Genomic DNA, 57,671 nt, shown 5'->3' on the forward strand with positions numbered 1-57,671 from the left:
AAAGCGGAGCAGCTGCTTTAAAAGCGTGCTTTTGCCGCTGCCGGTCCGACCGACAATACCCAGCGTCTGCCCGCGGTCCACCCTTAAAGATACAGCGGTGAGGCTGTCATACGCAGCGCCGGGATAACGAAACGTAAGCCGGCAAAACTCAATCGACTCCGGACTCTCCAGCGGCTTGGGATGAACCGGATTCCGAACATCCGGCTGCTGTTCAAAGGTCCGGCTCAACCGGTCAACCGATGCGGTACCGCGCTGCAGAACATTAATGAATTCGCCAAACGCAATCATCGGCCAGATGAGCATCCCCAGGTATATATTGAAGGACACCAGCTGTCCCAAGGTAATTTCATTATGGAACACCAAATAAGCCCCATACCCGATGCCAATGACATAGCTCATGCCGACAATCAGCGTGACGGTCGGATGGAACATCGCGTGAATTACCGCAACACGCATATTTTTCTCCATCACGTCGCTGGTGATCCGGTCAAACGCACGCAAATCATACTGCTCCTGCACATAGGAACGTATGACGCGCATGCCTGAGATCGATTCGAGCGCCTGGTCGTTCATGCGTCCGAAAGCGGTCTGCGCGCTGGCAAAGCGCCTGCGCGTCTGCCTGCCAAGGATACTGATGACAAGCGTCAGCAGCGGCAGCGGAATGAGCGCCGCCAGCATGAGCTTCCAACTGATGAACGAAACCATGGTTACAATCACTACGGTCGTGCCGGCAATCGTGTTGACCAGTGTCATGACACCGTACCCCGCCGTCTGACCGATTGCCGGGATATCATTGGTGGCCAGCGCCATCAGTTCGCCCGTGCTGTTTCTATGGAAAAAGGAGGGCGACATCCGCGTTAAATGCTGAATCAACCGGGTGCGCAGCCGTTTCTCAAGAAGTATCGAATTGCCGAACAGGGTTGTAATCCACAAGTAAATCATGAGATAAATTAGCAAAGCCAGGCCGACCAGCAGGAGCACGCCTTGCCGCAGCTCCGCACCCGTCAGGGTCCCCGTCCGAATTTGGTCGATAATACCGCCAATCATGCGGGGCGGAATCATGTTCAGCACATTTACCGCAGTCATGATCATGATAGCCAGAGCATACCTGCTCCAGCGTTCGCGGAAAAACCAAGAAAGTCTGCTGGCAAAGGACAATGCGCCCACCTCCCGCAAAATGAAATCCGGTCGCTGTTCATCATGAAGCATACTTCTTTACCATACCATATTTTGGTTGAACGGCAATGGAAAATTTTCATGATAACGGGATTCTGCGGGCATACTAAGGTGCGAAACGAACACAAGGGAGGATTTTGGCAAACATGGCAGAAGACAAGAGGATGAATCCGGTATCCAGCGAGGAAGTCGAAACCGACGGGATTTACGAAAATGAATGGGGACGCGAAGAGACGCTTAAACGCGGGGACGAATTTCCGTATGATCCGGCCATGGGGCAAACGGAATGGGAACTGGTGAGCCTGCCGCTCGAAAGCCAGGAGGAAGAAGTGTACAAGGATACGACGTATAAAAGAAAACCGCGCTTGCACATTGATCGGCAAGATAAATAGCACGAAAACAAGAGCGCCCATTCCTTTTGCAGGAGCAGGCGCTCTTGGCGGTTTCAGGTACTTATTTTCTCCCGTAATCGGCTTTGATCTCGCCCCACGCCTTCGTGTTCCACTTTACGATTTTATTCGGGTAGCTGTTGTGCTTCAGCCACGCTTCCGCACGATCGACCAGCGTCCAGATTTCCTTGGTGGATGCGTCCCGCACCAATGTAGAGGCGACGGCTTTCTTCCGCACCCAGCTGATGGCGGTCATCGAATCGCTGTAGATGGTCATGGCGCTTCCTTGTTTCTTGAGGTAAGCCAGTCCGTGCACGATCGCAAGGAATTCCCCCATGTTATTCGTCCCCTTAGAGATCGGCGGATGCTGGAACAGCACTTCGCCTGTCCGCGTATAAACGCCTTTGTATTCGACAATACCGGGATTGCCGCTGCAGCCAACGTCCACGGAAAGGCTGTCCAGTTCGATCTCGGTCGGCAGCTCTCCCGCCGCCGCTTGTCCATCGGCGCTCTTGGCCGCCCCGCTCTTGGCCGCCCCGTTCGCTTGAGCCCGGGCTGCAGCGCCAAACGCTTTTTTCCATCCGGCCTCAAACGCCTTTTTTGCATCCGACTCGCTTTCATAAGCTTTAAACTTTGCCTGCGGATATCCGTTCGTTTGTGCCTGGCATTCGGCCCACGTCTTGTATATGCCGGGCCGGCGCCCTTCCCAAACCACATAAAACTTCGATTTCGCCACGCTGGGCCTCCTTTCTCCCGTCCAAACTCATCCCATCATACCTTCTCACTGCGGCTGCTCCTGCCGCCGCTTGAAAAATTCGATAAAATAAGCTCCGTATTTGAAAAATTTCGCTTCCCCGACACCCTTGATCTTCAGCATCGCCGCCGGGTTGGTAGGCTTCACCCCGCACATTTCGCGCAGCGTGCTGTCCGGGAACACAATATAAGGCGGAATCCCTTCCCGCTTTGCAATCTCCATACGCAGCTGCCGCAATTCGTCGAACAGCTCCGTCTCCACGTCCTTGACCGCCGGCGCCGCAGATTTTTTCCTCACCCGCTGCACAACCCGGTCCGCCCCCGCAAGTACGCCAGACGCTTTCGCCGTCAGCTTCAGCACCGGATACTTGCCCTCGGTCAGCTGCAGGTAGCCTTCTGCGATCAGCAGCTGGATCAGATCAATGATATCCTTCTCCGTCCGGCTTTTCATCAAGCCATACGTGCTCAGGCTATCGAATCCAAGCTCCAGCACCTTCTTGTTCCTCGATCCCTTCAGCACCGACGCGACCAGCGTCATGCCGAACCGTTCACGCATGCGCCGCACACAGGAAAAAATTTGCTGCGCCTCCAGCGTAATATCGGTCAGCTCCAGATCCGGGCTGACGCAGTTGCTGCATTGCCCGCAATCCTCCGCCGTGTCGCCGCCGAAATAGCGAACGATGTACCGCTGCAAACATTGCGGGGTATGGCAGTAGTCCGCCATCTGCTGAAGTTTGCGATATTCCTGGGACTGCCGCTCGGGATCGCCGACAGATTGCTCGATCAAAAACTTCTGGATATGAATATCCTGAGGGCTGAACAGCAGCAGACAATCGCTCGGCTCGCCGTCACGGCCCGCCCGACCGGCTTCCTGATAATAAGCCTCCATGTTTTTCGGCATGTTGAAGTGGATGACGTAGCGCACATTCGATTTGTCTATACCCATACCGAATGCGTTGCTGGCCACCATCACACGCACCTCGTCGTAAAGGAACTGCTCCTGGGCTTCCGCCCTCTCCTTGTCCGTCATACCGGCATGATATCTGCCTGCCGCCACGCCCTGACGGCGCAAAAATTCACACAGCTGGTCAACCTCCTTGCGCGTAGCTGCGTAGACAATGCCCGCTTCCTCGGCGTGTTCGCGGATATATCTCATCAGCACATCCCGCTTGTTCTCGCCCTTTACGACGGAGAACGACAAGTTTTCCCGCGCAAACCCGGTGACGAACACTTGCGGCTCCCGCAGCTTCAAGTGCCGGACGATATCCTCGCGAACCTGGTCGGTCGCCGTCGCCGTGAAAGCCCCAAGCAGCGGCCTCTCGGGCAAGTGCGCCACAAGCTGGTTAATCCGCATGTAGGTCGGCCGGAAATCGTGTCCCCACTGCGATACGCAGTGCGCTTCATCGACAGCCACCATCGGCACCACCAAGTTCGACAGCAGCTCAAGAAACCGTTCCGACTCCAGACGCTCCGGCGCTACGTAGAGCAGCTTGTATTCCCCCCGCTCGGCTTTACGTATGCGAAGCTCCACCTGCGCATAAGAAAGCGAGCTGTTGATGTACGCCGCCGGTACGCCAATGCTGTCCAGACCGTCCACCTGATCCTTCATCAAAGAGATCAGCGGCGATATAACGATCGTCGTTCCGCTCATGAGCATCGCCGGTATCTGATAGCAGATCGATTTTCCTCCACCTGTCGGCATGATGCCCAGCGTATCGTTTCCATTCAGGATGCTGGCAATCACTTTTTTCTGACCCTCGCGAAAATCGGGATACCCATAGTACTTGCGCAGCAGTTCCCGCGCTTCCTCCATAGTGGCGGAAAACACAGGCTCCTTTCTGTCATTCATCCCCAGCATAAGTAGTTATGCCTCCTTTTGCCAGCCGGCCCGCCTGGACACGATCGGCTTCCCGTCCCACAGTATTTCCGTAGCTGCCTTTCGCGCCTTCATCTCCGGCTCCTCCAACAGCAGAAAAAAGTTTTTGGTCGGCAGTTCTCCCAGTCCGTGCTTGGCCGACAGCTTGTCCAAAAACGGGCGCATATCCTCCAAATCCCCTGACATATTGCTGCCGCCGCTTTGTGCAAAAGCATACAACGCGCTGGCCACCGGCACCCTTTTGACCCGATAATGCTCCGCCGTCCGCAAATAAAAATCCCAATCCCAATAATGATACATCTCCGGATCGAATAAACCCAAACGGTCCTGCAGCGTTTTCCGATAGAGACAGCCGGACGAAAAGAAGGTCGAAAACCGGCGCATCCCGGCGGCATCATACTCATAGGCGAATACTAACCGGTTCGTCGGCCAGCGCACACCCGCTTCGTCCACCACGTAATCGAAAATTTCAACATCGGAATAAACCAAGTCGCTGTCTTCAAGCTCCTGGAGCATCCGTTCCACATGGCCCGGCAGCAGCAGGTCGTCGTCGTCGCACAGCATAATATACTCGCCGCGTACGAATTCGAGCCCTTTGTTGCGCGCATGCACATGCTTTTGATTGCTTTCCAAATGGACAATCGTAATATCCAGCTCCGGATACAGGTCTTTTACAAAATCAACCGATTCTCCGCAGTCATTGACAATAATAATCTGCAGCTGCCGGTATGTCTGCCGCCACAGCGACTCCATCAGCTCGCACAAAAAGTCCGGCCGGTTATAGGTCGGTATAATCACGGATATCAGCGGCTGCCGATCCATTTCCTGCTCGCCTCGCTCTCTCATTTCTTCCTACAGACACTATACCGAAAATTGAAGTCAAGGGAAACTCCAATATCAAAACATTGTTAAATATGCTTGTCGAAATGTTAAGTATACATTACAATATGTGATGTGAAATTAACAATGATATGAGGGATGACTCGAAAGGAAGAATGCTATGCTGCGAACCAGAGTCAAAGAGCTGCGGGCACGTTTCGATTGGTCCCAGGAGGATCTGGGGCGCAAGGTCGGGGCAACCCGTCAAACGATCGGTATGATCGAAAAGGGAGATTACGCCCCGTCTGTCGTGCTGGCGCTGAAAATTGCCGCCGCCTTTGGAATGCCCGTGGAAGAAGTGTTTTATTTGGAGGATAACGTGGTTAACGAACAGAAAGGGAGGGATCATCAATGAATGACACCGATGCTTTATTGGCGGGAGCTGCGCAAATGGCACAGAAAGTAATGAGTAAACCGCATTAGAAAGGATGATTAACTAAGGATGGATATGATGCAAAACGATTGGGGAGCGGCGTGGCAATATGTCGTCGTGTTTCTGATGGCCGCCGCACCATGGCTTGATGTATTTGTAGTCGTGCCGCTTGGGGTCGCCTGGGGCTTGAATCCGTTCGGAGTATCGATTGTCGCATTTGTCGGCAACTGGATCCCGCTTTTGCTGCTGGCCTTGTTTTTCCGTGAGTTTACGGCATGGAGAGCGCGCGTCAAAGCCCGTAAAGCATTAAAGCGGCAAATGGCCGCAGAAGCTTCGGGCGGCGGAAGCACTGCAATTGAAGAAGGCTCGGGCGAAGCCGCCTCGTCGGATCTGGCCGGCAGTCCGAAAAAGTACCGCCGCGCCAGACAAATATGGGAAAAATACGGGGTTCCCGGCCTCGCCTTGCTGGCCCCGGCTCTTGTCGGCACCGACATCGCCACCTTACTGGCGCTTTCTTTTGGCTCCTCGCGCCGCTGGGTGATGTCATGGATGACGGTCAGTCTGCTGGTGTGGACGGTACTCATGGCTGTCGGTTCCGTTTATGGTCTCGGCTTTATCGGTTGGTTTGATCAGTCTCGCGTATCTTAGGCTATATAATAGATTACTCCTGCCCTATGTTTATACGTCATACCTGTGTTACAATATAGAAATGCACCGCCTATTCTGAGTTGATCAAGGAGGTATTTGAAATGCCGCCACAAGAAAAGCAGCTCGAAGGCATGGTTACGACGGAAACGGCAGTGATGATGCAGGAAATACCCGCTTCAGACCGGAAGGGACTCTCCCCGACAAAGCGATCCCGCCGCAAAACGGCTGCTCCAGAAACGGAAGCGCCCAAGGCGGGCGAGACCAAGCCCGCCTTGGAGGTGAAAGAATCCGTCGCTAAGCTGCGCAAGCGCGCCAAATCGGCTGTTGCTAACGACGGCGAAGCGGAGCAAGAGCCAGGAATCGCCTCACCAGTCGTTATTACGGAGGACATTCCCGCTGCAAAACCGGCGGAATCGCCAATGGGGACCCGCAGCGCATTGCTTCAGGTGCTGGAAGGCACACTGAAGAAAAAGGAACGTAATGAAACCCACGAACAGTACCGCGTCTATATCCGCAAGGATCTGAAAAAACGATTGGACGCGCTCGCGGAGCATCGGAACAAGGGCTTCAAAACACTGCTTCTTAACTACGGTCTGGAAAAAACATTGGATGAACTGGAACTGGCCTTAAAGAACGATGAAGAATAATCTGCCTCATATGAAATAGCGGACTCGCCTCTGAGTCCGCTATTTCACGTTTAATCTTATTTAAATCGGCAGCAGCCGAACCGTCTCACGCTGCTTCAGCCGCTGCACCATCTCGTACCAGGCATCCGGCTTTTGAGGCAGGACGGCATAATATTTCTCCAGAAAACTGGATACCAGAGATGCCGGTACAGCCTCTATCTTTTCATCCGCGATCGGCATAAAACAAAGGTCGAGTCCGTGAACGGCTTCACCGTCATTGTGCCAGGAAGGGTGTATGTAGTCAAAATCCAGCTTCCGGTAACCGAGATGGGCAAGCACTTCGCGGCGCACGAACGGATTCATGGCTTTGACTCCTCCGAATTCCAGCCGGTCGGACAAATAAGGATTGTAAATTTCGGCGAACATCCCCAGAAGGGTTCCTCCGGATTCCGAAACCACTGCACGCAAATCCTCCATACGGCGGTTGGCCAAGAAAGGCCCGACGCCAAGCCCTTCCTTGCCGATGATGGTGAAATCCGTCATGGCCACTTGAAGATCCTTGTAATAGCGGTACTCCGTAGCGCCCACAACCTCTCCATCCTGAATGGCGACAAATACCCGGATACCGGGGTCGCGGAGCGGTTCTGCCCAAAGCTCATATTCGAGAACCTCTTCCGGCGGAAACACATTTTGCATCAGTTGATGCATTTGGCGGAAATAAGGATCTTCAATATCGGTTATTCGATAATATTGCATAGTGTCTACCTCCTGTTAGGAACGATCGCTTGCATAAGCGAGTTTTTTTAATTATAGCAAACCGGGCCGCTTCTCACCAATGGACATGAACGCTTTACGGCTTTTCCTTCATGAGCTTATTATCCATGCGCTTCGGAAAACGGCCAATGCCTCTTATCCCCAATCTCTCTTGACCCTGATCTTTGTTTCCGCTACGCTGATACCTGATGGATTCTGCAGAAGGGGTGTTGGCAGTTGTACAAAAAACAGCCTGAAAACCATAACGTTTCTAACAGGAACAGGGAGGATCATGAACGGCCGATCATTCCCTTGCCTAAAGAAACTTTGGAGGACCGGGATGTGATTGCCGTCGCGCAAGCGGAAATACAGCGGAGAGTGGATGATGCTTACGAGGAATTCGTCCGCAGCGGAGGTCTTGAGCGTTTGCCGGGAATAGGCAAGCCGCTTGAGGTCCCTACGGGAGATATTCTGTCGTCGATCTTGCGGCAAGCTAACGTTCAGCCTCCTTGGCTTGTGCTGCTCAAGGAAATTCGCGCTAATATGGAAGCCGTAATGGAGCTGATGAAGAAAAGCCCCGGCGATCCTGAGATTGATGCTCTGCTTGCTGACACGAACAAACAGATTGCAGAACTGAACCATCAAGCTCCCAGCTTGACCCTGCACCGTAAGAAGGTCACTCGCGCCAACCTTAGGGAACAGTATGAATGCTGGTACAGTCCATAAAAAGAATAAGCCCCGCCTCCGCGGCAGCTTGCCTGGAAAGCGGGAGCCTTAAGTAGATGGAACGGATTGCTTAGAAGCTTTCCCGGATAACCAAACTATCGAGCGGCAGTCGCTCTGTAGGACGCGCCGGGCTGGCGGCTTTACCGATCGGAATCATCATCACGGGCACATAACGCTCCGGAATGTTAAACTCCTGAATCAGAGCCGCCTGGTTGTACCCACCCATGGGTACACTGTCATAACCTTTGGCTTTGGCGGCCAGCATCAGCTGCATGGCAGCCAGTGAAGCGTTGCGGATCGCTTCATCCCGTGCGACAACCGGATTATTGGCATAAGCCCCTTCAATTTGCTTCACCATCATCTCACGAATGTCCTGAGAAGCCTTCTCATATACGACAGGAGCAGCCAGATTAGCCTGGAGATCCCCAAGCACTATGACGACAACAGAAGCGTCCGAAACTTGCTGCTGCCCGAAGGCGATCGGAAGCAATCGGTCTTTATTCGCTTGCTCGCTAATCACAAGAAAACGCCAATGCTGCAAGTTCCAAGAGGACGGAGCGCTCGCTGCCGCCTGAAAAATTTCATTCAGCTCAGCCTCCGGAATGACGAAGCCTCTTTCATATTTACGAACGGAATGACGGGAAAACATCACTTGCAGCGCATCCTGTTTTTGTTCCAGTTGACTCATGATTCTCCACTCCTGCTATTTTTTTATATTGTATATATTACAGCGGCTTACTTACTTTTGTAAAGCATATGCATTGAAGCCCTGCCCGTCCGAGTTTATTTTTTCCGCTCAAGATGCGGAGCATTCGGTTCTGAAATAAATGTTAAAAAAATGCCTCGAAACGGCCGCCTCGGAATTTCAAATTCGATGCCCTTTTGCCCGGTTATTCAATGAAGTTGATAATGAAGAATTTGTGAACGCTAAAAAAGCGCTTACAATTCAAGTTCTTTTGCAGTATAGTAGAGGTATCATGAACGAAGGGAATGATTCGCATGCTGATGCGTTCAACCGAGTTTTATGAAAGTTTGCCTTTGAAATGCTGCGATACTTGCGGAGAGACGCTGGAAGAAATGGCCGACTGTTACAGCTGTATATGCCCTTCATGCAAGGGTGTTACATTCTACCCGCTTAGCCCCGTCACAGGAACGACAAATGAATAATCCACACGCATTAAACATAATTTAACGCCCCTGAAACAGGGGCGTTGTTTGTGTTATGTGCCGGCTTGCGCCTCCCTGACAGCAAGCGTCTGCCGAGTTTCTCTGTTCAGCTGATCTGCGGGCTGGAGCTTCATGATCGCATCCCATGCCTGTTCCGCCGGCCGGTTGCTTCGAAACTGCCTGGCCTTGGCTCTCATGGCCGATAAAGCTGCGCGGTTTTCCACCAGCTCCAGAAGCTGATCCCGGAGCTTCCGTTCCTTTGAAGCGATAACGGCGATCCCCGCCTTCTCCAGAACGGACGCATTGTCCTCCTCTTGTCCGGGAATGGGCTTGTACAACAGCATCGGCAATCCCGCGGTAGCCGCTTCCGATGTCGTTAAGCCCCCGGGCTTGGTTACCAGCAAGTCGGCCGCTGCCATCCACTCATGAATATTATCGACAAAACCGGTAATCCGGATGTTCGGCGTCGGGTTCTTGTCCAGCTCCTTTTCCAGCCGAAAACGGGCCGCATCATTACTGCCGCAGATAAGGGTAAGCTGCACGTGCCGCCGCAAAACGGACGAACGAATCAATGCTCTGGTCTCCTCACTAAGCAAGCCGCAGCCGCCGCCCATAACCATGACCAGCGGAAGCTCCGGGTTTAACCCTAATCTCCGCTTCAAAGCCTCCCGGTCTGATTCTGAAGCCTCGGAAAAACACGAACGCACCGGAATGCCGGTCACACACAAGCTGGTTGCCGGGATGCCCCGCTGCCGCAAGGCTGCGGATACCGACTCTGAACCGACCAAATACAGGTCCGTGTGCGGATTCAGCCACAGGCTGTGATCGGTATGGTCCGTGATCACCGTAACCAGCGGCGTCCGTAGTCCGGTTCTTGACTTCAACAGCGATACGGCCGCTGCAGCCAAGGGAAAAGTACATATAATGACATCCGGCTGCTTTTCGTTCACCAATGCGGCCAGCCGCTGCAGCCCCATCCCCAGAAGGCATCGAAAAGGCAGCGACAGGCTTTGGCTCGCTCTCGTTTTCTTATATAAATATCCGTATACGCCCGGCGCCTTCTCCACTCCTTTGAGAAAGCCGTATCTTACAAACGGATGAAGGTTGGGATGAATCCGCCGCAAAAAATCGACCGTTTCCGCCTCCACCCAAGGTACAGTTCCCGCACTGCATGCTTCCGCCAAAGCGCGTGCGGCTTGACGATGGCCGTCCCCCAGATCTCCCGAAAGCACCAAAGCCCGGGCTCCCGTATTCCATTTGTTATTTACCGCCATGGTAAAGCCCCCCATATGAGGATTGGTTTTTTTCTCTGTCTATTTAGATCTAATAATAAACAAAAGTGATTGGAAATCCCTTATGTTGAGCTTAAAACTTTCTTAAAAATGGCAAGCGGCGGCCGCCCTCTATGGGGCTATAGCTTTAACCGCGTTTTGCATATCGTCATTTATTCGAGTCAGGTCAGGAAACGGGGCCTGTTCATCGCTCAGCCGGTACTTTTCCTTCAAGCGGAGAATACGGGCGACGCTTTGGTCAATCTGTTCCATTGTCAGTATACCATCACGAACCGCCTGCTGTACGGCATCATATACATGCTTGGCCTCGTCAAAACCGTGGCCTACGAGCAGCACGTCGCTTCCTGCGTCAACAGACCGTACGGCCGCCTGGCCGATATTGTATTGTTTAATAATCGCGCCCATCGTAAGATCATCGGTGATCACTACTCCTGTGAATCCGAGCTCCTTGCGCAGCAAATCCGTAACCACTGGCCTGGACAAGGAAGCCGGTGCCTCTTTGTCCAGCTTTGGCAGTAACATATGCCCTACCATGACTGCCTCGGCACCGCTGTGAACCGCCTCGGCAAAAGGCTTCAGCTCGAGCGCTCTCAGCCGGTCCATGTCATGATTCACCACCGGCAAGCCGATATGTGAATCTACCGTTGTATCCCCGTGGCCCGGAAAATGCTTTACAACCGGGATCACCTGACTTTTCTGCAAGCCCTTCATCACCTGAATCCCTATCGCAGCGACACGTTCGGGCCTGGAGTCATAAGACCTGTCCCCGATCACCGGGTTGTTCGGGTTGCTGTTTACGTCGAGCACCGGTGCGAAATTCATATTCATTCCGAGCGCGGTCAACCCCTTACCGAGCGTTTGTCCAATGTTTTGTGCCAGCTCCGGGTTGTCTGCTTTCCCGATCTTTTCCGCCGCGGGCACTTTCACAAGCTCCGGCGGCATCCTGGTTACACGACCGCCCTCTTCATCTACACTGAGCCAGAGCGGCGGTGCACCCGTTGCCGCATTGGCTGCTTTTAACGAATTGGTCAGCTCTATCAGTTGCCTGCTGTCCTTTATATTGTCCTTATAAAAAATAAATCCGCCCACATGGTACGTACCGATCATCGCTTTGGCTGTCTCGCTTATCTCGGAGCCGTCCAGTCCGACAATCATCATCTGTCCGATCTTCTCATCCTGCGTCATCCGTTCAATTCGTTCTTGAACCGGATCCTTGGTCGGCCGCTCTGTCTCACGCTCCTTCTCGGCAGACGGCTCGCTCTGCTGGTTGGAGGATATACAGCCTGTTATCGTCAAGAGCAGCATGACGCACCATACCGCAAGGACGAACACCCTGAAGCGGTTAGTTCCTGAATAGCGCACAGTCCTTCATCGCCTCTCTTTGCCCAGATGAACCCCATAACGTTATCATTACCCGAAAATAGAGGGAGGTAAACCATGTTCGGGATGTTCCATGGGTTTGCTATTTATTGACAGTCTGCGAAACCGCGGCGCGAGAACCGACGTCCCAGGCAACAAAAAAGGCCGCATCCTTCTGGGTGCGCTCCTTTTTTCATTGCCCGCACAACCTCTTCGCAACCGGAAAGAATCAGACGGCATAAATCCCTGTTCGGCAACCGATACGTGCGATAATGCATTCCGTATCGTCTATTGACGACACCATCGATATCTCCTCCTTGGGATCCCGGAAGGACGCCGCTTGCTGCAAATAGAAAAAATTCGGGTATGTCGCCTCATCCAGCAAGTAGGCCGACACTGTGCTTCCCGGCTTCCGATACCGATTCAATCTGGAGATGATTCCCTCCGCATTCATAATACCGATTCCGTGGCCAAAATAGAGGTCGCCGTTTAGCTTAACGGCGTTCTCCCCCTGCCAATGGATCATTTCCAGATCCACATCAGGGTTTTTGAAATACACGATATCCCCCGGAAATGCCAGCCGTTTTCCATACACCGTAATCAGCCGGAGATCACTGTCATGATGCCAAGAGTACAAATATAAATTGGCAAACAGCCGATCGAAAGCAGCGGTACCGATCGTTTCAAGCACTGCTTTATATAAAACGATGATTACCGCCGTTGCGCACTCAAAACCGTACAAATGACCGTTTACATAAATATCCCTTATCGCATCAGCAGGCCTCACAAACGGTCTTTGCTGAAATGCTCCGTTCTCGGTACGAATCCAATACGCTTCATTGCAAAATGATTTTTTGAACGATCTGAAAACGGCACCGCTCCTCTGCATAGCGACGGAAGAATCAACGATGGCCTCTCTCAGCTTAAGCTCGAAGCGCAGCGATTCCATGGATTCGTAATGGAACGGCGTCCCGCTCCTAATCTTTTGCTCCGCGATCTCCCGCTCCAGTGGAGTCATTCCATACAAGTCGACGGGGACGCTCCCCCCTGCTATGATAATCACGCCCGTTCCCCCTTTGGCCCTGTCTCGCGATTAGATCGCTCGATCCATTATATGCCTTGGAGGCCCTATGGCAGACCGACGAATCAGTCCATCTCGTATATCGAACCGGATTTGCTGGCGAACAGCTCGGCATACACCTTCTCGGCGTAAGCATCCGTCATCCCGGAGATGTAGTCGGCCACAAAACGCGGCCAAGACCACTGAGCCTTATGCTGCTCGTAACTGGCCACCCAATCGGCCGGGATGATGAGCCGACCGTGATCGGGTACCTTAAAGCTGTCCCACAGGCGCCGGATCATGATCTCGCTGCGCTTCTGCAGCCGCTGTACGCGAAAATCCTTAATCAATGTAACCCAGGCCAGCTTCTTCAAGATCTCCATCGTCCGCAGCAGCTCCAGATCCTGCTGTCCGTCCCGTACGAACGTGACCCGCTTCCAGCCCTTCTTAGGATCATCAATAATGCCGACGCGGCCCGCAAACGTGCTGACCCAGCGGGCTTTTATCTCTCTGCGGGTTCTGGAAGCTTCCTTACCGCATTCCGCATAAATCGTTTCCCACTGCTCCAGATAAGTATCCAGCACACGTCTGACCATCGCACCGATATCCACCTGCTCCCAACCGACCTCCAGATTGCCTTGGTCGTTGACGATCTCCTGAATGAGATGCTCCACAAGTCTGTCATCCTCAAAGAAGGTCCGATTCATCTGGATCTTCCCTGCACGAATGCCATCCTCAATGTCATGGGTGGAATACGCAATATCGTCGGACAAGTCCATAAGCTGGGCCTCTAAAGTCGAGCAGCCCTCGGGCATTTTCCACCGGTCCCGAAGTTCGGCGATTCTCCCGTCCCATTCCATCGAATATACGCCCTTATGCCGACCGGGGTCTTCCAAACGAAAAGGATATTTATTAATGGCCAGCAGTACGGCGGCGGTTAAATCAAGTCCGCTGTCGCTGCCCGCCCGCTTTTCAAGAAACATGAGGATACGGAAATTTTGCGCATTTCCTTCATATTCCAGACCGTATTCTTCATTGAGCAGCTGATTCAGCACTTCTTCGCCCTTGTGGCCGAACGGCGGATGCCCCAGATCATGCGCAAGCGAGGCGCATTCCACTACCGCCGGGTCCAGCATCAGCCCCGGATGTTCTTTACGGGCCAGAAAAGGGTACTGCTTGCCCATTCGGCGAGCTGTCTCACGGGCAATTTGCGATACTTCCAGAGAATGCGTGAGCCGCGTCCGATAGTAATCGCCCGAGCCCGCTCCGAACACCTGCGATTTGCCCTGCAATCGGCGAAAGGCCGGAGATTGTATTAACCTGGCATAATCCCGTTCATACTCGTCCCGTTCCTCGCTGAAAGTGCCGTGCGCCGGTTCGTCCAATCGAAGCTTTCGCAGATCCATATCCCTTCCTCCTCCTGATGTAATTTACTATGATCCGTTTCAACATCAGAAATGTGTCATCTTCAGGAAATTGTAGCATATTTGTTTTTCCAAAGAAAAGGTACAGGTGATCGCATAAAACACTCATCTCCGAGGTTCCCGGCCTCATAAGCGGCCGCAAAGAAACGCCGCTCATTGAGCGGCGTCGACTTCCTCTTCACTTGCAATATTCACATGGTCAAAGCCGTCAGGCTGTTCATCGCTGCGGGTAAACCCATTGGAATCCAAGTACTTGGCAAGATACTGCCCGCCGAACATTTCGTCATACTGCAGCTCGCGGTACTTCTCTACATCGCTTGCTACGGAAGACGGAGGCGAATTGTACAAAACTTGACCGGAATCGACCACCAAGCCGCGCAGCAGCCCCGGCACCTTCCGGGAAAGCTCGAAATTGTAAGCCCAGGCCGCCGGCTTCTCCATCTGCAGCCGGTCAAGGACATAAGCGTTCAAGAACGAATTGCTCAGAATCGGCACATGCTCCTTAGGCAGGTCCATATTGGACCACATCACAAACGGCACACTGTGAATCCGTTTCTGTTCTTCAAGCGACCACTGGTCGGACCTTCCCGTAGACACAAATCCGCTTTGAACATACACATCATAATCATAACCCAGCATCGGCAGATGGTCCCCGTAGAAGACGATGACCGTCGGCTCATCCGACTTCTCGAAATGATCGATCAGCATCTTCAGGCTGTGGTCCGCATTGTACACTCCCTGCGCGTACGTTTGAAGCGTGTTTCGCGCTTCTTCGGTCAGATTCCCTTCAACTTTAATGTCGGTCTCTCCGTAACGGTTATCATTGTAGGGCCCGTGATTCTCCATCGTTACGGCGTATATAAACGTCGGATTGTCGTTTGCTTCCACCTCGTCGATTATACTGCGCGACACTTCATCGTCGGAGATGAAGGCACCCCGATATTCCGGATTGTCAAAATCTTCTTTGCTTTTGAAATCATCGAAGCCCATATACTGATATACTTCTTCCCTATTCCAAAACCAGCCATCATAGGAATGAATCGCCACGCTCCGGTAGCCCTGGTTTTTAAAATAGCTGGCCAGGCTCGGAATCGGTTTTCTGATATACTGCTGGTATGGTATGGACCCCGCAGGCAGGTTGCTCATCGATTGCCCGGTCAGCACCTCAAACTCCACGTTGCTGGTGCCTCCTCCGAATTGGGGAGACAAGAGGTACCCCGACGTCGTTTTCTTCTGCAGACGGTGAACCGTCGGGAGGGGGTCTTTATTGAATTTAACTCCCGGAAGCAGCGTCGGATCCCAAAACGCTTCATTCATAATGAAGATCACGTTCGGCTTTTTGTCATTCGATACGGAGGCCTTCGACGCGCCGACCAACTCATTTAAGCCTTCCGCCATATTGGCAATGGAGAGCTCGCTGTAGCCGGACGGTTTGGGAACGATCGAATTTTTCACATTCATGGTAAAAGCCAACGAAATCCCGTTTTCCCCGTAATTCTGCTGCTGGTTCCAAACGATTTCATTAACGCCCGCCTGAGCCATGACCTTCTCCGCCCAAGGCGCCCTCACACCGAAGGAATACAGCGCGAGAACAGCCATCAGGCCCAGTGTCATGCGAACCCACAGCTTCATCGGCCATCGCGGCAGCCAGATCCTGAGCAGGAAAATACCGGCCGAAATCCCGAAGACGAGGACCAAGCGAACCAATGCCTCTTTACTGGTGACCAGGGGAATAATATTCATGCTCTCTTTTTTCAGGAAAATGTCCCACGGAAAAAATGGTTCCCCGATCAGCTTCTGCTTAAAAAAACTGATGAGTGACATCAGCATCAGCAGCAGGGTGCTGAATCCCATGGCAAAAAAGAGCGATCCGATCAAACAATAGATTAGTAAAAACACGAAAAAGGCAAGCAAAGCATTCACAGCAAAAAGCTTCGGATTGGCGGTGAGCCAATCCCAGGTTTCCTGCACATTACCCCTCTGTATCAGTTCCATCCCAAACACAAGCAGAAATGGAACAATAAGCAATGACACTAGGATCACTTTGTTTTGGATCGCGCGGGCTTGCGCTAATCGTGATGACTTTGGCTGTCCTCTGGATGCCAAGGGACGCATCGTTTCTCACTCTCCTATCAGCCCGCTTCTTTATACAGCGGAAATCAATATTAAGATATTGTAAAGAACAAACATTAAATTAACATGAAAAAAACATGAAAGTCTTAAAATAGCGCTTTAGTCGCAGAAAAAACCTTAAAAACGACAAAAAAAGACTTAGGAGATCGCCAACATTTCTCCTTACTCCGAGTTACGGGCGAAACCTTCCGGATTCTTCTTCGTAGTACCCACCAAACCAAGGGAGGGATCCGGTATGTTCAAAAATTTGCTGAGAAAAATGGTTTATTCGTTTCGCAAGCCTAAACACGGCGGCTACCGCTATGGTAACAGCTCGGACAAATACCGTCATTCGCGCAAGTATTCCTCTTCGCCGTCCCGATCCGGCTACGGTCATTCCCCATACGGGCATAAATACTACAAAAATAAAAACCGCTCCAGTTCATAACGTCCGGAGCGCTTGCTTCAAGTCCCGTATAAGCGATGACGCATCTTCATACGGCGGTTCGATTTGCAGCAGCCGCCGTACTATTTTTCTGGTATGTGACGTAAGGGAGAGCTCCTCCTGCCAGTCTTTCTCTAACTGGCCGGGCCGCTCTTCATAAGACGAATACAGCATAAAAAGCAGGAAATGGCCGACGGCGTACAAGTCGCTCTTTACCTCCGGCGTTCTCCGTATTCCCGATTGTTCATTCATGTCCGTGTCCGATCCGTCCACATCCCCAATGCGTCTCGCCAAACCAAAATCGATCAAAACGGGCTCGCCGTTTCTGATCATCACATTCGGTATCCGGATATCCAGATGAACATAGCCTTGAGCATGGACAAACCGGACAATACTCATCAAACGAACGATCCACTCCAGACTTTCCCTTTCGGAAAATCCGCGATTTTGTTCAAAGAGAAGGTCCTCCACCGTATGACCCTCCACCCAATCGACAGCCATACATAAGTGCTTGTTGTGCCAAAACGACCCGCGGCACCCCGGAATGTTCGGATGACGGAGCCGTTCCAGTATGGCCATCTCCCGTTCGAGCAGATGCCTGCTCCGCTTTCCTTTACTAGGCTTGGCTTGCTTTACGACAACCTTGTCGCCCCTGACCGTATCCTGGCACAAATAAGTCAAGCCATAGCTTCCTTCTCCGAGAAATTCAATGATTTCGTACCTGTCCGCCAACAGCAGGCCTTCCTTCCACGGATAATCGATCCAAGCCTGGTATACCTGCTTGATGTAGCCCAGTCCCAGCATGGTGCGCTCCTTTCACGATTCCGGATGGGAATGTTCGGAATTCACGTCTTCTTCAGCCGCGGCTTTGCAGACGTAACAGTTGGAGCTAATTATAGCAGAATCTTCGAAGATTGGCTTGGAGGGGGTCTTTCACCGCTCTATACATCCGGCTGGCCGTCCATGTACAATGGATGGGAGATATCATGGAAACAAGGAGGAGCCATGGCCTCTAGAGAGATGCTGTACATAGGTTTGTTTCTTATAGGTTGGGCGTTTCTCGCGGCGGTCTTCGCTTTTGCCGATCTTGAGATTTCCCGGTCGCTTGCCGATCCGCGATCAGGCTGGGCTTATTTTTTCGAGGCGTTCGGCGAACACCCGGCACTGCTCATTCTATTTGCAGGGACGAATTTTTTATGCCGTACAGCGCGAACGTATTCTCCCGCGGTCCGGTTCGCAGTAACCGCCATCAGCGGGGCGGCCGCCATCCTGACAGGCTGTGTAATCGCTTATTTAACGGCTCATCGGTGGATGAACATAGAGCTTACCTTTCTCTCATCCTTGATGATCCTGCTCATTGCCGGCCTGGCGATGGCCGCCGTTCAACTGCTGCTCCATCGCATCCCGCAGCAAAAGCTGCTGGAGCATCGGAAAGCCGTCTGGATCACCCTTGCGCTCATCATCGGCGAGCTGCTGCTTGTCCATACGCTTAAGCTGTCTTGGGGAAGAATCCGGTTCCGGGATTTACTGCCCGATTATTCGAACTTCATGGCATGGTATGCTCCGCAAGGCGCCGAGGGACACCGGTCGTTTCCATCGGGGCATGCGGCTAATGGATGGGTGCCGTTATCCCTCATGTTCTTCGTCCCGCTGCACCGGAAGTTTTGGCGAACCGCGGCTCTGACCGTCGCTCTTGGATGGGGTTTCCTAACCGCCTACAGCCGGATCGTGATCGGGGCTCATTACGCTTCCGACGTTCTCTTTGGAAGCTGCTTAACCCTCAGCTTGTTTTATATTTTGTACCGGCGATCGTTCTCCCCGCTAAAGCACGACAAGCCGGCATGAGGCTCCCTGTGCCCGGACATGCTATGCATCGCATACGGCGATGACAAGTGAACGGCTCCGCTGACCGTTTGCAGCTTTACGCCGCGGCTTGCCGATGACGCCCACCAGGGACGGCAATCTTGTCTTGATATGTCGATGGGATTATAATCGTAACGAGCATGGCCTCCTCGTCAGTAGGATTCGGTGGCCCGTGCTTCAGTGATGGACAACATCTGGAAGAACATTGCTTGGAGGGGTTTCTGTGTCCTTTGGCGCTCGAGTATTAAAAACGGGTATCGCCGTTACCCTGTCTTTATTTCTTAGCGGTTTATTTGACATTACGCCACCGGTGATTGCTGCGGTAGCGGCTATTTTTGCCATGCAGCCCTCCATCTACCGGTCATGGCGTCATTTATTGGAGCAGCTTCAAACCAATACGCTCGGGGCGGCGCTCGCCCTGCTGGCAGGCATGTTCTTCTCCAGCGAACCGATTGCCATCGGACTTGTCTGCATTGCGGTCATCATGATTTGCTTAAAAATGAAAATGGAAGAAAGCATCGGGCTGACACTGGTTACCGTCGTTGCAGTCATGGAGGCTTCGGGACATTGGGACTTCGCGCTCAACCGGTTCCTGCTCATTTTAATTGGGATCGGCTCGGCGTCTCTGATCAATATCATCTTTTTCCCTCCCAAACCCAGAGAACAGTTCCTGAATCAAATGCAATCCGTATTTTCGAAAATGTCGCTTCTTTTAAGAACCGCGATCTCCGATGAAATCAAGGAGAATGTGTTCCGCGATGAGAAACAAGAGCTGGAAAAAGCCATGAAATCGCTGTCGGACAAGTACCAGCTTTTTGAGGAAGAACTGAAGAAGCTGCGGCGCGCAAAATACAGCCAAACACGCAATCTGGTCATTTACAAGCAGATGCTGTATACTCTGCATAAAGGGATGGAAGTTTTGGATGCGGTGGAAGAGCACTATTTCCCCGCTGCCCGGACGCCGGAGACCGATCAAGCCTTCGACCAGCACCTGGAACGTTTGATTAAATATCATGAGCACGTACTGCTGAAATTCGACGATAAATTGAAGCCCGAGAGTCTCGACGGCTCCCGGTTCGAAGAGGAAAACGACCGGTTCATGAACACGCTGTTGGAACGCGGCTCGGAGTATCGGGAAGGCAAGCTCCGATTGTCCGTTGTAGCGGGAGCCATGTACGATTACGGTTATCAGACGGGCAGGCTGGATAAGCTGCTGGAACAGTATAACCGGAGCAGCGACGATAAAGAACCGCTGGAGACGCTGACCTCCTGGATCAAGAAGTAGCTCTTTAGGCTTTTTGCTTCAGCGTTTACAATAAGACACGCCGGTCCGGCTTTCTTTCCATTTTTCGCATATAAAATGACTTTATATCTCATATTATAAATAAAGGCAACGGGGGACCGGGGACTATCCAGTAACTTCACATATGAAATCTCTGCACCGAACTCCCTCATTAAGAACTGTCCTGCAGGGCAGTTCTTTTCTGTTCAACTCTATGACGCTAAGGAGGAACCATCATGTATTTTTCCAAACGGGACATTGAGCCTCTGCAACAGGAGGAAACTGCGGTTTGGGCGTGCAGCAAAGAAGAGTGCAGTTGTTGGATGAGAGACGATTTCTCCTTTGAGGAGGAGCCTTCCTGCCCGATTTGCTCTTCCTTTATGATTCGCGGCACCAGGATGCTTCCGGTCCTCGTCAACATCTATAAAAGGTAAGAAAAAAGAACAGCTTTCCGGGACAATCGGAAGCTGTTCTTTTTGGTCCCGCGCCATTTTCCTACCCTTTTTCCAGCCGTTTCATGAAATCTTCTGCGGCGCTGTAGCCCTGCTGGCGAAGATACCAGTTATTGGCCGCCGCCTCCACCAGTCCCGCGACATCTCTTCCCGGCTGAAGCTGAATTTCGATATGCGGAATTCGAATGTCCATATACTCGGTGTACTTCGGCTCCAGCTCCAGTTCATTATTCAACGCATGCTCTTGCCACTTCGTCAATTCGATATCAAGTACAATGCGTGTCTCATCCTGGAACGCTTTTCTTCCGTAAAGACGGGAAACATTGATCAACCCGATACTGCGAAGGGCCAGAAGCTCCCGCGTTTTCCCGTCATGGGTGCCAAGGATCGTCTCCGGGCCGATTTTTTTCAAAACGACGATATCATCGGCTACCAGCCGGTGCCCGCGCCGAATCAGCGTATGAGCGGTTTCGCTTTTACCGACGCCGGATTTGCCGCGAAGCAATATACCGATTCCGGACACATTGACACAAACGCCATGGACGGCAATTTGCGGCGCCAGCGCTTTCGCCAGGTACGCATCCACCAGTTCAAGAAACCGGAATGTAGGCTCGTGCGTGCGAAGCAGCGGAATCCCCTCTTCTTCGCAATATTTCAGCAAATACTTCAGCCCTTCCTGATTTCGGGTCACTACAAAACAAGGCGGGTGATACTTCACGATGTTCCCGATGCGATGATTTCGTTCCTCTTCACTCAGCGTATGTAAATAATTGATTTCTTTTCTGCCCAACACTTGTACATGAGCATGAGAAAAGAAATCAAAATATCCGACAAATTCAAGCCCCGGGCGATATGCCCTCGGTTTGGGTATCGTTCGATGCATATGCGATTCCCCGACCAGCACTTCTAATGAGAAGCGGTCCACTAAATCTTTTACTGTGACAGACTTCATTTTTTAAATCTTCCTCTCGCACCTTCTTCAATCTTCTACAGGTCAACAGATGAACTCTTTTTTGTGTATGACCATGCCATATTAATTCTACACAACGCCCTGTTTCCCTTTTGCAGATACCGATATAGAAGTGACGAATCGGGTAAAAATGACTTGGATTAAATGACAGGAAATGGGTTACGGAACGCACTTTACAAGGTTTTGAAATGAATCTCTTATTGTATTCATTATTATCCATTTAAACATTTATGATCCTAAAAGATCTAACCGCAAAAAAAGCAGTCATCACAAAGGCGTCCTCCGTCTTCTGCGATTACCGCTTTCCATGGTTGAATGTATAATTAAGCACCCTTACAAGAGGATATCTTAACCAGTGTTCTGCCTTGGGCCTGGCCTTTGAGAATACTTTGAACGACGCCGGGAATTTGCTCCAAAGCGATTTCCGTGTACATGCTGTTCAACATAGCGGGCTTTAATTCCGAAGTCAACCGGTTCCAGATGCGGACCCGTTTTTCCATAGAAGCCATGACGGAATCGATTCCTATCAGCCGTATTCCGCGGAGAATAAAGGGAAATACGGTCGTTGCCAGCTCTGCGCCTCCCGTTAAACCGCTAATGGCTACCGTCCCGCCATATCGCGTGCTGCTTAAAATATACGACAGCGATTTCCCGCCGACACAATCGACGGCGCCGGCCCAGAGCTGTTTGTCCAACGCCCGGACTTTTTCAGGAACCAGTTCGTCCCGCGAGATGACCCGCGCGGCTCCCAATTTCATCAAATGCTCCTTCTGTTCTGCTTTCCCTGTGCTCGCCACGACTTCGTACCCCAGTTTGGCAAGCATAGCTACAGCCATACTCCCTACACCGCCTGTGGCTCCTGTCACCAGAATCGGACCTTGGTCAGCGTTCACGCCGCCATCTTGTAATTCCTGCACCGATAAAGCGGCCGTGAAGCCCGCGGTGCCGAATATCATCGCTTCTTTCATGGAAAGTCCCTCCGGCAATTTTACCGCCCATTGGGACGATACCCTGGCATATTCGCTAAAACCGCCATAATGGCTCACACCCAGCTCATATCCCGTAATCAGCACTTCGTCTCCCTCATGAAACCGACCATCTGTGCTTGACTTCACGATCCCTGCAAGATCGATACCGGGAATAAATGGATATGTTTTGACAACGTTTCCATTTGCGATGCAGGCCAATGCGTCCTTATAGTTGACACTGGAGTAGACGACTTGGATCAGCAGCTCGCCTGACGGCAAATCTTCTATCGTCATCTCCCGGATGCCGCTTGTTACATCGTTTCCCGATTGCTCCACAACCAATGCTTTGAACGCTTTGATAAGAATCACTCCTTAGACGACGGATGTTCCTTTATTATAAATCCTACGGCCCGCAAAGAAAAACTAAACTTTCAACCCGGCGAGGACGGCTAATGGCGTTTAAGACAGAACCCATCCGGAAAAGAGCTCATGTCCCTTTCTTCGCCGTGGCTTTCATTAGACGGATATGCAAAAAGCCGGCCTGACGGGGCCGGCTAATCCATTTATTTGGCTTGAGCCAAATCCTGTATTCCCGTGTTCGCTTTGACTAATATCTCGTCATACTTCACATCATCCTGCTTCGAGGACAGGAAGGTTCCGAGGAAAGCCCCCAGGAAGCCGAGCGGAATGGAAATGATCCCCGGGTTCGTAAGGGAGATGAGCGGGGTACCGACGAAGATCGCTTTCCCTGCTACCGGATCCCAAACGTTAGGACTGACCGCTACAAGAATGAGCGCGCTGAGAACGCCGACAATCATACCTGTAATTGCTCCTGCCGTATTAAACCTTTTCCAGAATACGGTGAACAAAAGAACAGGCAGGTTCGCGCTGGCGGCTACGGCAAAAGCCAGGGCTACAAGAAACGCAACATTCAGCTTCTGCGCAAACAGAGCAAGGATGATCGAGATGATCGCTACACCGACGGAAGCCAGTTTCGCCGCTTTAATCTGCTCTTTTTCATGAGCCTTCCCTCGCCGAATAATATGGGTATAGAAATCGTGGGCGAAGGCGGAAGCGGCGGAAAGCACAAGACCCGCAACAACAGCCAGAATGGTGGCAAAGGCTACAGCCGATACAAAGGCGAACAGGAATTCTCCGCCAAGGACTCTGGCAAGGAGAGGCGCAGCCATATTGCCAGCGGCGTTAGCGCTTACAATGGCATCATGGCCTACGAATGCCGCTGCACCGAAGCCGAGGAACACCGTCATGACGTAGAACAAGCCGATGATCCAAGTGGCTACAACGACCGATTTACGTGCCGTGGGGGCGTCTTTTACCGTGAAGAATCGGATCAGAATGTGCGGTAATCCGGCTGTGCCAAGAACAAGAGCAAGGTTAAGGGAAATCGTATCGAGTCCGTTCGAAAATTTGTTGCCAGGATTCAAGAACGCTTCCTTCAGCGGAGTTACAGACCGCATCTGCTCAAACATATGCCCGACGCTGAAATCGAATTTGGCAAAAACAATGAGCGAAATAATAAACGTACCGGCGATCAGCAGCACACATTTAATAATTTGCACCCAACTTGTCGCCGTCATGCCGCCGAAAACAACATACACGGTCATGAGAACGCCGACGATGAGCACGGAGGTCGTGTAATCAAGACTTGGGATAAGAAGGGCAATGAGTCCCCCGGCGCCAACCAGTTGGGCGATCATGTAGAAGATCGAAATCACGATCGAATTGATTGCCGCCACGCCGCGAATCTTCTTATGATCAAAACGGGCGGCGATCATATCCGCCATAGTATATTTGCCTAAATTTCGAAGCGGTTCCGCTACGAGATACAATACGACAAGATAGGCGACAAGGAACCCGATGCTGTAGAAAAATCCGTCAAAGCCGAACAATGCGACCATTCCTGCGATACCCAAAAACGATGCCGCCGACATATAGTCGCCCGCAATGGCCAGCCCGTTCTGCCAACCGGTCAATCCTCCGCCGGCGGTATAAAATTCGCTGGTCGTTTTTGTTTTTTTGGAAGCGTAATAGGTAATGACGAGGGTACCGAGCACGATCACAAGAAAAAGAAGGAAGGCCGTATTCATGGATTATCCCGCCTTTCTTTGTTCAGCATGCATTTGATCTTTGATTTCTTCGCAAATCGCGTCGAATGTTACGGATTTCTTGGAATACAGGGAACACAGAACCCATGTCATAATAAATTGAGCGAAAGCAAAGACCCACGCCCAAGTAATCGAGCCGACGGCAGGTGTATTCAACACATTGGAGAAAGCAGTAAGAAACGGAAGGGTAAAATAAAATGCACAAAAGAAGAGCGTCATCGGAATAATAAATCGTTTTTTCTTATCCATCAGCTTGCGGAAAAGCTCAGAATGGGCAATATCGCTGTAAGTCAACTGGTTCTTTTTCATACGCGAATCCCTCCATAATATGGGCTTCACCTGATGCATACAGGCACAGCCGGCTTAAAATGTAAGCGCTTTTATAATTATTATAGCGTCTCTTTTTTAATGCAGTTCGGTTTCGGTATGAAACGTCGAAATTCGTTCCTTAATTGCAGAAAAACAGTCCTCAACGGACTGTTCATTAGGATGATGCTTATTGCCCCTGCAAAAGCCGAATCAAATCTTTTGCCGCAATCCGGGAAACCGGCAGCTTCGTCCGTTTGGCATCCTTGAGAATGGCATTGTACGCACCGTTAAACCAAGGCTCGATCTCTTGAATATAATCCAGATTCACCAGATAGCTCCGGTGAGGCCGGAAGAACGTGGCGCCAAGCCTTTCCTCAAGCTCCTGCAGCGTCTGCTTCGTTGCATAGGAACGACCGTCGGCCATATGGATATGAGTTACCTTCTCCTCCTTGACCGCGTAGAGAAAAAGCTCCGCCTCGAGCACAACCATCCGGTCACCGTCATCGATCAAAAGCTTGTTTCTTTTGAAAGCGGGGGCTGTCGGCGCTTCCGTCTGCTTATGGGCTTCCGAACCGCCTCCGGCTTCCGTCTTTCTCGCGCGGATGCGATCCAACGTCCGCCTAAACCGCTCTTCATCATAGGGCTTGAGCAGATAATCCACCGCCTCGAGTTGAAACGCTTCCAACGCATACTGATCATAAGCCGTCGTGAAGACAATAAACGGCCGGGGATCCAGCTCATGCAGACGATAAGCCGCCTGAATGCCATTCATCTCAGGCATCTCGATGTCCAGAAAAACGGCGTCCGGTTTATGCTTTTGCGCAATCTCCAAGGCCTCAGCACCGCTTGCGGCCGATGGGAGCACTACGATGTCCGGCTCCTTCGACAGCAAATAGACGAGCTCTTCTCTTGCCAGCCGTTCATCTTCGGCGACCATGACACGAAGTTTCATTTGGGTGTCCCCCTTCATTCCCCATTCGTATAAGGTATGGCTAACGTTACTCGCGCCCCGCCCTCCGCCCGGTTCTCGAACGAAAGCGCAGAGTCGGGACCGAGCAAGCTGATTAAACGCTGATTTACATTGTGCACGCCAAGACCGGTGCTCCCGCTCCCGCTCATCGGAGTCGTGCCCAGCTTATCCAGAAAATCCTCCCGAATCCCCGATCCGTTGTCCTCGACAACAATCCGTACGATCTTGTCTTTGCGTTCCATGGCGATTCGCACCCAGCCGCCGTTCGTTCTCTTCTTCAGCCCGTGCTGGATGCTGTTTTCCACGAGCGGCTGCAGCGTCGACGGCGGAATCGGCACCATTTCCAGCCCCCGTTCCACTTTCCACTCCACTTTGAGCTGATCGGCGAACCGAACCCGAATGATCTCCAAATAAGCATTCACATGCTCCACTTCCTGATAAAGGGGAATGAGCAGCGATTGGGTGATCTTCAGGCTCATGCGCATGAATTGGCCCAACTGCACCGTCACATGGCGCGCCTGATCCGGATCGATCCGGATCAACGTCACGATGGAATTCAACGTGTTGAACAGAAAATGCGGATTGATCTGCGCCTGCAAAGCTTTGAGCTCGGCATCCTTCATCAGCGCTTCCAGCTTCTCCGCCAACGCGATCGTCAGTTGACTGGAGATCAGCTTGCTGAAGCCGTACGCAAACTCCACCTCCACTTTCCGAATCTGTTTCGGGCTGCGGAAATAAATCTTGGTCAATCCCGCCGTCCGGCCCGATTGGTTGAACGGTACGATCAGAGCCGCGCCCAAAGCTTCATGATGAGGCTGAATTTGATCGCGGTGCATGGCGATTTGAATTTTGCCGGTTCGGATCGCCTGTTTGGACAATTCCGTTAACAAGGGTTCCCCGGGAACGTGCCGGGAGGTGCCGACACCCACATGAGCAAGGATCCGCTGCGTATCCGTCACGGCAACCGCATCGGCTTGCAATTCACGCATCAGTATGGATGCGGTAGCCTCTGCTGTCGTGTAGGTCAATCCTTCCTTCAGATGGGGAAGCACCATTTCCGCAATCGTTAATGCCCGCTGCGTCTCATGCGCGGCCGCACGTTCTTCCTCTTTGAACGCAACCTGAATCATCGCGACGAAAATGGCGATCCCGATACTATTGGCGATCACCATCGGAACGCCGACACGATTGACCAGCTCAATGGCCGTTTCCGAGGAGGTCGTATACACCAACAGAATGCCCATTTGCAAAATAGGGGCGAATACTCCGATAAACATGGCCTTGATGGGAGCGATGATCCTCTCTTCATAAAAAAAACGGGCAATAAGCCCCGCCAGAAGCCCGATCAAAGGAGTGGAAACCGCATGCGAAGGACCTGCAAGACCCCCGAGCAGCAAGGAGTGCAGACCGGTCAAAAATCCCGCTCCCGCGCCCACGTAAGCGCCGCCAAGCAATCCTGCCAGCACTACCCCGATGAGCGCGGAATGGGCCATGATCTCATCCGGGCCGAGAGCGGACACCCAAAACGTCGAATCGATTCCCTCCGGGCTCACTATGGCACCCGAATACGTCCCTGCAATCCCGATCAAACCAAACAGCAGGGCAAATACCGTTCCCGTCCGGGCATCAACCTCCCGATCCAATATATTTCGAAACAGGGGGATACGTGTCAATGTAAACATCAGGATCAGAAGCATTCCCATTCGTTCGAACAATACCAGTAAGAGCTCTTTCAAAAGCATTCCTCCCGCCGTTCAGGCAGAAAGCCCCATAATTATAAATTGTTAACTATCGGTCTCTCACCTATTCAGAATAATCAATTGTTTTCATTCACGCAATCGGTTTTCCAATTTCAAGACATGCAGAACGGCCCGCAGAATATGTCGGCTAAGCGTGAAATATGCCCTCTCATGGTCTTGAGCATATTTCCTATTCTCCAAATATAGTATATTATACAATGAATATCATCTACATATAGTGTGGGGTGGACCATATGAAATCAATCTGTGTTTTTGCCGGATCCAATGCGGGAGAGCATCGCGACTATCCAATGAAAGCGGCCGAGCTTGGACAGGTTATGGCTCAAAAAAAGATTCGATTAATTTACGGCGGATCCAGGATCGGCTTAATGGGTGAAATCGCCAACGCCGTTCTGAAGGGCGGAGGCGAAGTGATCGGGATCATGCCCAGAGGATTGTTTAACGGGGAAATGGTACACCGGGAGCTTACCCGGTTCATAGAAGTTGAAAATATGCATGAGCGCAAAGCTCAAATGGCGGAGCTTGCGGATGGATTTATTGCTCTGCCCGGCGGGTTCGGAACATATGAAGAGCTTTTCGAGGCCTTGTGCTGGTCACAAATCGGCATTCATCGAAAACCCGTCGGCATTCTCAATATCAGAAACTATTTTGATCCCTTCATGAATCTGATTCATCACAGCATCAGCGAAGGTTTCTCCAATACATCGCATCTCCGGCTGATTCTGAACTCCAGTGAACCTGCGGAGCTGATCCATCTCATGGAAAGCTATGTTCCTCCTATGCTTGAGCGAAAGTGGAAGCAGTTGGATTAGTTCCGAAAGACTCTTTGATATAAATAAAAAGCATACGGCTGATCCCGGTTTCAGACCGGCCGCATGCTTTTTCCCAAACCCAATCTATTTCGTCAAACGCTTGATTTCCTGATGGTAACGCACGAATCCCCAAACATACATTCCTATAGACCAAGCCTGCAGGAAGCAGCCGTTGAGAGGCTCCGGCTTATTGGCGCGGTACAGCTCCGCCGCCATTCCCATCTCATCCAAAATCCGGGAAGCGATCATGCGCAAGAAGGCGACGCCTTGTTCCGCACGCCCGGCTTTGAATTCGGCCATGGCTGTCCAGCCCGTGGTCAAATTCCAGACCGCCCCTTCCTGATAGCTGGACGGATCGTACCCCTTCCCTTCATCCTTGCTGCTGCGGGTGCGAAGGCCAAAAGGCGTGGTCATCTCCTCGGATTCCAATCGTTCCAGGGAAGACTTCACCCTCTCAGCATCGGCCAGCGTAGAGAACATGAGATTGACGGCATAATTGGGACGCAGCGTCGGGTCCGGCGTTCCGTCTTCCAGCAGCCGGTCGTAATAATAACCACCGTCCTCAAACCAAAACTCCTCCTCATATTTACGCTCTACGATGTCCGCCTTCCTGCTCCATTCGCGGGCAAACTCCGGCTCCCCGACCAGCCCGGCTACATCGGTCGCCGCACGCAGCGCGTGCCAATACAATCCCTGCACATCGTTGCTGCTCTTTCTGCGGTCGATATGATCCATCCACTGCGTATCCGGAATGGTGAAGGCCTGCGACGTGGAGACATCACCGACAATACCGTGCTCCAGGAAGCCGTCTCCGTCACGGTCACACCGCTGCGCCCAAGCCATCGATTTTTGAATACTGGAAAAATGGGCTTTGGCGAATTCCGTATCCTGAGCGGCATAAACATACTCGCGGAATAATATCGTCTGGAGCAGCACCCCTTCTGCGGACCCTCCCCAGGAAGTCTGATGCATAAAGCCCGGTCCGCTGATGACCGTCGGCATATCCCCGGCGAATGCTCCCGGACGATCCTCTTCCAACTGTAGAGAAATGAAGTTCAGAAGCACTTCCTTGACGAATTCCATATCCCCGATCGCAAGATAGGCGAATGCCGTCCAAGCCGAATCCCTGCTCCAATAATTGGGAAACCGGGGGAAGCCGGCGCAAATGCCTGCACCGATCTCGGGGTGATTGAATTTAAGATTTTTCAGCGCCAGCTTGGCAAAGTCAAACGCCTGGTCCAGCTCCGCATCCCCTGTTCTAACGGCGATAGTGTTCTCCAGGTATTCACGATGAGAGGAAACCGCTTGAGCGAATTGTTCTTCGGCGTTTTGCAGCGACCGGGAAGCGATATGCACAGCCCGTTCTTTGCTTTCCGGATCCCCGGACAGCACAACCGTAACGGTCACGGAAGCATGAGGCTCGACTTTTACCGGAATCCGGAAATGAAAGCCGGGATCCGCACCTTCATAGGAGGTGCCGAAAGAAGCTGTCATATCCGCGTCACAGGCGATGACACCGACATAAGGCAGCTGCGGGTTCTCCATCACAATGCTTCTTGGCGTTGCCCTGAACTTGAATTGCTTAGCTTTCACTCCAAGCAGGCCATACGGTACCAGCATCGCTTCCGTATTTCCGATCAGTTCAACCTCTCCCGCTTCGTCCCCGTCGTTAGATAAGATAAACCGGGTGAACACCGCAGCGTCATCCACCGACATAAATACTTTCCGCTGAACCGTCAATGAGCCGAAACGGCTGTATGCTTCCAGCCTTCCCGGCAGATGGTCCGCTCTATCCGTATAACGGACGAGAGGATACGACCCGGCTGCTCCCCTCTCCGCAAGTTCCCATTTCAGATGCCGGATGTATCTTGCCGGCGGACTGTACAAGCCTCCGTTATCGGTGACCAGGCCCCACCAGTTCCAATCGGCGGACAAATCTCCGGCCCAGTTGATCACAGCGAACGATGCATCATTGGATAAGGCGAGCGGACGATGGAAAGGGCCGGTCGACATCAAGCACGGCTCCTGGATATCCGATACCTCGTCTTGAATCGTGAATCGGGAATAAATTTTGCCGAAGGCATACTGCTCCGTCACAATGACGATCGAATGCTCGCCCGGGGCCAAGCCTCCCGGCAGCAGAACGGTCCACTCCGTCGGAGCGCCGACTTCAAACGTATACGGTCTTGTCTCGGAGATGGTTCCCGCGTTCCGTCCCTGATATCCCTGCCGGATCCAAACCAGAGAAGGATCGACCTCGCTGCCGTCCAGCAGCAGTTTGAAGTCGATCGCCACACCGCCGAGCGCCAACGGCGGGTTGTCCAGATTAAAGCGGAAGCCGATCCGCTCGCCGCCTGAATAGGCATTGCGCAGGCTGCCCTTCACATAAGTCATTAAGTAGAAAATATCGCCCAATTGTTTGGCTTGAATTGTATTCAATGGTTTCTCCCCGCTTTTCATTGAACTTACCCCTTCACGGCCCCCGCCATAAGCCCTTTCACAAACTGCTTCTGCACGCTCAGGAACAAGATCAGCACCGGAATCAGCGAAAGCACATTCGCCGCCAGAATCCTTGACCACGGAATGGCGATATTCTCCTGAGCCAAGAGCGCGAGCCGGAGCGGAATCGTGAACTTGTCTTCGCTTTGCAGCAGGACAAGCGGCATCGTAAAGGAATTCCAGTTATGCACAAACTCGATAATGGTTAACGTCGTGATCGCCGGTTTAATGAGCGGAAGGACGATCTGGAAAAACAGGCGGAATTCCCCGCTGCCGTCGATCCTTGCCGCTTCGAGCATTTCCGTCGGAACATCGTCGATATACTGCTTGGTGAAGAAAATACCGAACACGGTGACCCCAAACGGCAGGATCAAGCTGGCCAGACTATCGTATAACCCTATTTTGGTGATGATAAAGTAAATCGGCAGCAGCAGCACGGTCGGCGGCACGGTCATCGTGGCGATCAGAAGAATAAACAGAGCGTTTTTGCCCATGAATTGCTTCTTGGAGAAGGCATAGCCCGCCATGCTGGAAAAAACCACTACCAAGGCGGTGCAGCTCACCGATACAATAATCGAATTTGTAAATGTAGTACTAAACTTTAGCGCTTCCCAAATTTTCGGGTAGTTGCTCCATTCCAGCGTATGCGGCCAAAAGGTTGGAGGAAACTGGGTGATTTCCAAATCGCTTTTCAAGCTGGAAGCAAAAAGCCAGTACAGCGGCAGGAAAAAGACCAAGCCTATGGCCCAAAGGATAATCGTTGGAATCCATTTTTTGTTCATCGTTTCCTCCCCCTATCCTAACCGTTTATCCACTAGTTTTTTCTGAATGATGGTAATAATGACGACTAAGAAGAATAAAATGTACGACATCGCAGCCGATGTTCCGATACGGTAATATTTGAACGCCTCATTAAAGATAAGGAACGGTACCGTCGTAGTGGAATCGGCAGGACCTCCGCCGGTCATAATATAAATTTCCTGGAATACGTTCAATGAATCAATGAGCAAGAGTATAAATACGACAAGCGAAATCCGGCCGAGCAGCGGCCATGTGATCAGCCTCAGCTTCTGAAAGGGAGTAACCCCATCCACATCGGCGGCTTCATACAAATCCTTGGGAATGTTCTGCAAACCCGCAAGATAAATGAGCATGAAATAGCCGACTTTCTTCCAAACAGTCATGATGGCAATGACCGGCATGGCCCACACGGAGCTCGCAAGCCAGTTGGGACCGGTAACACCAAACAAATTCAGGAGCGCATTGATCAAACCGCGATCGCCGTTGAACAAAAACATAAAGATCAAGCTTGCGCTTACAACGGATAAAATATAAGGAACAAAAAAGATCGTACGAACCAGGTTCACCCCTTTAAGCTTTTGATTCAGCAGAAGCGCAAGGCCTGCGGAAGCAAACATCGTAATGGGGATGAAAATGACGCCGAAATAAATCGTATTGAAGATGGCTTTCAGAAATAGTTCGTTTTGCAGCACTCTGGCGTATTGCTCCAGTCCGACGAATGCGCCCGGGATTTCGAATAAACCCGAATTTCTTAGCGCTATGGGCTTGATATCCTTAAAGCTGGCGACAAACGACCAGACGACCGGATAAACCAAGAAAAGTCCGAGTATGATGACCGAGGGCAAAATGAACACATAGCTGGTCCAATCACCGATCACGCTGCGGATTTTTTTCTTCATAATTTGCCTCCCAACAAGCAGAGCACCTGGGTTAGGTGCTCTGTTTTTTACCCGGATATTAGTTTTGCTTCAAAATGGCATTCCCTTTTTCTTCAAGTATTTTCAAGCCTTGCTCCGCAGACATGGAACCGGAAACCACTTGGTTCAGAACGCTTTGATAGACTTCGGCTTCCACTTGAGACCACTGCGGTACAGGAGTGGAGATACTTGGATACTCTAACCCTTTGATAAAGACGAGGAATTCCGGATGCTCCTTGAAGTATGGCATGTCTGCAAGGTCTTTACGAATAGGCACGCGGTACGGATAGAAGTTGCCGTCATCGGATTTTTCACCCTTCATGACCAATTCTTGTCCTTCCTTGGAGCCCAGGAATTTGATCAGCCTGATCGCAGCATTCAATTTGTCGCCTTCAACGCCGGATGGAATGCACAGCATGTTCGGTCCGATATCCGCCGCTTTGCCTGCAGGTCCGGCCGGCACTTCAGCCGCTGCCACTTCGAACTTGTTGGTCGCCTTCCAGGCATCCGACACTCCCCATGGCCCCTGGAACTGCATGGCTACCACTTGGTTGCGGAAATCCGCCATCACCGCGCCGCCGTCTTTGTTTACCGTATCCGGAGGCGTCACCTCTTTAACAAGCTTGGTGTAGAACTCCAGCGCCTGCTTGCCTTCCGGAGAGTTCAATCCAACCTGATAACCGCCTTTGCCGTCTTCTTTTACAATCTTGGCTCCAGCCTGGTTCATAAACATGTTGACCATCCAGGTGATATCGTACACTTGCTTGCCCACGAGACCAAGGCCGAATTGATCCGGCTTGCCGTCTCCATTGGTATCGATCGTCAATTTCTTGGCCGTTTCATACAGCTCTTCCCATGTGGTCGGCGGATGCTGGATGCCGGCCTTATCAAAGAGCGTTTTGTTATATACCAGCTGTACGGAATGTCCAAGCCATGGGTAGCCGTATAGCTTGCCATCCCATGTACCTAAGTCCCAGAGCTGCTCATAGTAATTGTCTTTTTCACTATTGAATTCTTCGGACAGGTCGACATAAGCTCCCTGCGGCGCCAGTCCGCGCACATCACGGTAAGGAATTTGCATCACTTCCGGCGCGTCCCCGCTGAGGATTTGCGTCAGCAGCTTCTGGCCGTTCTGGGCGCTTCCCAGCAATTCTACTTTGACATCCGGATTTTTCTTTTCGAATTCGTCCACAATCTCACGGATCGCTTTCCCCCGCGGGGAATCGCTCGCCCATGTGATTTGCATCCGGATGGAAGTCGTCTTGCCCGGCTCCGATGCCTTTTCCCCGGCGGACCCGTTATTTTCCTGCGCAGCTCCACAAGCGGTAAGAGATACCGCCATCATACCCGCGAACAATGCTCTTGGCCACTTTTTCATGTTAGGTAAGAACCTCCCTCAATCATTTCTTGATATAAAAATCCTACGTATGCATTATTGCTAACGTTGGCATTTTTAGCGAAAAAAATTAGATCGACTGCCTTTCACAAATCGTCGGCGAAATGAGTACCCGAGTTCCGGCTCTGGCACCCGTGTCCAATTGCTTGGTCAGCACCTGCAGCGCGGATTGGGCCATAGATGGAATCGACTGGTCAATCGTCGTAATCGGCGGGTGGTAATACTCGCCCATGTCGAGCTTATCAATACCCAATACCGCTACATCCTCCGGTATCCGAAGTCCACGCTCGTAAATCGCACGGTATACCCCAATCGCTCTTTCATCCCCTGAAATAAAAATAGCATCTGGCCGCTGAGGCGACCCAAGAGCCTCCTTGGTACGGAGATAAGCCGATCCAATGTCGGATACGTCGTATAGAATGCTCCACCGGTCTGCAGACACATGACGGTCTGCGAAAAAGCGGCGGATCCCCTCCGATCGATCCTTGTTGACAATATAGTTTGGATTGCCGAGCAGAAACAGCATGCGGCTGCGCTGCTTGGAATACAAGTACTGCGCCGCCAGGTACCCTGCGGCCACATTATCAAGATCCACATACGAGGTATCAAAATGATCAAGGTCTTTACCCAGAATAACAAACGGAATCTGCTTTTCCCGTAAATATTCAACGCGCCGGTCATTTTCGATCATATCGAACATCACCGCGCCGTCGGCCATTCCGTGCTTCAGCAAATAAAATCCGTCGTTCTCATTGTCCTCGTAGCTGTCGGCAGAAGAAGAGGAAATCACCATCCGATATCCCAGTCGGTGCGCTTCCTTCATCATTTCATGCAAAATTTTGTTATGAAATGCACCCCAAAAGCGGCCCCGGTGCTGATCTACAAAAGCAATCAAGGTGTTCGTTTTTTTCTCTCTAAGGCTTTTGGCCAGCAGATTTGCTTTAAACCCCGTCTCAGCCACCACTTTGAGAATCCTCTCTCGGGTCTCGGCTTTTACATTCGGATCATCGTTGATCACCCGGGAAACGGTTCGGATCGAAACTCCGGCCAACCTAGCTACATCTTTGATTGTTTGCGTTTTCATGTGCATTCCCTATTCCTTCAGACCGTTTCATTATTGCCATCGTTGGCATAATTATTGTATCCGTTTTCCGACAGGGTGTCAATACCAGGATGTAGGATCGCGTTTAAAATAATGATGCCAGCATTTTTTTCAGAGCTTCGTAGGACAAATGTTCCTTTCCCAGTTCGAAGTTGTGCTCCATACAAGCGCTGCGGAACTCCCCATCCAGCAAATATCTAATGACTTCCTGACCAGCCTTTGCCATGAGTTCTCCGTCAATATGAACCAATCCCTCCGCGTCGACCCGATGCTCATTTCCAAGAGAAACGATATGGAAGCCATAAGGTTTAATATCCGTGCCAAATACCGGGTATTCATATACGGCCATCGGTTTTTTGGCGTACAATCCTTCCAAAAACTGATTTCCCCAGCCTTCCAGCACACTCGGATAAGTGACGAAATCCGCATGGACATAGGCATCCCATAAGGAATATATTTTTTTGCCGTCTTTGGTGACACGAGTCGCTTCGATCCATTCATTGACGTAAAGCAGCTTGACGTTCTGCGCCGCAGCCCGCTGGTTCAACCCCTCGATGTATTTGGGGGAAGCCTCTTGAAGCCCCGCCAGCACCAGCACAATTTCACCGTCCTCACCCATGATTCGGCCGTCATATAACGGCCGCTCCTTGAGCCGCTTCAGGTTCTCAGGCTTACCGATTTCCGCCGCCAGATCAATGGCCAGCTCGATCGCCTTTCGTTCGGCAATACGCGTAGCCTGCAGCAAAAGAATGTCGTTCTCCTTCACGCCGATCACTTGGCGGAAATCGCCGTTATAATCGTCAATCGTCCAAGCCGGAGCCGAGAAGTCGAACACGTTCGGAACGACGGTTGATTGCTGCCCCGTCCGCCGAAGCAGCTCCTGCTGGGCAATTTTATTAATCACCACCTGCTTGACATTCGCGAGCTTCGGCGGGAAGTACTCCGTCAACCAGCCACTGACATAGCGGTTTGTAGGACGGCTGTATTTGATGCGTTCCCAATGAAAATCATGATTGTGCGCTACACAAGCGATGTTTTTTTTGCGCGCAACTTCCGCGAACGCGAGTCCCGCGGGCAACCCCCATCCCAACGACCAAATGTTATTGGGAACGATCACATCGAGCTCGTATTCATCGATGATCCTGCAAAGCGCTTCTTCAATCCTGGCAGCGAAGGCCAGTACATCATCCCGGAAAGCTTCGGCATCGGGATAATCCGTAAGCTGTTCGTAAGCGTTAGCCACGAATCGGTTATTCACCGGATGCTGATAGTGCAGTTCTTCGATCACGATCCCTTCTTCTTCCCCTAAACTACCTGCCAATAAATAGACACGATGTCCCAATTCCTCAAGGACCTTCTTCCATTTCTCCATTTCTAAGGAGACGCCATCGGTTTCTCCTGCGCGAAAATGGCATAATGCGATTTTCATGGTGCTTCCTCCTAAACCCATTGAGTGGATACGCTACAAAATATTTTTGCCAACGTTGGCAAAAGCAAAGACATTATGATTCTAAAATAATTTCTTTTAAATTACAACTGATTTTTCAGGAGCTTCCGCTGCATCAGTTAAACGCCTTCACGTTCTTGAAAAAATCTTAATCTCTGGGCCAACTCCCGCATATAATGTTAAAGAATACGGTCGGGCAGGGGAGGGGGGCATTGTCTACGGTTATTAATATTTTCTCCATGAAAATCAACAGCATCTCCAACAATGGTTCCGTCAACATTGGAGAGTCGTTTCACAACAGCCATACCGCCAATTCCAAAACAACAGGCGAAAATTCCTCATACGGCGATCATGCACCGCCCACTGCAACCATGAAAAATATTTACGTGGATCCCGACGTCAATGATCAGAATGAAGTCGGGAACGTAGATAAGGTGAATGCCAAACAAATCTAGGAGGACTTGTGCATGCCTTTTCTCATAAATATCGCTAATATGAAAACAAACGGTGTAACGCAGAACGGCAATATTGATATTGGTGCAACTGTGCATAACAGCCATACTGCAAACACCAAAATGATCGGAGCCAACTTTGCTCTGGGCGATATCTCCCTGACGGTCTCGAACATGTTTAACGCTGTTATAGATCCGGATATCAGCGATCAGGATCAAATCGCTAACCCTTCGGCTCCGGTGACCAATCAGTTTTAAGTCCTTCCTTCGGGAGTGAGCGGAATGAATATGAAGAAAGTAAAAGAATGGATGGAATTGGCGAATCAATGCGCCACCGGTGACTTTTGGGGGACCATCATGGATTCCAATGATCAAGACGACCCCCTGTCCACAACCCCCGAGAGCTGGAGCCCGCCGGTGGACATCTTCAGTACGAGCGACGAAACCTTCATTCTTGTGGAGCTGCCCGGAATCCGTAAGGAAGAATTGGATCTAACGATGATTGGCGATTCGCTAATTATCAAAGGAATGAAAAATAACAGAATACCCATCGAGGATTCCATCCTGTCGGAGCGATATACGGGTACCTTCGAGCGCAGCATCCGCCTTCCTTACCCGGTACAATGGAATACGGTATCCGCCAAATTGGCAGAGGGGATGCTCGTCCTCAGATTCCCTCTCCCCTTGTACAGGGAAGCCAAAATATCGGTTGAATAAGCTCTCCGCCAAAACCATATCGCTCATCTCCAAAAAGAAGCTTTCCTTAGAGGGCTTTTGGCATAGTATAGTGCGATAACACGATCAAATGGTAAAGGAAGGAAACTCATGCTGAATTATGTTGTTCAACGAGGCGATACCCTTTATCTGATTGCCGGACGGTTTGGAGTCGCTATAGAGGCGCTCATGAAAGCAAACCACCTGACTGCACCCGGTTTGTACGTCGGACAAACGTTAACCATTCCGGTATCCGTGCCGTTTGAATATGTCGTGCAGCCCGGCGATTCGCTTTACTCGATTGCACTGAGATTTAATACGACGATAGAAGCGATCATGATGCTTAACAGGCTGACATCGGCCGCGCTCCGGCCGGGTCAGCGGCTGCGTATTCCCATCTACACGGAGGCCGTCGTCGATGCGGATACCGCCAATGTACGCGGCAGCGCGGGGACGGCTTTTCCGGTCATCGCCCGAATGGATCGCGGTGCCCGCCTTCCGCTGACCGGCATCGCCGGGGATTGGGTTCAGGTTCGCCTGTACAATGGACGGACGGGCTGGATTTTCCGCGATATCGTCAATCTGGTCCCTCACGACGGAGAACGGCCGATCCAGGAAATATTCGGTTATTATACGGAGGAAGAAGGTCCGACATTACCCAGCTCTTACAAGGTCTTCTCGGAAAATACAGACAGGCTGTCCAATATCGGCATGTTCCATTTCCGTATAGACAGGGAAAACCCGGAGCAAATCGAGAAGTTTCCTTTATTTGAGGATGCTTATATGCGGGAGGTCGTGGGGCTAGGCCACCGCCACAATATTAAAATGCTCGCTACCATCCATAATCTGCTGTATGAACGGGGAAAACAGGAGGTCAATAAAGAAGTGATCCGGCGGATGCTGACCAATCCCGACACCCGCAAAGCGTTTATTCAAAATATCATCGCGCTCCTGCAAAACTATAACTTTGACGGTGTAAATATCGATTTCGAAGATGTCCACTATGAAGACCGCGAGCTGCTTAACTCTTTCTACAGAGAATTAGGACGGGAATTAAAAAGCAGGGGGTATTATTATTCCGTCGCCACCCCGTCACGAACCTCGGACGCTCCTACAAATCCTTTTTCCGCTCCCTTCAATTATGCGGTCATCGGGGCGGCCGTCGACGAATTTGTCGTCATGCTGTACAACGAGCACGGTTGGCCCGGCAGCGGCCCCGGACCGGTGGTTTCCATCGGATGGATGGAGAACGTCGTCAAATATGCGTTAACCAAAATGCCGGGCAGAAAAATTACGGCGGCCGTTTCCGTATTCGGTTTTGATTTCAATTTAACGACCAACCGGAACACGTATGTGACTTACGACATGGCGATGGAACGTGCCAAAAAATATAATAAAACGGTCGTTTTCGATCAGAAAACGCAGACGCCCATGTTTGCATATACAGACGAAGCCGGAAATCAGCATGAGGTATGGTTTGAGAATGCTGCAAGCATTCGCGCCAAGCTGCAGCTGGCCCACCGTTTGGGTATCCGCGGGATTGCCCTTTGGCGTTTAGGGATGGAGGATCCCGAAATATGGACAATGCTCGCCGATGAATTTGTCATTGCCAAAAGTGTTACTTAACATCCGCTATTCCATGCTCAAGACTCCGCTATATGGACACCTTGCCCTATATACCGGAGTCTTTTGACGACTAGCGGATCTTTATGCGGAGTCCGTCATGGCTTGGCGGGAGACGAATCCCCATCCTCGACGATCTGCGCATCCACATCGATGATATCCGGATGTTGATCGGCATCTTCGCCAAAGAAATCCTTTAATTTATTTTTCGCCTTCAGCTTCACAGCTTCATCAATATTCATAGCGACGGTTCCAACAGCCAACATCAGCGCCCCTAAATCATCTACGTACCCAAGTACAGGGAGCAGATCGGGCACAATATCCAAAGGGAGTATGAAATAGCCCAACGCTCCATAGATTTGCACCTTGGTCTTTAAAGGGATGTTGGGACTCTCCAGCGCATAAAAAAGCAGCAAGCCGCAGTACACCACTTTCATTCCCGCATCCTTGGCATACCTGCCCAGCTTTGACCACAGTCCCGTCTCCGAGTAATGCTTTTCGTACTTGGAATTGCCCATATCTGAATCCCTCCTCTCCGTAACATATACAAATTTCGATAGATGATGTATATTTCCTTTAACCCCCACACAAAAAAAGCCGGCCAAGCGGCCAGCTCGTCATACGCCTGTGAAGGCACTTTCTTTTCTTACCCTGTTTGCAGCATTTTGTGGAGCATAGTCCCGGTCTGCGCGAAATTCGTATGCCAGGAAAATGCCTTTTCCAGGACATGAGGGGTTTGCCCTCCCCTTGTCAGGGCTTCATTATAATATTCCTTCAGCTGCTCGCGGTACATCGGATGCGCACACCGTTCAATAATAAGCTCCGCACGCTCTCTCGGCGCCAATCCGCGCAAATCGGCATAGCCTTGCTCGGTGACCACCACATCCACATCGTGCTCCGTATGATCCACATGAGAAACAAACGGCACGATACTCGATATATTTCCGTCTTTGGCGGTGGATTTCGTTACAAAAATCGCCAGACGGGCGTTTCGGGCAAAATCTCCCGAGCCTCCAATACCATTCATCATGTTCGTTCCCATCACATGTGTCGAGTTCACGTTGCCGTAAATATCGAACTCTAACGCCGTGTTGATCGCGATGATTCCCATACGGCGAATCACTTCAGGGTGATTGGAGAGCTCCTGCGGCCTTAAAATGAGCCGATCGCGGTATTTATCCAAGTTAGGGAACACACGTTCCATGGCGGGGGCGGACAGCGTTATCGAGCAACAGGAAGCAAAGCTGACTTTACCCGCATCCATTAAATCGAAGACGGCATCCTGTAATACTTCGGAGTAAACTTCCAGATCCGTAAATTCTGATTTCAGAAAACCATGAAGGACCGCATTGGAGACCGATCCGATCCCGGACTGTAAAGGGGCAAGCCGCTTCGTTAAGCGACCCGCCTCAACTTCCTTACGCAGAAAGGAAATCAGGTGCTGAGCGATCGTATCCGTCTCCTTGTCCGGCACAGAGATGGTGGATGGAGAATCGGACTGGTTCGTGAAGACGATCCCCCGGATTTTACCCATGTCCACCGGTATTCCCACGGACCCGATCCGGTCATCCGGCTTCGTGATAGGGATAGGCAAACGTTCCCCTTGCCTGCCCGGCTCATATAAATCATGGAGCCCTTCCAGCGCCTGCGGCTGCGCCATGTTGATTTCAACGATAATGGACTTCGCATGCTGTGCGAAGACCATCGAATTGCCTACGGAAGTCGACGGAATAATCATCCCGTCCTCCGTGATTGCAATCGCTTCCACAATAGCGAAATCAATCGGCTCCAGTACTTGGCCGCGAACCATTTCAGACGTTTTCGATAAATGCTGATCTATAAAGTAAAATTCTCCCTGATTAATCTTTTTTCGCATCGTAGGGTCCGCTTGGAAAGGAAGACGTTTATGCAGCAAGCCGACTTCAGCGAATAATTTATCAATATCCGATCCCAGCGATGCGCCGGTGTACACATTCACTTTCAATCTTTCGGTTTTGGCGCGTTCCGCTAACGCCATGGGAACCGCTTTCGCATCTCCTGCACGTGTAAAGCCGCTCAGCCCCAGTGTCATACCGTCTTTAATCCAGGAAGCAGCTTCTTCCGCAGAAACAACTTTGTATTGCAGGTGTTGGTTTCTGATTCGATGATAAACGCTTTCCAAAAGGCTCTCCCCCAATCGACTAGTCTTTGCATTTATTTTAAACGATGGCCGTCAAGGGAGAGGATTTTTCGGATGAAATGGATTAAAATCGGGATAGAGCACAAAGATCGGCTGATGAAACAGAGATTTTTTTCAGAACGCGAGCAATTTCCTGAAATAACTGGTGTACGATTGACTGACCGTGATTTTGGTTTGGTTTTTCATGATGAGCACAAGCGTCGAATGAGTATCAGGATAAATTTCCTTGATGTGGTTTACATTTACGATATAGGAGCGATGGCAGCGCACAAAGTAATCCTTCGGCAAAAAGAAATCAAATTCGTTCAGCGTATATTTATGCGTACCGGACAGCTTCTCGGTCACCACATAGGTTTTGCGGTCGCTGGCCTCCAAATACATTACTTCCGGAAAAGGGATCGGAACCCATCCGTCGTGATATTTTACGGTCACTACCGATTTTCCGGTCGTCAAGGTCGGGAATATCGCAGAAACACACCCCGTTAAAACGCCTTCTTGAATGATAGGCACCGCCATGCCGTAATAAGGTACGCCAAATATATCCCGGTCAATAAACTCGGAGATTTTTTGCCGGGCGGTTAACGCTTTATGCGTAATGGTCCCCTCTTTAATCGGGTCGCCGGGCTTGATTTTAAGATTGATCCTTTTGCTTGGCCGGTAATACACATATTCCTCAGTGTTTGAAACGACAATAGAGGTTTCGTCCGAGAACAGCTCCCCTATCGCCTCAAAGATTGAATCCATTGTAAAATGTTCCATGTCACGCACCTTCTTCAACACGATCATACGATATCGAGAGGAACTTTTCTGGAAGGGCCGGGAAATGCTTCGTCCAGTTTCTTTATATCTTCTTCCGTTAATTCGATGCGTCCTGCCGCGGCATTGGCTGTAACATGTTCTTCTGTCGATGCCTTAGGTATGGCGATGACGTCACCGCTTCTTATGCACCATGCCAAAAGAAGCTGAAAAGGTGTAATCCCATGCCGTTCGGCAATCTCCCTGACGACCGGGTTTTCTACCAGCCCTCTTCTTAAAGAGCCTGCCTGCGCTATAGGACAGTAGGCCATAATCGGCATGCGGCGTTCTCTTTGCCAGGGAAGCAGGTCATACTCTATACCGCGGGACCCCAAATGATAAAGCACCTGATTGGTCACACAATGCGTTCCTTTATCCAGACGGACCAGCTCTTTCATATCGTCCGTATCCAGATTCGAAACGCCCCATCGCAAAATTTTCCCCGCTTTAACCAAGCGCTCCATGCCTTCGATCATTTCGCTTAAAGGAACGCTCCCTCTCCAATGCAGCAGATAAAGGTCAAGCCTGTCCGTCTTCAACCTCCTCAGGCTGTCCTCACAGCTTCGGGCTATACGGTTCAGTCCCGAGTTATGCGGGTACACCTTGGATACCAGAAAAACTTCATCTCTTATCCCTTCCAGCGCTTCCCCGACCAGAGACTCCGATCTTCCCTCGCCGTACATTTCGGCCGTGTCGATCAGAGACATTCCGAGCTCCACGCCGAGTCTCAAGGTTCGGATCTCCTCTTTTCTCTTCGCCGGGTCATCCCCGATATGCCAGGTTCCCTGACCCAGTCTAGGTACGAAAGTTCCGTCTGAAAGCCGGACTTTACGTTGATCATTAACCGCTTTGATCTGTTGAATTTGATCCTGGTTGAGTGCAGCCATATTCTCCCCCTCCTTCGATTTTTATCGGATGGTATTATTCCCTGATGAACCGGATTATAACATGATATGATCTTCATCGACAGCAGCGAAAAAGCTCTGCGAATCCTTTGGTTCAATAGACATCCCGTCCGGTAAACGCTGCAAAAGAAATCACCAGCGCCGCGGCGCCCCAGACCGAAAGCACCAGCAGCGAGGAGCCCAGCGACATGCCGGCGATCGGCGGAGCCGCATCTTCCAGGTAATCGATAAGCTGCAGATTGACCATAAACAGATATTTGGCCGATTCCCAGGAAGCGACCATCGCATTCAGAATCGTCCCGGCAATAAGACAAGCCAGCATGATCCCCATGACGGCGGCGGTGCTCCGAACCAGGACAGAGAGCATAAACGTAATCGTAGCGACCACCACCGAGACAAACCACGCCAGACCGAGCGCCATCAGGATAAACTGCCACTGGGGTACCATTCGCACACCCGAGGAATCCAGCTGCCCCCCGCTGACTGAGAATCCGGTAAGAACCGGCGCTGTCCAGCCCTGAAAGCCGAACACCAGCCCGGATATGACGGTCGACAGCAAGCCGAACAGCGTAATAATGAACGACACCGATAAAAGCAGCGCCAAATATTTGCTGAGCAAAATTCGCCATCTTCTTACAGGTCGCGTCAACAGCACCTTCATCGTTCCGGAGCTATGCTCCGAGGATACCAGATCCGCAGCAACCACCATCACCATTAAGGGCAGAAGGAGGTTGATGCTGTTCTCCACAAAGCCCCTTGCGAACGTCGGAGCTCCCGGCTCGGACGGATTAATGTCATGATCCAAATAATACCGCTGCTGCGCGATACGAATCTCCAAACTTTGGCGCGATTCCTCCGTCGTCCGGGGGTTGGTTAACCGGTTCTCCCAATTGGCGATGCGCTGTTCCAAAGCCGTACGCCAATCGATATCGCCGAATCGTTTGCGGTTTTCTTCCGCCTGCCGATACTGTGCATATGTAAACAGGGAGATCAGAATCCCGATAATCAGCGTAACGACCAGAAGTCTTCTTTTTCCGGTCAGCTTCACCATTTCATTGTAAATCAGGTTAATCAATGCTTTGCCCTCCCGTCAGTTCTATGAATAGATCCTCAAGAGAGGGAAGCTTGCGGCTCATCTCCGTCACGGTTACTCCCGCTTCCACCAGCGCTTGATTCCACCTGCCGACTTCCTGTTCGATATAGGGGGTAATCACAGCATCCCCCTCCATCTGTATCGAACCGGCCAGCCCCTGCAAAACCCGGATCCCCTTCGATATAGGAGCTAGCCGCCAGATGACCCGTTCCTGCCGAGCCAGAAGGCTGTGTACCGTGCCTACTTGAACGACCCGTCCTTTAGAAATAATCGCAACGCGGTCGCACATCATTTGAATTTCACTTAACAAATGACTGGACACCAGCACGCTTAAGCCTTCTTTTTCCGCCAGATAGCGTATGAACTCCCTCATCTCCCGAATGCCGGAGGGGTCGAGCCCATTGGTCGGTTCATCCAAAATCAGTACTTTCGGTCTCCCCAGCAAAGCCTGAGCGATGCCAAGCCTTTGGCGCATACCCAGCGAATAAGTCTTCACCTTATCGTGGATTCTTGCGCCGAGCCCGACCAACTGAACCACTTCCGAAATCCTTGTTTCGTCAATCCCATCCATCATTCGGGCAAAATACTGCAGATTACTCCATCCGCTCAAGTAGGAGTACAGCTCCGGATTTTCAACAATACAGCCCAGATTCTTCATCGCCTCGGGGAACTGCTTATCGATATCATAGCCGCATATGCGAATGAACCCCGCCGTAGGCTTAATCAGCCCTACCAGCATTCGAATGGTTGTCGTTTTCCCGGCGCCGTTCGGCCCCAAAAAACCAAACACCTCGCCGCGCTTTAACTCCAAGTCGAGGCCTTGAATGATTTCCCGCTTCCCAATGACCTTTCTCAGGCCCTGCACCGACAATGTAATATCGCTCATGCGCCCACCTCCTACCAAGTAATTAACGAAGCTACCCTTTCCCCGATTAAGCGGTACCCGTCTGCATTAGGGTGGAACAAGTCCCTCGCCAAATAATCCTGCACCTTCAATTGAAACAAGTCGAAGGTCGGAACCAGGACGGTTTGCGGATACCGGGACGCGACCTCGGCGGCTTTATAGTTCCAGTCTCTTACGATCCTGCTTGTGATTTCCGTTTCCTGCAGTTCAATGAACGGATTGTACAACCCGATCAGAAAAATGCGTGCGGCGGCGTTTTCCTCGCGAAGCTGCTTCAGAATTCCATCCAGTTCGCGCAAATAGGCAGACTCGATTTCCTGAATCTTCACCGGATCCAGGTGCCCCAGTGTTTCCCCGCCCCGGAACAAGTCATTCCCGCCTATACTGATGACAATGACGTCAGCGGCTTTCACTTGAGCCTGCAGTTCTCTTTCCCGAAGGAGCGAAGCCAATTGGAGGGAGGTTTGTCCGTTTACCCCGTAATTCTCAACCACAATCTCTTGCTCCGACTTCTCCTTGAGGCGATCCAGCATATAGCCGACATAGCCTTTTCCTTCCGGGTCTCCCGTCCCTCTGGTCAAAGAATCGCCAAGCGCAAGCACCCGGAAGCTCCCGTCCTCCACCACGGGTGTATACGGCTCGTCCTGGGCTGCAGGAGCCCTCGCTATAGGAGCGGGCGCTGCATCGCTGAAATAATGCTGCAGTGTCCACGCCAATCCTCCCATCCAGACCAGAAAAGATACGGCCGACACGGCCATAAGCCATTGATTCGATCTCTCTTTCATCTCGCTCCCTTCCCCCATCTCACTTTCCCTTTTTTTCCGAGCATAGCACACAAAGCTGAAAAGAAGCTGAAATAAGCTATGCGGTCTGCAACCGCTACGGCATCGTATACGGTTCGAACAAGTTCGCGTCTCCCTTTGCCAAAACCAAACCCCGAACCTATGCGTTCGGGGTAACCTATACGTTGGGGTTTATCATATATCCATCCCTGTGCGTTTCATCATGCTCCTCAGCCGATCGATATCCACTTCAATTCCCTGTGCCGCTCGGCTTACTTCTCTAACCTTGTTATATTCAAACAAGCTTTTCGACGGCTGCATTTTATTCCCGATGAAATAATAATAATCAAGTCCGGCATGGTTGCTCATGATCCAATAGATCGTATTGATGTAATATGGCGAAAAGATCTCAATGACTTTTGTCCCCCGTTTACAGAATACAAGATTGGTCAGGTTCGCGCCATGCGGGGCAATAATGATTTCTGCGGATGAGAAGATTCGGATCTGCTGCTCTACTGACAATTTGCTGAGGACGACCTTTTGAAAACGGTATTTGCCGAGCAGGTCCATCACTTGGTCTTCATTCGTGATTTTTCGGTAGTTCGCGTCCTCCCGGCTGATATAAAGCCTCTTGTATTCGTTGGCATCGCCCGCCCCGGAATACTTCGAGAACGCATCTCGAAGAAAATCGACGGCCCATCGGGGATAATTGGAATGATACCCGACCAACGACGACACTAGAAGCTTGGCCTGCAGATGGACATTAACCGTTCCGATCGTTAGTCTTGCGCCGGGGGGAATGCCGAGCATGTCTAAAGTTTCCGTGTGGAAGGAAGGGGGAGGATTGTAGTTGGTATTGAAGACAAATTTATCTATGGCTATACCGGTTTTTCTCAGCAATGCTATACGGGGCAGTACGTCCAGCATCCAGTGAAAATAGGAATCGCTCGCCGTATAAGTGAGAACGCCTAACGTTTCGGAGCAGTGTTCAACAGGCGGTAAGCCGGCTTGTTGAAAAACGGAGTGCTGCTCGGGAGAAGATCCCCAAAATTCCAGGGAGACATCCCACAGCAGTTTATTGTCCGGCGTGATGACCGCGCCTCTCGGTCCCCATAGCCTGCCGCCGGGGATAACGGCCACAAATGCGCTGTGATGAAGACGCTGGTGATATTCCCGGGGAGTGAACGCTTCATCCAGCCCTTTAGGTGTACTAAATTGACTGTCATGTTCAGAAAACAAATCCAGCTTGTTTCCTTCCGTCGGGTTGCCATTCGATTGACACGCCGAGAACCATTCCTCTACGGTCCGATAATAGCCTGCCGGAGGAAGAAGCCTCCCATCTGGTCTGGTCAATGGATTTCCCTCCGTTTCTTATTCTTTCCATAACGACTTTTGTTCATTTGCCGGGCCGTCTCGTATGCCTCTGCCGTCCGATCAATCATGATTTGCGGATGCCAATATTTGCGTGCCCATTGTTTACCCATTTCTGCCAATCGAACCCGCAGAGACGGATCGTTCATCAGTTTTACTATCGCTTCATACAGCTCTTCCGGATTGCGCGGTTCAACCAGCAGCCCCGTATGGTCCGGAATAATTAATTCCGCATTTCCTCCCACACGCGTTGTGATCACGGGAAGACCTACAATCTGAGCCTCCATCACGGCCAATGAATGGTTCTCGATCAGGGTTGGCAGGACAAAGATATCCGCCTGTTTATACAAGTGAATCATATCCTGCTGGTTGCCTAAAAATTGCACGTGTTTTGTTAAACGGAATTGATCCGCCATAGGAACCAGCTCTTCCATTGCAGGACCGTCACCGGCAAATTGACAGATGAAATCATCCCTTTCGTGCAAAAGCTTGCCAAGCGCTTCGATTAAATATGACTGTCCCTTATAAGAAACTAATCTCGCCGGGCAAATGATTACCATTTTACCGTTCATCCGGTTTTCACGCGGATTCCCGTTCGCTTGGGCGACAATGGAAGCGGTATCCAGCCCATAAGGAATGACGGCAAGATGATTGCTTGAAACAAAAAACCGGTTCGTATATTCTCTCCGGAGCCATTCGCTGGAAAATATCGTGATATCTGCGGAGGATGCTCCCATATGTTCCTCAATAAAGCTGTATTGCCAGCTCGAAGACCCGGTATCCGCGATTTCCTTGGTCAAAAAAAACTCTTCATTCAGCAGCCCGTGAATGGTGGCGACATGGGCAGCTTGTACAGGTTTAACCCGGGAAATCGCTCTGGTGGAAATGACGTCATGCGTATGAATCAAATCATATTGATCCAGGCCGATCAAGGCCGATGCCATTTCAAACACATATCGCTCAATCTCCCGAAAGCGGGCCCAAGGCTCCAATTCCGGAAGCTCCTGGTCAAAATAGTCCATCATGATGTCGTGCACAGGAAACAAAATGGGATTTTTTTCTATCGTGAGCTGATCACTCAATCGATAAATTTTATTCATATCCGGATGATGGGCCAGTATGTCCACCTGATGTCCGAGTTTTTCCAAGCCTTGTTTCAGCACGTTTAAGTACGTATTGACTCCACCTATATGAGGAACAAACCAGTAGGTGACAAGCAAGATTTTCATAAATGAAACCTCCTTATCGGTACCCCAGCTGTCAAGAGCCTGTTTGTTATGAATGCGGCAGCATGGGAATATGGATTACCTTAGAAAAGCCATCCATATGAACCCTAATGATCTGATCACCATATCGACTGGATTGGCCTACCACTTGGTATGCTCCGGCCGGCAGCCCCTTACACTGATAGTACCCCTTCTTATTAATCCCTATTTTCCTGACCAGGATTTGGTCTTTGTTGAATATCTGAACCGTCCCCTCCGTTAAAAACCGTCCCGTAAATTTGTCATACACCATACCGCTTATAGAGGATAGGCTGTCAGACCTCTTGTCCCACCACAAACTGTTCTTAAATGGATGCAGCATTTCTTTATCGGGAATTTTATACGTATCGGCAAGAATGAAGGATAACCGGTCCCATAGGGGTTCGTCTGTGCAGTTAAAAATGTTTCTTGGCTTGAAATCGAGCAGATCATGATACGGTTCCATCGCATCAGGCAGTTCGGGAATGACGATATCATCAAGCAAAAAGGAGAGTTTCCTTGTATCTTCGCTAATCCCTTTATCCTTCGGTACAAAAACAGAGCTGGAGATAATCAGCAGCTTTCCCTGCATTACGGGTTTCATTTTCGTTTGCATGGTGAAATGGCCTTCTTGGATCTCTGCCTGATCCATCAGTTCACCATTGATATAAACGGAGATCGTGAGTTGTTCAGGCCATGGGTGTCTGCGTCCGGAAATGATTAAAGCTGTTGTTCTCCTGATAGGAGGCAATGGAATGACAAAATACTTGGAAAGCCATCCATCAGGATAACGGTCCGTAAATATAGCGCTCATCAACATCCCTCCGTTTTTTTGATTTTGTTGTTGCCACCCTTTGATGGACGAACAGATCGTGGTCAAACCCGGAAGGTGCGTAAGCTCCCCGGACTTTATATCAAAATATGTGATAGAAAAATATATTGAAACGGCAATAGACTACGTCTTTCATTTTTAAGATCGCCGGGGTCCGGGCGGCTCTATCTACTCGAATCTGTATGCATAGAAAAAAGACAGCCCGAATGAAAATATCATTCGGACTGCCCTTGTTAACCATCGGGTGGATCGGTCATCTCTCAAGCATGCTTCTTTCCACCCAGATACGCGTCTTTCACCCTATCATTGTGAAGTAAATCCTGCGCTTCGCCGCTCAGAACGATTTGTCCGGATTCGAGAACATAACCGTAATCGGCTATCTTGAGCACCTGCCGAACGTTCTGCTCCACGATCAGCACCGTCGTTCCTTCTTGATTGATCTGCCGGATGACCTTAAAGATATCGGAAACAATGATCGGAGCCAATCCCATAGAAGGCTCATCGAGCAGCAGCAGCTTCGGACGGGACATCAGCGCACGCGCGATGGCAAGCATTTGCTGCTGTCCGCCGGACATCGTTCCGGCAAGCTGGTCCACCCGCTCTTTCAGAATCGGAAACCAGGCGAACATCTTCTCGATATCCTGTTGAATACCTTGGCGATCGTTGCGCTGGTAAGCGCCAAGCTCCAGGTTCTCGAGTACGGTCATCGGAGCCAGCACCTGACGGCCTTCCGGAACCAAAGCCAGCCCTTCCTTGACCAATTGGTGAGGCTTCATTCCCTGCACCTGCTTACCGTTAAGGGTGATGGAACCGCTCCGCGGCGTAAGCACACCAGCTACCGTCTTCATCAGCGTCGTCTTCCCGGCCCCGTTAGCGCCGATCAGAGAAACGATTTTCCCTTCGGGCACTTCAAGCGAAATGCCCTTTAATGCGCGAATATTGCCATAGTACGTTTCGAGATTTTGGATCGCAAGCATTACTCATCCTCCTTCCCGAGGTAAGCCTCGATGACATCAGGATGGTTTTGGATTTCCTCAGGTGAGCCTTCGGCAATTTTCACGCCGAAATTGATGCACACCACTCTATCGCACAGGGTCATGACCAGCGGCATATCATGCTCGACGAGCAGGACCGTCGTACCGTTGTCCCGGATTTTACGGATCAGGTTCATGAGCTCATGCGTCTCGCTTTCGATCATTCCCGCCGCCGGTTCATCAAGCAAAAGCAGCTTCGGATTCGTCGCCAGCGCCCGGGCGATTTCGAGTCTGCGCTGCTGTCCATACGCCAGCGTATCGGATCGGATGTCTGCGACGTCCTTCAGGCCGACGAATTCAAGCAGTTTCATCGAACGCTCCTGTACATGGGCTTCTTCTTTCTTTTGGCCGGGCAGATGCAGCAGAGAAGCCCAGTAACCGGATTTGGTTACCGTATGCATCCCGACCTTAATGTTTTCCAAAGCGCTCATATGGCCGAACAAACGGATGTTTTGAAAGGTACGGGCGATGCCAAGCTCCGTAATTTTGTGCGGAGGCAGCTGCAGCAGATTCGTTCCGTCAAAGACGATGCTTCCTATCGTCGGCGGAAAAATGCCCGTGATCATGTTGAAAATCGTCGTTTTTCCAGCCCCGTTCGGTCCGATCAAACCAAGGATCTGGCCTCTGTCCAGACTGAAATTCACATCCGACAGCGCCTTAATCCCGCCGAATGTTTTACCAATTTGCTTCAATTCGAGCAGCATGCTACAGCCCCCCTTTGCCGGAAGTTTTGCTTTTGCGTTGTTTCCATTTGGCAAATGTGCTGGCCGTGATCAAGCCATGCGGACGGAACGCCATAACGAGGATCAGCAAGGTGCCGTAGAAGATCATTTTGTATTCGGCCAGAACGCGCAAATACTCCGGCAATCCTGTTAACAACGCCGCCCCGAAGAGCGGACCGATAATGACTTCCGAACCGCCGACAACGGCAAACGATAATATTTCCACAGCCCGGTGATAATTGAAATCGTCCGGCGTGATGCTCGTCGTAATGTGGGCATAGAGGCCGCCGCCCAGCCCCGCGAGCATGGAACCGATCAAATAAGCCAGCATCTTGTAATACGTAATATTGATGCCCATGGCGCGGGCCGCTGTTTCATCCGCACGGATGGCGCTGAACGCCCGGCCGACCCGGGAACGGTCCAGACGAATTTGGCATAATAAAATAACGATAAATAAAAGCATCATCGCAATTAAGGTCGATAAGGCTTTCATTTGAGATACGGAAATCCCCAAAACGGATGCATCCAGTCCAATTAACTTCTCCAGCTCGTATAACCGCGTTCCGATCGATTGCAATCCGGTCAGACCCAGCGCACCGTTGGTGATTTCCAGGTTCAGCATAATGACCCGGACAACCTCGCCGAAACCAAGGGTAGCAATAGCCAGATACAGTCCATGAAGTCTTAATGTGGGATAACCGATAATTAAAGCCACAATCCCGGTAATGATCACTGCGAGAATTAACGCCACAATTAACGGCAAATCCGCCGATTTGGTAGCAATGGATGCGGTATACGCTCCAATACTCATAAACCCTGCATGTCCAAGCGAAAGCTGTCCCGTAGACAACGTAATATAAATACTGATAGCCAAAATCAAATTCAGGAACAAAAAGGTGAAAACCTGCAGCGTATAAGGATTTAAAAAGTCCATTTTCTTCTCATGATCCCCCTTTACGCCTTTTTCCCAAACAGACCTTGCGGCCGGATGAGGAGGATGACAATAATCATACCGAAGGCTACGGCATCCCTGTAAGAGGAATCACCATAAGCAACGGCCAATACTTCCGACATGCCGATCAGCACGCCGCACACCATGGCCCCGGGAATGCTGCCGACTCCGCCAAGGATAAGGGCAGCCAAGCCTTTGAAGCCCAGTGTCAGACCCATCGACGGGATTAATGCCGAATAAGCAATACCGATCAGCATGCCAGCGATGCCGCCCAGAGCCGAAGCAATCACCACGGTCATAATAATGACGGCGTTCGTATTGATGCCCAAAATCCCTGCGGTTTCCGTATTTTCCGCAGTTGCTCTGAGCGCCTTACCCATTTTGGTCTTTTGAATCCAATAATTCAGAATGACCATTAAACACAGTGAGATGCCGATGATGATCAGATCTGCCGCGCGCATCTGCACGGGTCCTATATGGAAAACGGCCGCTCCGACACTCGGCACCGACCGGGAATCCGCTCCAAAGAATACATGAGTCAATTCTTCGATCAGGATGGCGAAACCAATCGTGCTGATTAGAGGCGCCAGATGCGGTACGTTCTTTTTTCTTAGCGGCCGCAGCGCGGTGAATTCAAGCACAAGCCCCAAGATTCCCGATACGATGACCGCAACGGGAAATGCGACCATAAACGGCAATCCGGTATTAACCGTAAGACTCAATCCCACAAGCGAACCGAAAATAAAGATCTGACCATGTGCCATATTGATAATGCGCAGCACACCGAAAATAAGCGTATAGCCGATAGCGATCAATGAATAGGTACTTCCTACGGTCAATCCGTTGAAGAGCTGCTGCCAAATCACGCTGTCTCCTCCTTTTTTCAAAATGGGCTTACGAAACAAGCAACCCGGGCAGCACCCGGGTAACTTGTTTGTTTCCCTAACTATTCAAACCTTCATTAACTTAAACAAAGGGGGCCTAAAGATGGAGTGGATTATTCGAACGTTACAAACTTGCCGGCTTTCACCGTAACGACGACAGGCACACCGATCGGATTACGTTTTTCATCAAAGGAGAGCTTGCCCGATACGCCATTGAAGTCCTTCAGCTGGGCCAATTCGTCACGCAATGCGTTACGGTCACCGCCTTTATTCGTTTTCAAAAGGGACTGGGCCATGATATACATCCCGTCATACGCCTGAGCCGCGAATTGATCCGGTTTCTTGCCGTATTTCTCTTCATATTTTTTCACGAAATTTTGTACATTTTCGTCTTTTTTGTCCGGGCTGAACGGCGTGGCTACGATAAGACCTTCCGCCGCGTGGCCGGCAATTTCCAACACTTGCGGATTGTTAAAGCCGTTGCCGCCGATAATCGGTACATTCAGACCGATTTCGCGTGCTTTTTTCACAACAAGAGAACCTTCCTTATATAATGCCGAAACGAACAATGCATCCGGATTGGCTGCTTTGATTTTGGTCAGCTGTGCGGCGAAGTCTACATCCCCATTCGAGAACGTTTCTTCACCCAGGTTGGTTAGTCCCATCTTTTCCGCCGTAGCCTTCATGGTTTTAAACCCGGATACGGAGAAATCGTCGTTCTTCGCATAAATGAAAGCCGCTGTCTTGATCCCGTGCTTCTTCACAGCCACATCCATAGCGGCAGGAATCGCTACGGACTCAGGCAGGGAATTGCGGAATACATATTCGCCGATGTCGTTAATGCCCTCGGCAGTATTGGAGATTCCGAGAATCGGAGTTTCCGCTTCACTGGCTACCGGTCCAATCGCAAACATTTCGCCGGACAAGGTCGGACCGATGATCCCGACGACTTTATCCTGGTTAATCAATTTATTGGCCGCATTGATAGCGCTTTCTTTCTTTCCTCCCGAATCTTCGGTGATGAGCTCGATTTTTAATTTTCCTTTGTTCGCTTCATTTAACTCGGTTAAAGCAAGCTCTAAACCTTGTTTTTGGGCTTCGCCATAGGCCGCCCCGCTTCCGGAAAGGAATCCGATGTAACCGATTTTAGCCACCTGTTCGCCATTTCCGGCTTCCGCCCCGGATCCGCCGTTGGTTGCCGCAGGCTGCGCACCGCAGCCAGCCAATAAGGCCAAGCTCAATACAGCGGAAAGAACTGTACCCATGCCTTTTCTCTGTCTCATGTCGCATCTCCCTTTGAATAAGTATTAATAACAAAAAATGTAACAAATTTATTAACAAAGTGTCAATAACAAATCTCTTACTATTTCGACACTTTTCCTGCACGTTTCCAATTAATAAATAAGCAAAAAGCACCGACCCGAAGGTCCGTGCTTTTTAGATCACATTGACTTGTCAATGATTACCTTTAGTATCCGTTTTTCATCCGTTTCCCCCGCCTTAAAGACCACGCCGTTCCATTCCAGGACCGGTTTTTCGCCCAATTCGGGTATTCGGGCCAATTGGCCTATCAAAAACCCGCTTAACGTATCGTAGTCATCGGTCGGCAGTTCCATATCCAGCAATTTTTCCACATCGTCCAAACTGGTGTAGCCTTGTACCATAAATGTATTTTCACCGATGGCGATGACTTCCTTCTCTTCCTCATCATGCTCGTCGAAAATATTTCCGACGATTTCCTCAAGCAAATCCTCGATCGTCACAATACCCGCTGTTCCCCCATATTCATCAATGGCAACCGCCATATGGACCTTGTTCTTCTGCAGGTCCTTGAACAGTTCGTCGATCCGCTTGGCCGCCGGAACAAGATACGGTGCTCGTATGACATCCTTGATATCAAGAACATGCTCATGACGGCTTTCCAGACACAATATGATATCCTTTACATGTAGAATTCCTACAATATTATCAATTCCCTTCTCAAAAACCGGGAATCTCGTATATTTCTCCATATGAATCAATTGCACGACTTCTTCGAGCGTCGCCGTGATCGGAATAGCCACGATATTCGTCCGGTAAGTCATAATATCGGAGACGACTTTATTGTCAAACTCAAAAATATTGTCGATCATCATTTTCTCGGTTTCCTGAATGGTTCCCCGCTCCTTGCCGATATCCACCATCATCCGGATTTCCTCTTCCGTCACCTGCTCGTCATTGGCATGGGGATCCACGCCGAATACACGAACGATCACATTGGTGGAGGCTGTCAGCAGCTTAACAAACGGAGACGCGATCACCGACAGCGCGGTCAAAGGCCGCACCACGATCATGGATATGGCTTCCGCTTTTTTCATGGCCAACCGCTTGGGCACCAATTCACCGAATACTAACGTGCGGCTCCTTCAGCAGCTGATAAAGCAGGTTTGCTTTTTTGTTCCCTTCCTCAGCCATCAGCTTCACTTTGTTATCGTTCAGCGAGATCAAAGCGATTTCAGACGCGGCGAAAAAGGCGTTTAATGCTACGAGTATAATAAGAATGATAATCTCCACGCTTGTTCATCCTCCGTTAATGGTACTTGTCCATCATATAAAAGCAAAGGCATCCTTCAAATTCACAACGGAGGGATCAATTGCCTTGATTCGCGTCTATTTCAATGGCCTGCTGCCCGAAACGATGAACATGATCTCCGGAAAAGTCGGCCATGGACTTCCCATCCCCAATTTACATTTACTAATAAATAACTTACATATCAAGTTTCTCGGACCATCCCTTAACAGAATTTCCCAAACACCAAACGTTCATCCCGTTTTTTTTGAGAATATGATTGCCGCTGCGAGCCCAATCGATTTCTTTACCGCCGCAAGTCAAAAAAGACCCGACTGCAATCGAGCATTGCCATCAGGTCATTGATGATTCGTTTACTTCAGCCATTCATGAGCCGGATCAAAATACGGCACTAACGTCCTGCCATCGTCTCCGGCCATCACCCACAAATAATAGATGGGATACCCTCCCGCCGCGCTAAGCGGATGATATCCTCTATCCACTGCGAAGCTGTCTCCATGTCTTACTACGTAGGCTTGATCGATGCTTTGATCCTCCGTGTAATGCATTTGGATGCCATACCCCTGCTCAGGATTGAATTGATAATAAAAAAACGCTTCCAGATGCCGCTCATTTGAAGAAAATTTATGAGGGGGATAGCTTGACCAATGCCCGGGCTGGAGATAGGTCTCCCCCAGGATCATACGGTGGACGCGGCCTTCGCCATTGTCGCCGATAATATCATTGACTTCCCGCCGCCACGTTTCCTTGCCCCGGGGGTGGGCAACGACTTCGTTCGGCCTGACAACGAAAGGCGCATACTTGCTTTCCGCTTTAACCTTGCATACGGCGATTTGGACATCATTCGACTGCGCGGTCACTTGATAACCGGATTGGCATGGGATGTACACCGCAGTTGCTTTCCCTTTAAATACATTGTTCCTTTCTCCCAGGTCCGTCCACTTCTCATTCTCGCAAGCAACCGTCACCTTACCCGTCAAAAGGACTAAAGCCGTTTCATAACCGCCCGTCTGGCTGGAATAGTCTTCACCTTCAGTTAAGGATATTTTTCCGAACGCAACATATTTTAAATCGTGGTCTTCGGTGATGATATCCTGATATCCTGCCGCTTCCTTTGCTTTGAATAAATAAGCCAATGCTGCCACTCCTTTTTTATTTGGAAATCATTGTATACATTGTGTATTTTATAATGTTATGTGATAAGCGCTTACATAGCAATAGTTTTTTGCTTAGGAAAATAAAGAAGAAGCCCCTCCAAGTAAACGGTTGTGCTCTTCTTGCACACTTGTCTGCTTAAAGGGGATTCTTCGGATTGGAGAATCGCCAGGGCTTTTTATACGGATTCTCTTTTCATTAATCCTGAACCAGAGCGTATTTCTTGTCAATTTTGGCTACCAAAGAATAATAAGTGTCTACCATGTTGCCGACATGGAGCTTGCCGATTTGGGTTAGCGCCTGATAGGCCTCCCATTGATCCCAGCCGAGCTCTACCATCCAGTCAATTAATTCCGCGTAAGCGATGCGTGCCGCATCCTCCATCGGACGCGCGCTCCCTACGACCATAAGCTCCGTGGAACTTTCAATTCTGGGCCATTTAATGGCTTTCCCTTTGATTAATTCAAATTTCAGCGTGACCTTCGCCGTAATCTCCAAAGCCACACCGCATAATTCACCGTCGCCTTGACCTGCATGACAATCTCCTGTAAAGAAGTACGCTCCCGGCACCCGTACAGGCAAATAAACGGTGTTGCCCGGCTTCGTATCGGGTACGTCCATATTTCCCCCATGGTCTGCCGGGGTCAATGCGGATATCGCTTCAAGCTCCGGAGCCGTACCGATCGTACCTAAAAACGGACGCCAGGGAAATTTCAATCGCTTGTTGTA

At 50.8% G+C, this 57,671-nt stretch carries 58 protein-coding genes and 1 pseudogene (2 of these 59 cut by a window edge); 16 read left to right on the forward strand and 43 right to left on the reverse strand.

From position 1 onward, the window contains the following. Positions 1-1,158, reverse strand: the 5' portion of a protein-coding gene (locus NR121_RS11510; protein WP_074727751.1) for an ABC transporter ATP-binding protein. It extends 594 nt beyond the left edge of the window; only the first 1,158 of its 1,752 coding nucleotides appear in the window; its start codon is at positions 1,156-1,158; its stop codon lies beyond the left edge, outside the window. Positions 1,159-1,322: 164 nt separating this feature from the next. Between NR121_RS11510 and NR121_RS11515 the strand changes: the two genes are divergently transcribed. After that, a complete protein-coding gene (locus tag NR121_RS11515; protein ID WP_054820332.1) occupies positions 1,323-1,568 on the forward strand; it encodes a hypothetical protein in 246 nt (81 codons plus the stop codon). A gap of 61 nt (positions 1,569-1,629) precedes the next feature. Here NR121_RS11515 and rnhA read toward each other — a convergent pair whose 3' ends face one another. The 3 genes from rnhA to NR121_RS11530 are packed head-to-tail and all read right to left on the reverse strand — an operon-like array spanning position 1,630 to position 5,040. After that, positions 1,630-2,301 carry a ribonuclease H gene (gene rnhA, locus NR121_RS11520; RefSeq protein WP_074727662.1) on the reverse strand — a complete coding sequence of 224 codons (672 nt, stop codon included), beginning with the start codon at positions 2,299-2,301 and terminating at the stop codon, positions 1,630-1,632. Between the two features lie 45 nt (positions 2,302-2,346). Then, positions 2,347-4,167, reverse strand: coding sequence for a DNA helicase RecQ (recQ, locus tag NR121_RS11525; RefSeq protein ID WP_483874590.1), 1,821 nt, complete (start codon positions 4,165-4,167; stop codon positions 2,347-2,349). A gap of 15 nt (positions 4,168-4,182) precedes the next feature. Beyond that, positions 4,183-5,040, reverse strand: a complete 858-nt coding sequence (locus NR121_RS11530; RefSeq protein ID WP_256831216.1) for a glycosyltransferase family 2 protein — start codon at positions 5,038-5,040, stop codon at positions 4,183-4,185. A 154-nt stretch (positions 5,041-5,194) separates the two neighbouring features. Between NR121_RS11530 and NR121_RS11535 the strand changes: the two genes are divergently transcribed. The 3 genes from NR121_RS11535 (at position 5,195) to NR121_RS11545 (ending at position 6,741) form a co-directional block, all read left to right on the forward strand. Next, positions 5,195-5,428, forward strand: a complete 234-nt coding sequence (locus tag NR121_RS11535) for a helix-turn-helix transcriptional regulator (protein WP_054820347.1) — start codon at positions 5,195-5,197, stop codon at positions 5,426-5,428. 87 nt (positions 5,429-5,515) lie between these two features. After that, positions 5,516-6,094 carry a small multi-drug export protein gene (locus NR121_RS11540; protein WP_062409981.1) on the forward strand — a complete coding sequence of 193 codons (579 nt, stop codon included), beginning with the start codon at positions 5,516-5,518 and terminating at the stop codon, positions 6,092-6,094. Between the two features lie 101 nt (positions 6,095-6,195). Further along, complete coding sequence (locus NR121_RS11545) at positions 6,196-6,741, forward strand: hypothetical protein (protein WP_137670962.1); 546 nt, start codon at positions 6,196-6,198, stop codon at positions 6,739-6,741. 60 nt (positions 6,742-6,801) lie between these two features. Here NR121_RS11545 and NR121_RS11550 read toward each other — a convergent pair whose 3' ends face one another. Beyond that, complete coding sequence (locus NR121_RS11550; protein WP_062409983.1) at positions 6,802-7,476, reverse strand: hypothetical protein; 675 nt, start codon at positions 7,474-7,476, stop codon at positions 6,802-6,804. 234 nt (positions 7,477-7,710) lie between these two features. Between NR121_RS11550 and NR121_RS11555 the strand changes: the two genes are divergently transcribed. Beyond that, positions 7,711-8,199 carry a DnaJ family domain-containing protein gene (locus NR121_RS11555; RefSeq protein ID WP_256831218.1) on the forward strand — a complete coding sequence of 163 codons (489 nt, stop codon included), beginning with the start codon at positions 7,711-7,713 and terminating at the stop codon, positions 8,197-8,199. A gap of 70 nt (positions 8,200-8,269) precedes the next feature. On the opposite strand, the gene NR121_RS11560 is transcribed toward NR121_RS11555, so the two are convergent. After that, on the reverse strand, positions 8,270-8,887 hold the full coding sequence (locus NR121_RS11560) for a nitroreductase family protein (RefSeq protein ID WP_062409985.1): 618 nt from the start codon (positions 8,885-8,887) through the stop codon (positions 8,270-8,272). A gap of 317 nt (positions 8,888-9,204) precedes the next feature. Here NR121_RS11560 and yhfH point away from each other — a divergent pair, with 317 nt between their 5' ends. Continuing rightward, positions 9,205-9,366, forward strand: coding sequence for a protein YhfH (gene yhfH, locus NR121_RS11565; protein ID WP_235594366.1), 162 nt, complete (start codon positions 9,205-9,207; stop codon positions 9,364-9,366). 53 nt (positions 9,367-9,419) lie between these two features. Here the strand turns inward: yhfH and NR121_RS11570 are convergent, their stop codons facing one another. The 5 genes from NR121_RS11570 to NR121_RS11590 all read right to left on the reverse strand — a co-directional run bounded on the left by NR121_RS11570 (position 9,420) and on the right by NR121_RS11590 (position 16,616). Beyond that, positions 9,420-10,640, reverse strand: a complete 1,221-nt coding sequence (locus tag NR121_RS11570; RefSeq protein ID WP_062409987.1) for an MGDG synthase family glycosyltransferase — start codon at positions 10,638-10,640, stop codon at positions 9,420-9,422. Positions 10,641-10,769: 129 nt separating this feature from the next. Then, entirely contained in the window at positions 10,770-12,020 is a 1,251-nt protein-coding gene (gene nagZ, locus NR121_RS11575; protein WP_235594174.1) for a beta-N-acetylhexosaminidase, read from the reverse strand. 226 nt (positions 12,021-12,246) lie between these two features. Next, a complete protein-coding gene (locus tag NR121_RS11580; RefSeq protein ID WP_256831220.1) occupies positions 12,247-13,080 on the reverse strand; it encodes a protein-glutamine gamma-glutamyltransferase in 834 nt (277 codons plus the stop codon). A gap of 83 nt (positions 13,081-13,163) precedes the next feature. Further along, the gene (locus tag NR121_RS11585) at positions 13,164-14,483 is read right to left on the reverse strand and encodes a deoxyguanosinetriphosphate triphosphohydrolase family protein (RefSeq protein WP_062409989.1); all 1,320 of its coding nucleotides are present in this window, start codon (positions 14,481-14,483) and stop codon (positions 13,164-13,166) included. 171 nt (positions 14,484-14,654) lie between these two features. Then, positions 14,655-16,616: an LTA synthase family protein gene (locus NR121_RS11590; RefSeq protein WP_082660888.1), complete on the reverse strand. Its 1,962-nt coding sequence runs from the start codon at positions 16,614-16,616 to the stop codon at positions 14,655-14,657. Positions 16,617-16,869: 253 nt separating this feature from the next. Here NR121_RS11590 and NR121_RS11595 point away from each other — a divergent pair, with 253 nt between their 5' ends. Continuing rightward, a complete protein-coding gene (locus NR121_RS11595) occupies positions 16,870-17,061 on the forward strand; it encodes a hypothetical protein (protein ID WP_062409990.1) in 192 nt (63 codons plus the stop codon). On the opposite strand, the gene NR121_RS11600 is transcribed toward NR121_RS11595, so the two are convergent. Beyond that, the gene (locus tag NR121_RS11600) at positions 17,056-17,862 is read right to left on the reverse strand and encodes a serine/threonine protein kinase (RefSeq protein WP_074727672.1); all 807 of its coding nucleotides are present in this window, start codon (positions 17,860-17,862) and stop codon (positions 17,056-17,058) included. The genes NR121_RS11595 and NR121_RS11600 overlap by 6 nt on opposite strands. A 201-nt stretch (positions 17,863-18,063) precedes the next feature. Between NR121_RS11600 and NR121_RS11605 the strand changes: the two genes are divergently transcribed. The 3 genes from NR121_RS11605 (at position 18,064) to NR121_RS11615 (ending at position 20,637) form a co-directional block, all read left to right on the forward strand. After that, positions 18,064-18,903, forward strand: a complete 840-nt coding sequence (locus NR121_RS11605) for a phosphatase PAP2 family protein (protein ID WP_160327396.1) — start codon at positions 18,064-18,066, stop codon at positions 18,901-18,903. Between the two features lie 241 nt (positions 18,904-19,144). After that, positions 19,145-20,206 (forward strand): FUSC family protein, encoded by a 1,062-nt coding sequence (locus NR121_RS11610; protein WP_054818322.1) that lies wholly within the window; start codon positions 19,145-19,147, stop codon positions 20,204-20,206. 233 nt (positions 20,207-20,439) lie between these two features. Continuing rightward, positions 20,440-20,637: a cold-shock protein gene (locus tag NR121_RS11615; protein ID WP_062409993.1), complete on the forward strand. Its 198-nt coding sequence runs from the start codon at positions 20,440-20,442 to the stop codon at positions 20,635-20,637. Between the two features lie 61 nt (positions 20,638-20,698). Here NR121_RS11615 and hprK read toward each other — a convergent pair whose 3' ends face one another. From hprK to NR121_RS11645, 6 genes are all read right to left on the reverse strand, one after another. Beyond that, complete coding sequence (gene hprK / locus NR121_RS11620; protein WP_062409994.1) at positions 20,699-21,607, reverse strand: HPr(Ser) kinase/phosphatase; 909 nt, start codon at positions 21,605-21,607, stop codon at positions 20,699-20,701. Positions 21,608-21,948: 341 nt separating this feature from the next. Next, positions 21,949-22,953, reverse strand: a complete 1,005-nt coding sequence (locus NR121_RS11625; protein ID WP_256831239.1) for an acrylyl-CoA reductase family protein — start codon at positions 22,951-22,953, stop codon at positions 21,949-21,951. 203 nt (positions 22,954-23,156) lie between these two features. After that, positions 23,157-24,701 carry a solute symporter family protein gene (locus tag NR121_RS11630; RefSeq protein WP_062409995.1) on the reverse strand — a complete coding sequence of 515 codons (1,545 nt, stop codon included), beginning with the start codon at positions 24,699-24,701 and terminating at the stop codon, positions 23,157-23,159. Between the two features lie 3 nt (positions 24,702-24,704). Continuing rightward, positions 24,705-25,028, reverse strand: a complete 324-nt coding sequence (locus NR121_RS11635; RefSeq protein ID WP_054818324.1) for a DUF485 domain-containing protein — start codon at positions 25,026-25,028, stop codon at positions 24,705-24,707. A 187-nt stretch (positions 25,029-25,215) separates the two neighbouring features. Beyond that, positions 25,216-25,980, reverse strand: coding sequence for a LytR/AlgR family response regulator transcription factor (locus NR121_RS11640; RefSeq protein WP_062409996.1), 765 nt, complete (start codon positions 25,978-25,980; stop codon positions 25,216-25,218). A gap of 14 nt (positions 25,981-25,994) precedes the next feature. Then, positions 25,995-27,740: a LytS/YhcK type 5TM receptor domain-containing protein gene (locus tag NR121_RS11645; RefSeq protein ID WP_082660890.1), complete on the reverse strand. Its 1,746-nt coding sequence runs from the start codon at positions 27,738-27,740 to the stop codon at positions 25,995-25,997. Positions 27,741-27,991: 251 nt separating this feature from the next. Between NR121_RS11645 and NR121_RS11650 the strand changes: the two genes are divergently transcribed. Further along, complete coding sequence (locus NR121_RS11650; RefSeq protein ID WP_062409998.1) at positions 27,992-28,570, forward strand: LOG family protein; 579 nt, start codon at positions 27,992-27,994, stop codon at positions 28,568-28,570. Positions 28,571-28,654: 84 nt separating this feature from the next. On the opposite strand, the gene NR121_RS11655 is transcribed toward NR121_RS11650, so the two are convergent. From NR121_RS11655 to NR121_RS11680, 6 genes are all read right to left on the reverse strand, one after another. After that, positions 28,655-31,009 (reverse strand): amylo-alpha-1,6-glucosidase, encoded by a 2,355-nt coding sequence (locus tag NR121_RS11655; protein WP_256831221.1) that lies wholly within the window; start codon positions 31,007-31,009, stop codon positions 28,655-28,657. 26 nt (positions 31,010-31,035) lie between these two features. Further along, the gene (locus tag NR121_RS11660; RefSeq protein WP_054818326.1) at positions 31,036-31,851 is read right to left on the reverse strand and encodes a carbohydrate ABC transporter permease; all 816 of its coding nucleotides are present in this window, start codon (positions 31,849-31,851) and stop codon (positions 31,036-31,038) included. A 12-nt stretch (positions 31,852-31,863) separates the two neighbouring features. Then, positions 31,864-32,769 (reverse strand): carbohydrate ABC transporter permease, encoded by a 906-nt coding sequence (locus NR121_RS11665; protein ID WP_062410000.1) that lies wholly within the window; start codon positions 32,767-32,769, stop codon positions 31,864-31,866. 58 nt (positions 32,770-32,827) lie between these two features. Beyond that, positions 32,828-34,165 (reverse strand): ABC transporter substrate-binding protein, encoded by a 1,338-nt coding sequence (locus tag NR121_RS11670; protein WP_062410001.1) that lies wholly within the window; start codon positions 34,163-34,165, stop codon positions 32,828-32,830. Positions 34,166-34,253: 88 nt separating this feature from the next. Next, on the reverse strand, positions 34,254-35,267 hold the full coding sequence (locus NR121_RS11675) for a LacI family DNA-binding transcriptional regulator (RefSeq protein WP_074727678.1): 1,014 nt from the start codon (positions 35,265-35,267) through the stop codon (positions 34,254-34,256). Positions 35,268-35,370: 103 nt separating this feature from the next. Further along, positions 35,371-36,714, reverse strand: a complete 1,344-nt coding sequence (locus NR121_RS11680; RefSeq protein WP_256831223.1) for a glycosyltransferase family 4 protein — start codon at positions 36,712-36,714, stop codon at positions 35,371-35,373. A gap of 194 nt (positions 36,715-36,908) precedes the next feature. Between NR121_RS11680 and NR121_RS11685 the strand changes: the two genes are divergently transcribed. From NR121_RS11685 to NR121_RS11700, 4 genes are all read left to right on the forward strand, one after another. Then, a complete protein-coding gene (locus NR121_RS11685; protein WP_054818334.1) occupies positions 36,909-37,187 on the forward strand; it encodes a spore germination protein in 279 nt (92 codons plus the stop codon). A 12-nt stretch (positions 37,188-37,199) separates the two neighbouring features. Next, complete coding sequence (locus NR121_RS11690; RefSeq protein ID WP_054818335.1) at positions 37,200-37,442, forward strand: spore germination protein; 243 nt, start codon at positions 37,200-37,202, stop codon at positions 37,440-37,442. Between the two features lie 24 nt (positions 37,443-37,466). Further along, complete coding sequence (locus NR121_RS11695; protein WP_054818336.1) at positions 37,467-37,901, forward strand: Hsp20/alpha crystallin family protein; 435 nt, start codon at positions 37,467-37,469, stop codon at positions 37,899-37,901. A gap of 108 nt (positions 37,902-38,009) precedes the next feature. Continuing rightward, on the forward strand, positions 38,010-39,524 hold the full coding sequence (locus NR121_RS11700) for a LysM peptidoglycan-binding domain-containing protein (protein ID WP_137670952.1): 1,515 nt from the start codon (positions 38,010-38,012) through the stop codon (positions 39,522-39,524). Positions 39,525-39,619: 95 nt separating this feature from the next. Here NR121_RS11700 and NR121_RS11705 read toward each other — a convergent pair whose 3' ends face one another. From NR121_RS11705 to NR121_RS25180, 17 genes and pseudogenes are all read right to left on the reverse strand, one after another. Further along, on the reverse strand, positions 39,620-40,039 hold the full coding sequence (locus tag NR121_RS11705) for a YkvA family protein (protein ID WP_054818337.1): 420 nt from the start codon (positions 40,037-40,039) through the stop codon (positions 39,620-39,622). Between the two features lie 128 nt (positions 40,040-40,167). Further along, the gene (gene scpC, locus NR121_RS11710; RefSeq protein ID WP_062410005.1) at positions 40,168-41,682 is read right to left on the reverse strand and encodes a succinyl-CoA:acetate CoA-transferase ScpC; all 1,515 of its coding nucleotides are present in this window, start codon (positions 41,680-41,682) and stop codon (positions 40,168-40,170) included. A 132-nt stretch (positions 41,683-41,814) separates the two neighbouring features. After that, on the reverse strand, positions 41,815-42,459 hold the full coding sequence (locus tag NR121_RS11715) for a LytTR family DNA-binding domain-containing protein (protein ID WP_054818338.1): 645 nt from the start codon (positions 42,457-42,459) through the stop codon (positions 41,815-41,817). A 23-nt stretch (positions 42,460-42,482) separates the two neighbouring features. Then, complete coding sequence (locus NR121_RS11720; protein WP_054818339.1) at positions 42,483-43,382, reverse strand: aldo/keto reductase; 900 nt, start codon at positions 43,380-43,382, stop codon at positions 42,483-42,485. A gap of 112 nt (positions 43,383-43,494) precedes the next feature. Further along, on the reverse strand, positions 43,495-44,475 hold the full coding sequence (locus NR121_RS11725) for an ABC transporter permease (protein ID WP_062410006.1): 981 nt from the start codon (positions 44,473-44,475) through the stop codon (positions 43,495-43,497). Next, positions 44,468-45,379 carry an ABC transporter ATP-binding protein gene (locus NR121_RS11730; RefSeq protein WP_062410007.1) on the reverse strand — a complete coding sequence of 304 codons (912 nt, stop codon included), beginning with the start codon at positions 45,377-45,379 and terminating at the stop codon, positions 44,468-44,470. Before NR121_RS11730 ends, NR121_RS11725 begins: the two co-directional genes overlap by 8 nt. A gap of 11 nt (positions 45,380-45,390) precedes the next feature. After that, on the reverse strand, positions 45,391-46,182 hold the full coding sequence (locus NR121_RS11735; protein WP_054818366.1) for a GDSL-type esterase/lipase family protein: 792 nt from the start codon (positions 46,180-46,182) through the stop codon (positions 45,391-45,393). A 192-nt stretch (positions 46,183-46,374) separates the two neighbouring features. Then, positions 46,375-47,532, reverse strand: coding sequence for a glycosyltransferase family 61 protein (locus tag NR121_RS11740; RefSeq protein WP_054818340.1), 1,158 nt, complete (start codon positions 47,530-47,532; stop codon positions 46,375-46,377). Further along, on the reverse strand, positions 47,529-48,779 hold the full coding sequence (locus NR121_RS11745; RefSeq protein WP_256831224.1) for a glycosyltransferase family 4 protein: 1,251 nt from the start codon (positions 48,777-48,779) through the stop codon (positions 47,529-47,531). Before NR121_RS11745 ends, NR121_RS11740 begins: the two co-directional genes overlap by 4 nt. A gap of 46 nt (positions 48,780-48,825) precedes the next feature. Further along, positions 48,826-49,608: a carboxypeptidase-like regulatory domain-containing protein gene (locus NR121_RS11750; protein ID WP_054818344.1), complete on the reverse strand. Its 783-nt coding sequence runs from the start codon at positions 49,606-49,608 to the stop codon at positions 48,826-48,828. A 278-nt stretch (positions 49,609-49,886) separates the two neighbouring features. Then, positions 49,887-50,603, reverse strand: coding sequence for an ABC transporter ATP-binding protein (locus tag NR121_RS11755; protein ID WP_054818345.1), 717 nt, complete (start codon positions 50,601-50,603; stop codon positions 49,887-49,889). Continuing rightward, entirely contained in the window at positions 50,603-51,364 is a 762-nt protein-coding gene (locus tag NR121_RS11760; protein WP_054818346.1) for an ABC transporter ATP-binding protein, read from the reverse strand. Before NR121_RS11760 ends, NR121_RS11755 begins: the two co-directional genes overlap by 1 nt. A 1-nt stretch (position 51,365) precedes the next feature. Continuing rightward, positions 51,366-52,316 (reverse strand): branched-chain amino acid ABC transporter permease, encoded by a 951-nt coding sequence (locus tag NR121_RS11765; RefSeq protein ID WP_062410011.1) that lies wholly within the window; start codon positions 52,314-52,316, stop codon positions 51,366-51,368. Between the two features lie 20 nt (positions 52,317-52,336). Further along, positions 52,337-53,200, reverse strand: a complete 864-nt coding sequence (locus NR121_RS11770) for a branched-chain amino acid ABC transporter permease (RefSeq protein ID WP_074727688.1) — start codon at positions 53,198-53,200, stop codon at positions 52,337-52,339. A gap of 131 nt (positions 53,201-53,331) precedes the next feature. After that, entirely contained in the window at positions 53,332-54,501 is a 1,170-nt protein-coding gene (locus NR121_RS11775; RefSeq protein ID WP_062410013.1) for an ABC transporter substrate-binding protein, read from the reverse strand. Between the two features lie 159 nt (positions 54,502-54,660). Next, positions 54,661-55,404: a hemolysin family protein gene (locus tag NR121_RS11780; RefSeq protein WP_306274483.1), complete on the reverse strand. Its 744-nt coding sequence runs from the start codon at positions 55,402-55,404 to the stop codon at positions 54,661-54,663. Positions 55,405-55,416: 12 nt separating this feature from the next. Further along, positions 55,417-55,771, reverse strand: a pseudogene (locus tag NR121_RS25180) (CNNM domain-containing protein); the annotation flags it as partial. 85 nt (positions 55,772-55,856) lie between these two features. Between NR121_RS25180 and NR121_RS11785 the strand changes: the two are divergent. Then, positions 55,857-56,132 (forward strand): hypothetical protein, encoded by a 276-nt coding sequence (locus tag NR121_RS11785; protein ID WP_145862552.1) that lies wholly within the window; start codon positions 55,857-55,859, stop codon positions 56,130-56,132. Between the two features lie 8 nt (positions 56,133-56,140). Here NR121_RS11785 and iolB read toward each other — a convergent pair whose 3' ends face one another. Together iolB and NR121_RS11795 are read right to left on the reverse strand one after the other, a co-directional pair. Further along, complete coding sequence (gene iolB / locus NR121_RS11790; protein ID WP_256831225.1) at positions 56,141-56,923, reverse strand: 5-deoxy-glucuronate isomerase; 783 nt, start codon at positions 56,921-56,923, stop codon at positions 56,141-56,143. A 217-nt stretch (positions 56,924-57,140) separates the two neighbouring features. Then, positions 57,141-57,671, reverse strand: the 3' portion of a protein-coding gene (locus NR121_RS11795; protein WP_054818347.1) for an acetamidase/formamidase family protein. It continues 384 nt past the right edge of the window; only the last 531 of its 915 coding nucleotides appear in the window; the start codon falls outside the window, past its right edge; its stop codon occupies positions 57,141-57,143.

It is taken from the genome of Paenibacillus sp. Pae15 (genome assembly GCF_024519685.1).
Taxonomy (GTDB): Bacteria; Bacillota; Bacilli; order Paenibacillales; family NBRC-103111; genus Paenibacillus_G; species Paenibacillus_G naphthalenovorans.

What these genes read in the sequence shown, in the direction of transcription:
- NR121_RS11515 (WP_054820332.1), top strand. Translation starts at nt 1,323, where the DNA reads ATGGCAGAAGACAAGAGGATGAATCCGGTATCCAGCGAGGAAGTCGAA.
- recQ (WP_483874590.1), bottom strand. Translation starts at nt 4,167, where the DNA reads ATGAATGACAGAAAGGAGCCTGTGTTTTCCGCCACTATGGAGGAAGCG.
- NR121_RS11530 (WP_256831216.1), bottom strand. Translation starts at nt 5,040, where the DNA reads ATGAGAGAGCGAGGCGAGCAGGAAATGGATCGGCAGCCGCTGATATCC.
- NR121_RS11535 (WP_054820347.1), top strand. Translation starts at nt 5,195, where the DNA reads ATGCTGCGAACCAGAGTCAAAGAGCTGCGGGCACGTTTCGATTGGTCC.
- NR121_RS11540 (WP_062409981.1), top strand. Translation starts at nt 5,516, where the DNA reads ATGGATATGATGCAAAACGATTGGGGAGCGGCGTGGCAATATGTCGTC.
- NR121_RS11545 (WP_137670962.1), top strand. Translation starts at nt 6,196, where the DNA reads ATGCCGCCACAAGAAAAGCAGCTCGAAGGCATGGTTACGACGGAAACG.
- NR121_RS11550 (WP_062409983.1), bottom strand. Translation starts at nt 7,476, where the DNA reads ATGCAATATTATCGAATAACCGATATTGAAGATCCTTATTTCCGCCAA.
- NR121_RS11560 (WP_062409985.1), bottom strand. Translation starts at nt 8,887, where the DNA reads ATGAGTCAACTGGAACAAAAACAGGATGCGCTGCAAGTGATGTTTTCC.
- yhfH (WP_235594366.1), top strand. Translation starts at nt 9,205, where the DNA reads ATGCGTTCAACCGAGTTTTATGAAAGTTTGCCTTTGAAATGCTGCGAT.
- NR121_RS11570 (WP_062409987.1), bottom strand. Translation starts at nt 10,640, where the DNA reads ATGGCGGTAAATAACAAATGGAATACGGGAGCCCGGGCTTTGGTGCTT.
- NR121_RS11585 (WP_062409989.1), bottom strand. Translation starts at nt 14,483, where the DNA reads ATGGATCTGCGAAAGCTTCGATTGGACGAACCGGCGCACGGCACTTTC.
- NR121_RS11590 (WP_082660888.1), bottom strand. Translation starts at nt 16,616, where the DNA reads ATGCGTCCCTTGGCATCCAGAGGACAGCCAAAGTCATCACGATTAGCG.
- NR121_RS11595 (WP_062409990.1), top strand. Translation starts at nt 16,870, where the DNA reads ATGTTCAAAAATTTGCTGAGAAAAATGGTTTATTCGTTTCGCAAGCCT.
- NR121_RS11600 (WP_074727672.1), bottom strand. Translation starts at nt 17,862, where the DNA reads ATGCTGGGACTGGGCTACATCAAGCAGGTATACCAGGCTTGGATCGAT.
- NR121_RS11605 (WP_160327396.1), top strand. Translation starts at nt 18,064, where the DNA reads ATGGCCTCTAGAGAGATGCTGTACATAGGTTTGTTTCTTATAGGTTGG.
- NR121_RS11615 (WP_062409993.1), top strand. Translation starts at nt 20,440, where the DNA reads ATGTATTTTTCCAAACGGGACATTGAGCCTCTGCAACAGGAGGAAACT.
- hprK (WP_062409994.1), bottom strand. Translation starts at nt 21,607, where the DNA reads ATGAAGTCTGTCACAGTAAAAGATTTAGTGGACCGCTTCTCATTAGAA.
- NR121_RS11630 (WP_062409995.1), bottom strand. Translation starts at nt 24,701, where the DNA reads ATGAATACGGCCTTCCTTCTTTTTCTTGTGATCGTGCTCGGTACCCTC.
- NR121_RS11635 (WP_054818324.1), bottom strand. Translation starts at nt 25,028, where the DNA reads ATGAAAAAGAACCAGTTGACTTACAGCGATATTGCCCATTCTGAGCTT.
- NR121_RS11640 (WP_062409996.1), bottom strand. Translation starts at nt 25,980, where the DNA reads ATGAAACTTCGTGTCATGGTCGCCGAAGATGAACGGCTGGCAAGAGAA.
- NR121_RS11645 (WP_082660890.1), bottom strand. Translation starts at nt 27,740, where the DNA reads ATGCTTTTGAAAGAGCTCTTACTGGTATTGTTCGAACGAATGGGAATG.
- NR121_RS11650 (WP_062409998.1), top strand. Translation starts at nt 27,992, where the DNA reads ATGAAATCAATCTGTGTTTTTGCCGGATCCAATGCGGGAGAGCATCGC.
- NR121_RS11660 (WP_054818326.1), bottom strand. Translation starts at nt 31,851, where the DNA reads ATGAACAAAAAATGGATTCCAACGATTATCCTTTGGGCCATAGGCTTG.
- NR121_RS11665 (WP_062410000.1), bottom strand. Translation starts at nt 32,769, where the DNA reads ATGAAGAAAAAAATCCGCAGCGTGATCGGTGATTGGACCAGCTATGTG.
- NR121_RS11670 (WP_062410001.1), bottom strand. Translation starts at nt 34,165, where the DNA reads ATGAAAAAGTGGCCAAGAGCATTGTTCGCGGGTATGATGGCGGTATCT.
- NR121_RS11675 (WP_074727678.1), bottom strand. Translation starts at nt 35,267, where the DNA reads ATGAAAACGCAAACAATCAAAGATGTAGCTAGGTTGGCCGGAGTTTCG.
- NR121_RS11680 (WP_256831223.1), bottom strand. Translation starts at nt 36,714, where the DNA reads ATGAAAATCGCATTATGCCATTTTCGCGCAGGAGAAACCGATGGCGTC.
- NR121_RS11685 (WP_054818334.1), top strand. Translation starts at nt 36,909, where the DNA reads ATGTTAAAGAATACGGTCGGGCAGGGGAGGGGGGCATTGTCTACGGTT.
- NR121_RS11690 (WP_054818335.1), top strand. Translation starts at nt 37,200, where the DNA reads ATGCCTTTTCTCATAAATATCGCTAATATGAAAACAAACGGTGTAACG.
- NR121_RS11695 (WP_054818336.1), top strand. Translation starts at nt 37,467, where the DNA reads ATGAATATGAAGAAAGTAAAAGAATGGATGGAATTGGCGAATCAATGC.
- NR121_RS11700 (WP_137670952.1), top strand. Translation starts at nt 38,010, where the DNA reads ATGCTGAATTATGTTGTTCAACGAGGCGATACCCTTTATCTGATTGCC.
- NR121_RS11705 (WP_054818337.1), bottom strand. Translation starts at nt 40,039, where the DNA reads ATGGGCAATTCCAAGTACGAAAAGCATTACTCGGAGACGGGACTGTGG.
- NR121_RS11715 (WP_054818338.1), bottom strand. Translation starts at nt 42,459, where the DNA reads ATGGAACATTTTACAATGGATTCAATCTTTGAGGCGATAGGGGAGCTG.
- NR121_RS11720 (WP_054818339.1), bottom strand. Translation starts at nt 43,382, where the DNA reads ATGGCTGCACTCAACCAGGATCAAATTCAACAGATCAAAGCGGTTAAT.
- NR121_RS11730 (WP_062410007.1), bottom strand. Translation starts at nt 45,379, where the DNA reads ATGAGCGATATTACATTGTCGGTGCAGGGCCTGAGAAAGGTCATTGGG.
- NR121_RS11735 (WP_054818366.1), bottom strand. Translation starts at nt 46,182, where the DNA reads ATGAAAGAGAGATCGAATCAATGGCTTATGGCCGTGTCGGCCGTATCT.
- NR121_RS11745 (WP_256831224.1), bottom strand. Translation starts at nt 48,779, where the DNA reads ATGAAAATCTTGCTTGTCACCTACTGGTTTGTTCCTCATATAGGTGGA.
- NR121_RS11750 (WP_054818344.1), bottom strand. Translation starts at nt 49,608, where the DNA reads ATGAGCGCTATATTTACGGACCGTTATCCTGATGGATGGCTTTCCAAG.
- NR121_RS11755 (WP_054818345.1), bottom strand. Translation starts at nt 50,603, where the DNA reads ATGCTTGCGATCCAAAATCTCGAAACGTACTATGGCAATATTCGCGCA.
- NR121_RS11760 (WP_054818346.1), bottom strand. Translation starts at nt 51,364, where the DNA reads ATGCTGCTCGAATTGAAGCAAATTGGTAAAACATTCGGCGGGATTAAG.
- NR121_RS11765 (WP_062410011.1), bottom strand. Translation starts at nt 52,316, where the DNA reads ATGGACTTTTTAAATCCTTATACGCTGCAGGTTTTCACCTTTTTGTTC.
- NR121_RS11775 (WP_062410013.1), bottom strand. Translation starts at nt 54,501, where the DNA reads ATGAGACAGAGAAAAGGCATGGGTACAGTTCTTTCCGCTGTATTGAGC.
- NR121_RS11780 (WP_306274483.1), bottom strand. Translation starts at nt 55,404, where the DNA reads ATGATGGTGGATATCGGCAAGGAGCGGGGAACCATTCAGGAAACCGAG.